This is a genomic window from Streptococcus equinus, assembly GCF_900104225.1.
Classification (GTDB): Bacteria; Bacillota; Bacilli; order Lactobacillales; family Streptococcaceae; genus Streptococcus; species Streptococcus equinus_D.
Window position 1 is genome coordinate 115344 of record NZ_FNJK01000004.1, and the last position, 57671, is coordinate 173014.

Annotated in this window: 52 protein-coding genes and 1 pseudogene (2 of these 53 cut by a window edge); 17 read left to right on the forward strand and 36 right to left on the reverse strand. The window is 37.6% G+C overall.

The window, feature by feature from the left end:
• From BLP98_RS06870 to BLP98_RS09485, 12 genes are all read right to left on the reverse strand, one after another.
• Positions 1-239, reverse strand: the 5' portion of a protein-coding gene (locus BLP98_RS06870; protein ID WP_074482545.1) for a hypothetical protein. The gene continues 193 nt to the left of window position 1, outside the view; 239 of the gene's 432 nt are visible here — the first part of the coding sequence; it begins with the start codon at positions 237-239; its stop codon lies off the left edge, out of view.
• Positions 226-450 carry a helix-turn-helix domain-containing protein gene (locus BLP98_RS06875; protein ID WP_074482601.1) on the reverse strand — a complete coding sequence of 75 codons (225 nt, stop codon included), beginning with the start codon at positions 448-450 and terminating at the stop codon, positions 226-228. Before BLP98_RS06875 ends, BLP98_RS06870 begins: the two co-directional genes overlap by 14 nt.
• A gap of 1 nt (position 451) precedes the next feature.
• Positions 452-976: a hypothetical protein gene (locus BLP98_RS06880; RefSeq protein WP_074482546.1), complete on the reverse strand. Its 525-nt coding sequence runs from the start codon at positions 974-976 to the stop codon at positions 452-454.
• A 141-nt stretch (positions 977-1117) separates the two neighbouring features.
• On the reverse strand, positions 1118-1357 hold the full coding sequence (gene rpsR, locus BLP98_RS06885; protein WP_000068664.1) for a 30S ribosomal protein S18: 240 nt from the start codon (positions 1355-1357) through the stop codon (positions 1118-1120).
• A gap of 65 nt (positions 1358-1422) precedes the next feature.
• Entirely contained in the window at positions 1423-1932 is a 510-nt protein-coding gene (locus BLP98_RS06890) for a single-stranded DNA-binding protein (RefSeq protein WP_074482547.1), read from the reverse strand.
• A gap of 11 nt (positions 1933-1943) precedes the next feature.
• Positions 1944-2234, reverse strand: a complete 291-nt coding sequence (rpsF, locus tag BLP98_RS06895; RefSeq protein ID WP_074482548.1) for a 30S ribosomal protein S6 — start codon at positions 2232-2234, stop codon at positions 1944-1946.
• Between the two features lie 193 nt (positions 2235-2427).
• Complete coding sequence (locus BLP98_RS06900; RefSeq protein WP_074482549.1) at positions 2428-2592, reverse strand: ATP-dependent protease; 165 nt, start codon at positions 2590-2592, stop codon at positions 2428-2430.
• Between the two features lie 185 nt (positions 2593-2777).
• Positions 2778-3716 (reverse strand): class C sortase, encoded by a 939-nt coding sequence (locus BLP98_RS06905; RefSeq protein ID WP_074482550.1) that lies wholly within the window; start codon positions 3714-3716, stop codon positions 2778-2780.
• A gap of 101 nt (positions 3717-3817) precedes the next feature.
• On the reverse strand, positions 3818-5203 hold the full coding sequence (locus BLP98_RS06910) for a SpaA isopeptide-forming pilin-related protein (RefSeq protein WP_074482551.1): 1386 nt from the start codon (positions 5201-5203) through the stop codon (positions 3818-3820).
• Positions 5204-5268: 65 nt separating this feature from the next.
• Positions 5269-10110 (reverse strand): InlB B-repeat-containing protein, encoded by a 4842-nt coding sequence (locus BLP98_RS06915; RefSeq protein ID WP_234792811.1) that lies wholly within the window; start codon positions 10108-10110, stop codon positions 5269-5271.
• A gap of 160 nt (positions 10111-10270) precedes the next feature.
• On the reverse strand, positions 10271-10855 hold the full coding sequence (gene lepB, locus BLP98_RS06920) for a signal peptidase I (protein WP_074482553.1): 585 nt from the start codon (positions 10853-10855) through the stop codon (positions 10271-10273).
• Entirely contained in the window at positions 10842-11111 is a 270-nt protein-coding gene (locus BLP98_RS09485) for a DNA repair protein (protein WP_419177414.1), read from the reverse strand. The genes lepB (BLP98_RS06920) and BLP98_RS09485 overlap by 14 nt, the downstream gene beginning before the upstream one ends.
• A 1154-nt stretch (positions 11112-12265) precedes the next feature.
• Here BLP98_RS09485 and mutY point away from each other — a divergent pair.
• The 3 genes from mutY to BLP98_RS06940 all read left to right on the forward strand — a co-directional run bounded on the left by mutY (position 12266) and on the right by BLP98_RS06940 (position 16682).
• Positions 12266-13408, forward strand: coding sequence for an A/G-specific adenine glycosylase (gene mutY / locus BLP98_RS06930; RefSeq protein WP_074482554.1), 1143 nt, complete (start codon positions 12266-12268; stop codon positions 13406-13408).
• A gap of 247 nt (positions 13409-13655) precedes the next feature.
• The gene (locus BLP98_RS06935) at positions 13656-14255 is read left to right on the forward strand and encodes an NADPH-dependent FMN reductase (protein ID WP_074482555.1); all 600 of its coding nucleotides are present in this window, start codon (positions 13656-13658) and stop codon (positions 14253-14255) included.
• 12 nt (positions 14256-14267) lie between these two features.
• A complete protein-coding gene (locus tag BLP98_RS06940) occupies positions 14268-16682 on the forward strand; it encodes a flavocytochrome c (RefSeq protein ID WP_074482556.1) in 2415 nt (804 codons plus the stop codon).
• Between the two features lie 263 nt (positions 16683-16945).
• On the opposite strand, the gene BLP98_RS06945 is transcribed toward BLP98_RS06940, so the two are convergent.
• The 5 genes from BLP98_RS06945 to trxA form a co-directional block, all read right to left on the reverse strand.
• Positions 16946-17374, reverse strand: a complete 429-nt coding sequence (locus BLP98_RS06945) for a YjdF family protein (RefSeq protein WP_039691454.1) — start codon at positions 17372-17374, stop codon at positions 16946-16948.
• 146 nt (positions 17375-17520) lie between these two features.
• Positions 17521-17901 carry a hypothetical protein gene (locus tag BLP98_RS06950; RefSeq protein WP_074482557.1) on the reverse strand — a complete coding sequence of 127 codons (381 nt, stop codon included), beginning with the start codon at positions 17899-17901 and terminating at the stop codon, positions 17521-17523.
• 68 nt (positions 17902-17969) lie between these two features.
• Positions 17970-18605, reverse strand: a complete 636-nt coding sequence (locus tag BLP98_RS06955) for a DUF421 domain-containing protein (protein ID WP_074482558.1) — start codon at positions 18603-18605, stop codon at positions 17970-17972.
• A 3-nt stretch (positions 18606-18608) separates the two neighbouring features.
• The gene (locus tag BLP98_RS06960) at positions 18609-19058 is read right to left on the reverse strand and encodes a DUF3290 domain-containing protein (RefSeq protein WP_074482559.1); all 450 of its coding nucleotides are present in this window, start codon (positions 19056-19058) and stop codon (positions 18609-18611) included.
• A gap of 106 nt (positions 19059-19164) precedes the next feature.
• Entirely contained in the window at positions 19165-19479 is a 315-nt protein-coding gene (trxA, locus tag BLP98_RS06965) for a thioredoxin (RefSeq protein ID WP_015695637.1), read from the reverse strand.
• Between the two features lie 242 nt (positions 19480-19721).
• Between trxA and BLP98_RS06970 the strand changes: the two genes are divergently transcribed.
• Positions 19722-20219 carry a phosphatase PAP2 family protein gene (locus BLP98_RS06970; protein ID WP_074482560.1) on the forward strand — a complete coding sequence of 166 codons (498 nt, stop codon included), beginning with the start codon at positions 19722-19724 and terminating at the stop codon, positions 20217-20219.
• Positions 20220-20297: 78 nt separating this feature from the next.
• Here the strand turns inward: BLP98_RS06970 and nadC are convergent, their stop codons facing one another.
• Entirely contained in the window at positions 20298-21158 is an 861-nt protein-coding gene (nadC, locus tag BLP98_RS06975; RefSeq protein ID WP_074482561.1) for a carboxylating nicotinate-nucleotide diphosphorylase, read from the reverse strand.
• A 27-nt stretch (positions 21159-21185) separates the two neighbouring features.
• Entirely contained in the window at positions 21186-22490 is a 1305-nt protein-coding gene (locus BLP98_RS06980; protein ID WP_074482562.1) for an L-aspartate oxidase, read from the reverse strand.
• A gap of 330 nt (positions 22491-22820) precedes the next feature.
• Between BLP98_RS06980 and nadA the strand changes: the two genes are divergently transcribed.
• Complete coding sequence (gene nadA, locus BLP98_RS06985; RefSeq protein WP_074482563.1) at positions 22821-23741, forward strand: quinolinate synthase NadA; 921 nt, start codon at positions 22821-22823, stop codon at positions 23739-23741.
• A gap of 181 nt (positions 23742-23922) precedes the next feature.
• Here nadA and BLP98_RS06990 read toward each other — a convergent pair whose 3' ends face one another.
• From BLP98_RS06990 to zapA, 3 genes are all read right to left on the reverse strand, one after another.
• Positions 23923-26259, reverse strand: coding sequence for an endonuclease MutS2 (locus BLP98_RS06990; RefSeq protein ID WP_074482564.1), 2337 nt, complete (start codon positions 26257-26259; stop codon positions 23923-23925).
• Positions 26260-26365: 106 nt separating this feature from the next.
• Positions 26366-26914: a CvpA family protein gene (locus BLP98_RS06995; RefSeq protein ID WP_074482565.1), complete on the reverse strand. Its 549-nt coding sequence runs from the start codon at positions 26912-26914 to the stop codon at positions 26366-26368.
• 3 nt (positions 26915-26917) lie between these two features.
• Positions 26918-27226 (reverse strand): cell division protein ZapA, encoded by a 309-nt coding sequence (gene zapA, locus BLP98_RS07000; RefSeq protein ID WP_074482566.1) that lies wholly within the window; start codon positions 27224-27226, stop codon positions 26918-26920.
• A 119-nt stretch (positions 27227-27345) separates the two neighbouring features.
• On the opposite strand from zapA, the gene rnhC reads away from it, so the two are divergent.
• The 4 genes and pseudogenes from rnhC to BLP98_RS07020 all read left to right on the forward strand — a co-directional run bounded on the left by rnhC (position 27346) and on the right by BLP98_RS07020 (position 32176).
• Positions 27346-28242 (forward strand): ribonuclease HIII, encoded by an 897-nt coding sequence (rnhC, locus tag BLP98_RS07005; protein WP_074482567.1) that lies wholly within the window; start codon positions 27346-27348, stop codon positions 28240-28242.
• Positions 28243-28258: 16 nt separating this feature from the next.
• Positions 28259-28852, forward strand: a complete 594-nt coding sequence (gene lepB, locus BLP98_RS07010; RefSeq protein ID WP_074482568.1) for a signal peptidase I — start codon at positions 28259-28261, stop codon at positions 28850-28852.
• A 97-nt stretch (positions 28853-28949) separates the two neighbouring features.
• Positions 28950-31142, forward strand: a pseudogene (locus tag BLP98_RS07015) (ATP-dependent RecD-like DNA helicase); the annotation flags it as partial.
• A 536-nt stretch (positions 31143-31678) separates the two neighbouring features.
• Positions 31679-32176, forward strand: coding sequence for a hypothetical protein (locus tag BLP98_RS07020; protein ID WP_074482570.1), 498 nt, complete (start codon positions 31679-31681; stop codon positions 32174-32176).
• Between the two features lie 45 nt (positions 32177-32221).
• On the opposite strand, the gene dinB is transcribed toward BLP98_RS07020, so the two are convergent.
• The gene (gene dinB, locus BLP98_RS07025; RefSeq protein WP_074482571.1) at positions 32222-33319 is read right to left on the reverse strand and encodes a DNA polymerase IV; all 1098 of its coding nucleotides are present in this window, start codon (positions 33317-33319) and stop codon (positions 32222-32224) included.
• A 215-nt stretch (positions 33320-33534) separates the two neighbouring features.
• Between dinB and pflB the strand changes: the two genes are divergently transcribed.
• Both pflB and BLP98_RS07035 read left to right on the forward strand, forming a co-directional pair.
• The gene (gene pflB / locus BLP98_RS07030) at positions 33535-35859 is read left to right on the forward strand and encodes a formate C-acetyltransferase (protein WP_074482572.1); all 2325 of its coding nucleotides are present in this window, start codon (positions 33535-33537) and stop codon (positions 35857-35859) included.
• Positions 35860-35919: 60 nt separating this feature from the next.
• Positions 35920-36357, forward strand: coding sequence for a GNAT family N-acetyltransferase (locus BLP98_RS07035; protein WP_074482573.1), 438 nt, complete (start codon positions 35920-35922; stop codon positions 36355-36357).
• A 94-nt stretch (positions 36358-36451) separates the two neighbouring features.
• Here the strand turns inward: BLP98_RS07035 and BLP98_RS07040 are convergent, their stop codons facing one another.
• The 4 genes from BLP98_RS07040 to gla form a co-directional block, all read right to left on the reverse strand.
• A complete protein-coding gene (locus BLP98_RS07040; RefSeq protein WP_074482574.1) occupies positions 36452-37069 on the reverse strand; it encodes a DUF1269 domain-containing protein in 618 nt (205 codons plus the stop codon).
• Between the two features lie 98 nt (positions 37070-37167).
• Positions 37168-38088: a serine hydrolase domain-containing protein gene (locus BLP98_RS07045; protein ID WP_074482603.1), complete on the reverse strand. Its 921-nt coding sequence runs from the start codon at positions 38086-38088 to the stop codon at positions 37168-37170.
• Positions 38085-38831: a CppA family protein gene (locus tag BLP98_RS07050; protein WP_074482575.1), complete on the reverse strand. Its 747-nt coding sequence runs from the start codon at positions 38829-38831 to the stop codon at positions 38085-38087. The genes BLP98_RS07045 and BLP98_RS07050 overlap by 4 nt, the downstream gene beginning before the upstream one ends.
• A 175-nt stretch (positions 38832-39006) precedes the next feature.
• Positions 39007-39852, reverse strand: a complete 846-nt coding sequence (gene gla, locus BLP98_RS07055) for an aquaglyceroporin Gla (protein WP_074482576.1) — start codon at positions 39850-39852, stop codon at positions 39007-39009.
• A gap of 120 nt (positions 39853-39972) precedes the next feature.
• Here gla and BLP98_RS07060 point away from each other — a divergent pair, with 120 nt between their 5' ends.
• The gene (locus tag BLP98_RS07060) at positions 39973-42255 is read left to right on the forward strand and encodes a Xaa-Pro dipeptidyl-peptidase (RefSeq protein ID WP_074482577.1); all 2283 of its coding nucleotides are present in this window, start codon (positions 39973-39975) and stop codon (positions 42253-42255) included.
• A gap of 128 nt (positions 42256-42383) precedes the next feature.
• Entirely contained in the window at positions 42384-42683 is a 300-nt protein-coding gene (locus BLP98_RS07065) for a YbaB/EbfC family nucleoid-associated protein (RefSeq protein ID WP_024343543.1), read from the forward strand.
• Positions 42684-42726: 43 nt separating this feature from the next.
• On the opposite strand, the gene BLP98_RS07070 is transcribed toward BLP98_RS07065, so the two are convergent.
• The 3 genes from BLP98_RS07070 to BLP98_RS07080 form a co-directional block, all read right to left on the reverse strand.
• On the reverse strand, positions 42727-43449 hold the full coding sequence (locus BLP98_RS07070) for a MerR family transcriptional regulator (RefSeq protein ID WP_074482578.1): 723 nt from the start codon (positions 43447-43449) through the stop codon (positions 42727-42729).
• A gap of 103 nt (positions 43450-43552) precedes the next feature.
• Positions 43553-44140 carry a 3'-5' exonuclease gene (locus BLP98_RS07075; RefSeq protein ID WP_074482579.1) on the reverse strand — a complete coding sequence of 196 codons (588 nt, stop codon included), beginning with the start codon at positions 44138-44140 and terminating at the stop codon, positions 43553-43555.
• Between the two features lie 74 nt (positions 44141-44214).
• Positions 44215-44760 carry a DUF536 domain-containing protein gene (locus tag BLP98_RS07080; protein WP_074482580.1) on the reverse strand — a complete coding sequence of 182 codons (546 nt, stop codon included), beginning with the start codon at positions 44758-44760 and terminating at the stop codon, positions 44215-44217.
• A 222-nt stretch (positions 44761-44982) separates the two neighbouring features.
• Between BLP98_RS07080 and BLP98_RS07085 the strand changes: the two genes are divergently transcribed.
• On the forward strand, positions 44983-46155 hold the full coding sequence (locus tag BLP98_RS07085; RefSeq protein WP_074482581.1) for an aminoacetone oxidase: 1173 nt from the start codon (positions 44983-44985) through the stop codon (positions 46153-46155).
• Positions 46156-46295: 140 nt separating this feature from the next.
• Positions 46296-46565 (forward strand): 30S ribosomal protein S14, encoded by a 270-nt coding sequence (gene rpsN, locus BLP98_RS07090; RefSeq protein ID WP_024343539.1) that lies wholly within the window; start codon positions 46296-46298, stop codon positions 46563-46565.
• A gap of 216 nt (positions 46566-46781) precedes the next feature.
• Here rpsN and tsaD read toward each other — a convergent pair whose 3' ends face one another.
• Genes tsaD through tsaB form a run of 3 tightly spaced genes read right to left on the reverse strand, consistent with a single transcriptional unit; the run spans position 46782 to position 48917 of the window.
• Positions 46782-47792, reverse strand: coding sequence for a tRNA (adenosine(37)-N6)-threonylcarbamoyltransferase complex transferase subunit TsaD (gene tsaD, locus BLP98_RS07095; RefSeq protein ID WP_074482582.1), 1011 nt, complete (start codon positions 47790-47792; stop codon positions 46782-46784).
• Between the two features lie 14 nt (positions 47793-47806).
• Positions 47807-48223 carry a ribosomal protein S18-alanine N-acetyltransferase gene (gene rimI, locus BLP98_RS07100; RefSeq protein ID WP_074482583.1) on the reverse strand — a complete coding sequence of 139 codons (417 nt, stop codon included), beginning with the start codon at positions 48221-48223 and terminating at the stop codon, positions 47807-47809.
• Between the two features lies 1 nt (position 48224).
• Complete coding sequence (gene tsaB / locus BLP98_RS07105; protein ID WP_081341175.1) at positions 48225-48917, reverse strand: tRNA (adenosine(37)-N6)-threonylcarbamoyltransferase complex dimerization subunit type 1 TsaB; 693 nt, start codon at positions 48915-48917, stop codon at positions 48225-48227.
• Positions 48918-49097: 180 nt separating this feature from the next.
• On the opposite strand from tsaB, the gene BLP98_RS07110 reads away from it, so the two are divergent.
• Entirely contained in the window at positions 49098-49328 is a 231-nt protein-coding gene (locus BLP98_RS07110) for a DNA-dependent RNA polymerase subunit epsilon (protein WP_074482584.1), read from the forward strand.
• Position 49329: 1 nt separating this feature from the next.
• Positions 49330-51012, forward strand: a complete 1683-nt coding sequence (gene rnjA, locus BLP98_RS07115; RefSeq protein ID WP_074482585.1) for a ribonuclease J1 — start codon at positions 49330-49332, stop codon at positions 51010-51012.
• A gap of 96 nt (positions 51013-51108) precedes the next feature.
• On the opposite strand, the gene BLP98_RS07120 is transcribed toward rnjA, so the two are convergent.
• From BLP98_RS07120 to gltB, 3 genes are all read right to left on the reverse strand, one after another.
• Positions 51109-51777 (reverse strand): CHAP domain-containing protein, encoded by a 669-nt coding sequence (locus tag BLP98_RS07120; protein WP_419177415.1) that lies wholly within the window; start codon positions 51775-51777, stop codon positions 51109-51111.
• 177 nt (positions 51778-51954) lie between these two features.
• Positions 51955-53394, reverse strand: coding sequence for a glutamate synthase subunit beta (locus tag BLP98_RS07125; RefSeq protein WP_074482587.1), 1440 nt, complete (start codon positions 53392-53394; stop codon positions 51955-51957).
• A gap of 2 nt (positions 53395-53396) precedes the next feature.
• On the reverse strand, positions 53397-57671 hold the 3' portion of the coding sequence (gene gltB, locus BLP98_RS07130; protein ID WP_074482588.1) for a glutamate synthase large subunit. It continues 243 nt past the right edge of the window; 4275 of the gene's 4518 nt are visible here — the last part of the coding sequence; its start codon lies off the right edge, out of view — the gene reads right to left on this strand; the stop codon is at positions 53397-53399.

Consider the following 57671-nt stretch of genomic DNA (forward strand, 5'->3'; position numbering starts at 1 on the left):
CCTTTTTTCAAATCATCTTTTGTAAACATAAGATACACTGTTCCTGTAAAATGCTCAGGCAATTCTCGTTTCTCATTAACACTCACCGTAAGGACATCTTTTAAATTCAGCTGCTTTTCTTCTTTTTTCACTGCTGTTTGAACAGCGTCTGTAGTATCATAAGCAACATCTGAGATAATACCACAACCTGACAACATACCACACAAAAACAGCACTCCCAAAACTTTAATCACTTTCATCACAATCTCTCCTATACTCTAAAATATCTCCCGGCTGGCAATCTAATTCCCTACAAATACTCATTAGAGTATTAAACCTAATTCCTTTTGCTTTGCCAGTTTTTAAAATCGATAAATTAGCTTCCGTAATTCCAATTTTTTCAGCTAATTCTTTAGACTTTACATTTCTTGACTTCAGAAGTCTATCTAAATTTACTTTTATTTCTTCCATATCAAATAATTTCATCATGGTCTTTTTGTAACTGATAACCACGCTTCAATACAACAATAGCAACATCATTAATAATAATCAACAAGATATTCACAAGATAGTCCTTAAATGACAAGTCAAAAATACTGCTAACATTTTCCATTTGAAAATATTTAAACGACATGTTAATAAGTAATTGAACACCTGTGAACAACACTTGATAAAGCAAGACTTTAGAAAGAAAATCGATATTCTCAGAGCAAAAATATGCTTCTTTTTGAAAATTTGTCAACAACTTATCCAAAGAAAGCATTATCCAAAAAAGAAGATAGAAAAGAATTATTGTCATTATCAAAACAAGAATCGGAAACCAGACAGAAACCTGGACACTTCGATAACCGTAGTCTAAAGTAAAATGACCGTCATGATTTTGTCCAGCAAAAAAGACTCCAAAAATCCCAAGTAGCATCACAAAGATACCTGCGATTGACAAATAACGTACAATCTTAACTACTTCTCTCCCAACCTTTAAAATAATATCTTTCATACCTCACCTTAAATTATTGTTTTACAATAATCTCCTTTTAAAAATTATTATAAAACAATAATTACCACTTGTAAAGTTCAAAATTTTAGCAACAAAAAAACGACCTCTTTCGAAGTCGTTTTTTCTGTTCATCGCAACGAATTAGTCTTCGTTTACGAATGGCATAAGAGCCATAACGCGAGCGCGTTTGATAGCTGTTGTTACTTTACGTTGGTTTTTAGCTGAAGTTCCAGTTACGCGACGTGGAAGAATTTTACCACGTTCTGAAACGAAACGGCTAAGAAGCTCAGTATCTTTGTAATCAACATATTCAATTTTGTTAGCTGCGATGTAATCAACTTTTTTACGGCGTTTGAATCCGCCACGACGTTGTTGAGCCATGTTTTATTCTCCTTTATATTATCGTTGTTTCAAGTTTTTAGACAAACCTGATGTGTCCATATCCATTAGAATGGAAGATCGTCATCTGAAATGTCCATTGGGTTAGAATTACCAAATGGGCTTTCGTCACGACCGAAGTTAGGTGTTTGTTGCTGTGAAGGTTGTGATGAGAAACCACCGTTTGAAGCTCCACCAAATGATGAATTGTTATTAAATCCACCGTTGAATGAGCCATTTGATTGACCTTCACGTGTAGCACGACTTTCCAAGATTTGGAAATTATCTGCAATCACTTCTGTTACATAAACACGTTGACCTTGTTGGTTTTCATAATTACGAGTCTGAATACGACCTGTGATACCAACCAATGTGCCTTTTTTAGCCCAGTTAGCCAAGTTTTCAGCTTGCTGACGCCAAATCACACAGTTAATGAAATCAGCTTCACGTTCACCATTTTGATTCTTGAAGTTGCGGTTTACAGCAAGTGTAAAAGTAGCAACTGCTTGATTAGATGGTGTGTAACGAAGTTCTGCATCGCGGGTCATGCGACCGACAAGTACTACATTATTAATCATAAAATACCTTCTTACGCGTCAAGTTTAACGATCATGTGACGAAGAATGTCACCGTTGATTTTTGAAAGACGGTCAAACTCGTTAAGAGCTACTGCATCTTCTGCTTCAACGTTAACAACGTGGTAAAGTCCTTCGCGGAAATCTTGGATTTCGTATGCAAGACGACGTTTTTCCCAGTCTTTTGATTCAACAACAGTTGCACCGTTGTCAGTCAAGATAGAGTCAAAGCGTGCTACCAAAGCGTTTTTAGCTTCTTCTTCAATGTTTGGACGAATAATGTAAAGAATTTCGTATTTAGCCATTGATATTTTTCCTCCTTTTGGTCTAATGACCCGTGAACATTATCACGAGTAAGTGAGGCGTACTCACAATAAACTATTATACTATACCTTGTTTTAATGTGCAAGAGATTTGTGTGTTACAGAATGATTTCATTCTACTCTAAACAGCGTGCCTTAAACAGAAAAAAGCAGCTCTTAACTCTGCTCTTCTCTTTTAGAAATCACCTTTATTAGAAACCACTAGATTCGTTTCATAAAGTTCTGTCGCAAAATCTAATCCTTTTCTAAAGGCATTAGCTTCTTCACGACTTTCAAAAATCTTTTGTGCTTGAACATATTGTTGTCCACTGCGCCAATACATCTTTCTAACAACCCACATATCCTTTACCTCGCTTTTTAGCTAGTATAAGGTTAATTATAGCACAAATTGTTGAACAATTCATAAAATTAAGTTTTGTCTTTAAGTTTTAATATATCCTCTAACTTTACTTAACACAAATTTTATGAAAGCGTAACACAAATACCGAGAAAAAAGGTGAGAAATCAATCTCACCCTTTTTTATTTTAATTGTCTTTAAAATATTTTTTTAATTGCTTAATGATACTTTGGTAATTATTTGAATCCATCTTAAGACGTTCAATTCTTTTTTCTTCCAAGTATTGTCCAACTTTATCTCCATGTGTTTTGAGGTAATGACGACTTGTTACATAGAAGATATAGGCTACTATAAGGAAACAAATCGGCACAGCAATAAACGGTGCAATGTACAAAGCATTCAACTGCAAAGCATCTGAAATTACTTTGGCTCCACCATTGGCATTAGGGATACGATGTCCTCGAACAAGTAAACGCTGTGTATTGACACCGTAAGGCGTACACGTTACAAGTGTCAAGTAATCTTGATTAGGATCAATGGTCAAATCAGTAAAATCCGTTGGCTCAACGACCCGAATCTGATCAACTTCATAAGTTAATGTTTCATTCAAGACATGAATTGTAAAGGTATCTCCTTCACGCAATTTATCCAAATCAGAAAATAATTTTGCCGATGGCAAACCACGGTGTCCAGATAAAACACAATGAGTCCCTTTTCCACCTACTGGAAGAGATGTCCCTGCCAGATGTCCAATAGATGTCTGCAAAACCTTATCATCCGTTCCGTGATAAATTCCCAATTTGATATTAATCTTAGGAATGCTGATGTATCCCATCGAACCATCATGGTTGAAGTTCAATTGTGATTCATAGTCTTTTTTTTGCGCATCCGTCATGTCCCAATTCATGCTGGTTAAACGCTTATTATAATCTTCTGCCCGACTTAGAATCTCATTATACTCTTTATCAGACATTTTTGAAACGCTTTTTGCATAAGACATGATACCTTTTGTCTGGTGATAAGAATTCCAATAATCACTCAAAGAGGGATAAGTCACTAAACACAGCCCAATGAGAAAGACTAGAGGCATTATTAAAGATTTCCAATGTTGCTTTAGCCACACCACTATGTTTTCTCCTTTCCGCTGGTTGTTTAATGTCAAAAAGAATCATCTTCGAAAGTAGATTTTTCTACTACTCTCGAAGATGGCTTCTTACTGATTAGACATTAGATGTTTTTAACGCGACGTTTTGCAATCATGTAAACGAAAGCAACTAGAATAGCAACGGCACCTACAAGGTAAAGTGCTTTTGTACCAAATGAACCAGTTGATGGCAATTCAACACCTTTGTTGTTTTCAACTTCAACAGTATTCGTTTCTGTAGATGAGACAGTAACAGCTTTGCGTCTTGTTAATTTATTATAACCAGCAGGGGCTTTTGTTTCTTCAAGGTAATAAGTAACTCCACCTTTTAGGCCTGAGATTGTAGCAGTGCCTGCTTCAATGACAACACCTGTTTCACCTGACTCAGCAACACGGTAGTGACCATCTGAAACTTTGACAACTTTAATTTCATTACCATTATCTGCGGCATCATAAAGTTTGAATTCTGCACCAGTCAAACTATTCGTTCCATCTGTTTTGTTAAGTGTAAATTGGTATGTATTAACAGTTGTTTCATCATCATCGTCAAATGTTGTTGTACCATCTGCAGTTGTGTAAGAAATATCAGCTTGGTTGGTAGCTGCAGCATCAGCAGCACCTGATTTTACAACACCATTATAAGTAATAACAACTTCTGCTGGTGAATTATAAAGAGAGTTACCTTCACTGGCCCAAGTTAGATTAATTGTCATAACACCTGTATTAGAATCAACAGATGTTGTAATATTTGATGAAATTGTTGTATTGCCGACTTTAACATTGATACTACTTCCGTCAATAGCTACGTTACTTGGTGTATCGGTAATAGTATAACCGGTAATTAATTTAGAATCTGTAGCACTTGAAGTGACGTAGTTAGTTGCATTAAATTTGATTTGATAATTAACAGTATCCCCAACTTTAGCTGTTGTTGTATCTGTAGCACTGCCACCTACAAGAATTTTTTTACCACCATCTCCATCTGGAATACTTGGAGCAGTAGTATTTTTATCATTAATAGTAGCATTTGGATTAGTACTATCAACTGTGATTACTGCACCAAGTGAAGATTTGATAAAGTAGTAACCAAAACCTAAGTTATCAAATGTTACTGTATTACTAGTGGCTGTTTTTGGCTCACCAACTATAGTACCAAAACCTTCAGCCCAAGTTTTAAAAGCACCAGTTGAAACGTCAAGTCCTGATTTAGCAGTAACGTTATCAGCAGTATCAACATCAAAGTAAGTTTGACCCTCAGTATCTAATGTTTTACCACTTGGTAGTGTGTAAGCAATAGCTCCGTTAGAACCTACAGTGGCATCAAAGAGTTTATAGAGCGTATAAGTTTGTCCTTTTGAAGCATTCTGAACTGTAATTGTTCCGGTAGTATCCGCAAAGACCTGGCTACTTGCAAAGAAAAGTGCAAATGCTGAAAAGAGCAATGCAATCACATTTCTGATCTTTTTCATAGTAAACCTTCTTTCTTTTTCATCCTAAAAATTAAAGACAACATTATTAATTTTAAGCACATCACCTACCCACTATCATTAATAGCTCTTTTCCATCTTTTAAAGATGGTAGTTAGTAATGCGACAATCATTAATAGAATACCTGATAATATTATTTTCTTCGTACCGATACCACCACTACTTGGTAGTTCGCTACCAGCTGGGTTAGTTACTTGAAGGCGATAATTATAGTTCCCCATTCCATTTACAATTCGTTTGTTATCATCTGCTGCCACGACGTGACCATCCTCATCACAAAGTTCAACAGTGTAAATAGAATTATCATATTCATCACGCACTTCAAGAACATTGAAGCAAACGTACTTATTGGTTATTCTGTGACCATCTGGAGCAGTATTTTGAGTGAGGCGATAACGTCCTGGTGTTAAACCTTCAAGATTTAAACCATCTGTAGATGTTACATCAAAGCTGTTAAAGTCACTACTAATATCTTCCCAGACACCAGCACCACGTTTTTCTAATTTGAAGTTTGCACCTGAAAGCGCTGGGCTCCAGCCACTTCCTGTTACTTGCAAATTAATCGTAGGTGTCACAATCAAGTGACCATGTGTGATTGAAATATTGTAGTTGACTGGATTAGTATTAGCCATCAACGTGTAAGTGAAGTAGTTATAACTTGTACCAGGATTTGTCTGACTACCTGTAAAGTTATATTCTTGAACACCTTCACCAAGAATAAAACCATCGGTTGCTGTCATCTCACTTGGAGTAACTGTATGGTCTGTTAAAGCTGTACCATCATAGGTTTTAGTTGCATCAGCTGATGTTAAGACAACATTACGTTTATAGATGGTAAGTGACCCATTTGACACTTGGAAGTGAACATCGAAGTTAGGGTCTGTATTCACAAAGTGATTTTCAAGATCCAAGTTATAAGTTCCGGCATCTTTTTCTGTTATTGAAGAAGCAGAACCGTTAAATTGAATCTTACTTTCTGGGTACAAGCTAGTACTGATACGTGTAATATCGTAACCCACTGTTGAATAAGTACCATCATAAACTTTAGATACTGTATCACCAGTAATCATGACAGATACATAAAGCGGTACTACCGTTAAGGTACCAGATGTATAAGTAATATGATAATAATCTGTACGATCATCACCATCATCATTTGTAATCGTTACAGATGACGGTGTTGTATGACTACTACCAACATTCGTTTGTGAACCAGTGTAAGTTACAGAACCTAACTTGTCACTACTTTGAAGTGAAAGCTTATAAGATTCGTTCAAATCTGATAAACCACTACTCTTAAGTGCTGTACCATCATAATTTTTTACTTTATCACTCGCTACGATATTTAAATTCTTCTTATAATAGAGGTTGATATCAATATTTTCACCACCACTAAAAGTGTAAATATCTTTAACGTTAGTTGGATTATTAGGATTTGTCACATCTTTTCCTGAGTGATAAGTATAACCCGTAATGTCTAGAATATGGTCGTTGGTAACGTTACAAGTTCCACCTTCATGGAAAGTTTCTTCGACTTCAGATTGCCCAGGAATTGGATTACCATCCATATCTAAGTAATGGAAAGTAATATGTCCGTCAGTTTTCTTACTATAATAAAACGTAATAACGTTATTTGCTGAATTTGAAGTTAGTGTCAAGCTCAAAGTATCATCTAGTGGATAGTAGTCACTTCCAAGGTCTGGAGCGATTTCCTTAATGCGAACCGTATCACCTGTAACGGTTTTAGTAACTGATGGTCTAAGTTCAGTATCCGTGCCATCCAATAAGTAACGAACAGTGTAATCAACACTAGATTGTTTCTTACTATAGTAGAAAGTAATAACATTATTTTCGTAATCAAGGTTAATTGATTTTTCGTTATTACCTGGACGATATCCAGTGATTGCCAACGCTTTTTCAGTAATGGTATCACCGATTCGAAGAGCTGGGCTTGTCACTACTTTATCTGGTGATAACTTATTATCATTATTGTCAGCATCTACATAATGGACAGTGTAAGATAATGGATTCAATTTCCAGTGTGCTACCAAATGAGTGTCTTTAGTGATTGGTTTTGTCCAGTCAAAACGTTTACCATCTGAATCATACCAACCATCAAAAGTATAGTGAGTTCTGGTTGGGTCATCTGGAGCTTGTGCACAGACATATTTTTCAACAGACTGTGTCGCTGGAGTCGTTCCTTCACCACCATTTAAATCAAAGGTCACATTGTAATGCGGAGCATTCCATTTCGCATACAAGACCAAATTGTGATTCGGCATTGTATTGAAAGTATAAGGTGACCTCAATGTGGCATCTTCATACCAACCGCCCCAAGTATAATCACTATCAACACCATCTGGACGATTAGGAACATAATTGTAAGTTGATGATGAAATATCTGCACCATACAAAACATCTGATTTCGTTTCTAGTTCACTAGTGCCATAATAATAATCAATGTTATAACTATCACGGTCGTAGTAGAAACGATAGGTCGTCCCTGAAGTACCATAATATTGAGTACCGTTTGCTACAAAATTTTGATTAGTTCGATATGTATAACCATAAATTTCCTTAGCGGTAAACGTACCTGAGTTAAAAATAAATGATTGACTGTACTTATCTGATTTCACATAAGAACCGTCTGGTTGTTGCAACCAGTATTCAGCGGTATACGTTGTACCACGGTTTGTCCAAGTCGCCTTGAAAGTTCGTGTCGTTCCTGAAGATGGTAAAAGTTCTGGCACAACTTCTTGACGTTTGGTCTTGTACTCATTATCCCAAGAATCAAAAAGCCGTTCAGTTGAAACCTGACCAAGATAGTTAAGTGAATAAACTTCCCTAGGATTAGATGTCGAACTTGGCCATACACTTGAAACATCTTGCCCTAAAACAATATCAGTTATCCTGTATTCAGAACCTTTATAAACTTGGCCACCTATATCAATACGTCCCAAAGAGCCACCTTGGAAAATACTTGATAAGTTCAAGTCAAAAACAAATGTATACCGAATCAAACTGTAATAAACATTCAACACAGATGAACCGTCTGCTGCTACGACGATTGAAGACGTACTATTTGGTCCACCAGAAGCATTTTCACGTTGATAACCTTTTGGAACAACCGCAAGATCTGGCGCACTTGAGGCAGTCACCGTTGTATCTACTGTTCCGGTCCTGTTGATGGCACTATCATAAACATAGTGTGTTGTATTCGTAGCGTTATCGTAAACTTCTTTGTAATAAGCAATCGTGTAAGGGACTGTATCTGCCTTCCACTTAGCGTACAAAGTCATATCGCTATTAAGAGTGACATTACCAGTAATTTTGTTACCCGTTAATTCTGGGTTATCATACCATCCATCAAATGAATAACCTTTTTTCTGTGGAACATTACTTGTAATGGCAACTGATTCACCATATAAACCATCTGTTGGTTCAATATAATAACCACCATTGGTGTTATATGAAAGTTCAAATTCCTTACGTGTGTAATAAACGTATAAATCTTGTCCCTGTGCTTGTGTAAGGGTTACAGAATTTGTTCGTTCAAAGTCAGCATATGGATAAGTTAAGACCTGCGGTCTAATCGTTGATCCAATAACACCATGAGCTTGAGTAGACTCAATTTCACTGTAGTTGTTATTATTTAGATTTTTCAACATGTAGTGGATGTTATATGTCGCATCGGCTGCTACATATTGAACCCTGATGGTAATATTTTTATCAACTGTACCATCTGCTGCATCTTTATTTGCTAAATCAGTAGCATCCGCCAACTCAACAATAGATTGACTTGGATAATAAACTTCATCAGGAGATACTGTCGTGTCATCTTCTGGTTTTACAGAAGGCGGCGGAGTTACACGGTAAGGTGTATCTTTTGCCTCAACGTTATGGATATCATTACCAAAAACAGTATCAGTGTCCGACGTATTGTTGTGGTAGTAATATTGAATCGTTACGTTATAAATCTTGATTTCTGAATACTGTGCAACAATAGTCATATCACCACTAATTGGTGTGGTATCTGTAACGGTTGTGCCATCTGCTTGATTTACCCACTTAGTGAAACGATAACCTTCACGATAAACTGGTGTTGGGAATACTGAAATGGTTTCACCATCAGCAATTTGAGCAGATGTCATCTCATGTTCCACACCATCGTTATCAGTATATTTAAAGGTAACTGTATGAAGTGTAGTTCTTGATGGGCCACCGCTCTTATCAAGGCTTGTTTTGTTTTCTGATGGATTGCTCGATGTTACTAAAGCATATGTTGAAAATTGACTATTATCAAAAGCAACTGACGTGATCTTATGATCAATTTCTTTCACATCTTTCTGGGTGATTGTTTCTTCTGAACCATCATCCGCAAAATGAAGAACATCGAAATTATCTTTGCTATCCATCGCTTGACTTGGCTTGATTGTGACTTTAACATCTGCTTGAGGTTCAACTTTTTCACCTTTTGATTCAAAAGAAATATCATAAAAAAGCACACTTTCAATAATTTTCCCAATTAATGTTTCTTGTGCTTTTTGATAATTTCCTTGGTAAGCTGAGTCATCACTTTTAACTTCCTTAACAATTAATGTTGTATCCTTAGGCAATTGTGCTTTTTCATCAACATCTGCTGTAATAGTGTAATCTTGATTACTTGCTGTTAAGGTTGTCGCCTGTGTGATCAAATCAGGCTCACTTGTATCTGTTTGAGTATTTCCTTGCTCAACCGAATTGGGCTGCGAACCTACTATGCTTGATCCAAGATTATTATCTTGTGGAGATGCAAGCGAAGGTAGGCTCTGACCTTGTTGACTACTTTGTTCAACCTCAATTCCCGCTTGGCTATTAGCAGTCTCATTATCCAGGGTTAGTGCTGGCAAAATTAAGACGTACGTTGTTATCAGTACTACAAGCACGGCAAGGAAAGTGACTATTTTTTTATGCTTTACTCTGATAAAATATTTTTTTCTAAAAAAATTTCTCATCGATTTTCACTCTCCTTCCCTCCTAAAACTCAGTGAAAATGTCATCGATATACTTTTAATTTAGAGTACTAATATCTGACAGAGGCCAGATTCTAAGTATTAGTTTGCCAACTAATTGTTCGTCCGAAACCGTTCCGACAGAAGTATTTCGTGAATCAATTGAAACTTTCCTATTGTCTCCTAAAACAAAAATACGGTTTTCTGGGACTTGATAAGGAAACTTAATATTTGTCTCACCATAAGCCTTATTTTCAATATAAGGTTCCTTGATTTTCTTATCATTAACATAAACCGTACCATCTTTGGTGATGTTGACCCAATCACCAGATTCTGCAATAACTCGTTTTACCAAAATATTGTTGTTGTAATAAAAAGCGACGATGTCTCCTGTCTTAAAATGGTTACTTTTTACTGCCAGAACAATATCACCACTATCTAGAGTTCCTCTCATGGATTTCCCATAAATTCGAAGTGTTGGCAAGTAAAGCATAGCTACTAAAATAGCAAATGCTGCAACAACAACTAGCATGAATACCGTGCTTCTTATCTTTTCCATGAAAATCTTACGGTACTTAGCTTTTTTGTAAAGCTCTTCGATTTCGCTAGTAGTTGGAAGTTCAACTTTTTTATCCATTTTCATTGATTACTTCTCCATTCATTTTTTTGACATTTTTAAGGTATAAGTCTGCTGCTTTTTGACTTTCTTCAAAGACCTTCGTCAAGCTGAGAGAAGCTTCTGCAATGGAACCGGCTTGGGTTAGTTTTATTTCTTGATCTGTTAGCTTTTCATTAGCTTTAGATAGTTCATCTCTTAGCCGATCAATCTCCTTACTCTGGGCTAACATAATTTCATATAATTCGATGCGTTTTAATTTTCGAAATTTTTCTTTTCCCACATAAATCGCCTCGTTTCCACTTATTATAAAGCGTTTTCTATTAACTTTATTGTAATCTTTTCTTATTTTTCTTTCAACTATTTTCTGTAGATTTTCTAAAGTTTTTTCGTTGATTTTTCGATAATGGCAATTCTTTAATTTTAAAGCCATAAAAAAGAAGCTGAGCACTTCCGTCTCAGCTTTTCTAAAAAATTTTTTCGTATGTTATCTAACATACCGTTCTCATAAGGAGTTAGGCTGTTAGATTATTATCTCCGTTTTTATAGCGACTTAAATTCATTTTCAGCATTGTACAATTACCTCCATGAGTTTTTTATCAACTATTTTTTACATTGGTATCACTCCTTTAGCTATTTTATGCAACTAGCTAAAGTATCACCGTTTTTATATCTTGCTACGTTCATAAGATACCTCCATTAATTGAAAATACTCACATAACAACGATAATAATCAGTTCATTTTTTCTGTTTCTTTGATAGGGCGATTTACTCGTCGCCATATCTTTTTTGAGTCTCCATTTTTGTAACGGCCTACATTGATTGCTTTCATATCTATCACAACTTTCGTTAAAAGCATTTGAACATGGAAGCAATATGATTAGAAGCCCTTTCGATTACTACTGTTACTAGCAACAAGATCAACCGGTAATATTTCTTGCACTAGCTATTTCTAACCGTTCACTTCCAATTAATATTTTCATCTAAAATGTGACATCACTCCTTCATTGACTTTTATTCAACTAGTTGTTAGTCTCCACTTTTGTAACGACCTACATTAACTATCAACATAAGGCGTTCCTCCGATGTACTTTGTTACAAGTTTTGAAAACGAGGTAATTTTTATGGCTATCAAAGTGCCTAATCACCATTTTTATAGCGTCCTAAGTTAAATTTCAACATAAGCGCCACCTCCGTAAAGTTAACTGTGCCTACTTAACTCCGACTAGAGACTTTATCACCATTTTTATACCGGGCGACATGTGGTTTCATCATAAGAACTGTTACCTCCTTACTTCGTTTCTTTTGTCATCCTTCTTTACACTTTTATTATAATGTAACCGCTTACCTTTTGTCAAGAGATATGAGTCCTTTTTATGCATTTTTTTTCAAGAAGTTTTATTACCCTAAAAAAATGATCTTTGCTACAATGGTAACATGATTAATTTAAAAGACTATGGCATTGAGATGTGGGATACTGAAAAGATTGCTTCTTTTCGAAGAACGCTACTTGCTTGGTATGACAGTGAAAAACGTGATCTTCCTTGGAGAAGAACTAAAAATCCTTATCACATTTGGGTTTCTGAAATCATGCTACAACAGACACAAGTAGTGACCGTTATTCCCTATTACGAACGCTTCTTAGAGTGGTTCCCAACGGTGGAGGATTTAGCTAATGCACCTGAAGAAAAATTGCTCAAAGCATGGGAAGGCCTTGGCTATTACTCTCGGGTGCGCAATATGCAAAAAGCTGCGCAAGAAATCATGGAAAAATTTGACGGTATTTTTCCCAACAATCACAAAGATATTCTTTCTCTAAAAGGTATTGGACCTTATACAGCGGGTGCGATTTCAAGTATTGCTTTTGGACTTGCTGAGCCTGCTGTCGATGGTAATGTTATGCGAGTCATGGCAAGGCTTTTTGAGGTGAATTATGATATTGGTGACCCTAAGAATAGGAAAATTTTCCAAGCAATTATGGAAATTTTAATTGATCCTGAACGTCCTGGGGATTTCAATCAAGCTCTCATGGACTTGGGAACCGATATTGAATCTGCCAAAAATCCTCGTCCAGATGAATCTCCTATTCGCTTTTTCAGCGCAGCTTATTTACATGGCACTTATGACAAATACCCAATTAAATTGTCTAAGAAAAAGCCAAAACCGGTGCAAATTCAAGCGTTTGTCATTCGAAACAGTGATGGAGACTTCCTTTTAGAAAAGAATCTGGACGGACGCTTACTTGGTGGCTTCTGGTCATTTCCAATCGTGGAAACAGACTTTATCGGACAGCAGCTAGATTTATTTGAAAAAGATACCGCTTCTCTTAAAACCGTCTCACAAAAAGCACTTTTTGAAAAGGATTACCAAGTCACTCCTGACTGGACTAATCGAGAATTTAGCCTTGTCAAGCACACCTTTAGCCACCAAAAATGGACTATCGAACTGACAGAAGGTTTGGTTAAAAATGATAAGTTCACGTCAGAAAAAGAACTCCGCTGGGTGCCAGAAAACCAACTCTCACAATACCCCATGGCAACACCTCAGAAAAAAATGCTAAAGGAGTATTTAGGAAAATAACATTAAGCTCACTTTAAGTAAAGCTTCTTATAATAGAAGTATTCCTAATGATAATATCTCAAATTAACTCGGTAATAGGTATTAAAAAACGTTTCCTCAATGAAAGTCCTGATTTTTCAGGACTTTTTTTGCACGACTGCTATAGTTTTTTAATATTACTTCCCCTCCCCTTCATTAAAAACGTTTTCAATTATTTAAAAAAAGGAGTATGATAAAGGTAATCATTTGTGTAAAAGAGGTAGACTATATGAAATTAGTTGCTATTGTTGGAACAAATTCAGATCGTTCAACCAACCGTAAATTGTTAAAATTTATGGCCAAACATTTTGCAGATTTAGCTGAGATTGAAGTTCTTGAAATCAAGGATTTACCAGCTTTTAATGAACCTGAAGATAAGGTAGCTCCTGCTCCTGTCGCTGATTTTTCTAAAAAAATCGCTAACGCTGATGGGGTCATTATCGCGACACCTGAGTACGACCACACTATTCCTGCTCCTCTGGCTTCCGCTCTAGAATGGATTGCCTACACTAGTCGCGTGCTCATCAATAAACCAACCATGATTGTCGGGGCTTCGCTTGGTGCTCTAGGAACGTCACGCGCACAAGCTCATCTCCGTCAAATCTTAGATGCTCCCGAATTAAAAGCCAGAATTATGCCAGGTACAGAATTCTTCCTTGGACACTCTGAACAAGTTTTGGATGACGACAACAATCTCCATAATCCTGAAAAAGTTGCTGAACTTGAAGACAATTTCAAAGAATTTCTCTCATTTGTTGAAATCACGAATCAAATTGTTAGCCAGTCAGATACTGACCGTAAAAAAGCTTTTGCTTGGGAAATGAATTAGGAGGAGACTTTTATGAAATTAGTTGCTATCGTCGGAACCAATGCTAAAAAATCATATAATCGACTTTTGCTACAATATATGGCTAAATATTTTGCCAAAGAAGCAGACATCGAAGTACTCGAAATCGCTGATGTCCCAATGTTCAATGAAACTGATGACCAAACAGAGTCAGCTATCATTCAAAAATTTAATACCAAGATTACTGAAGCTGACGGTGTTATTATTGGTACACCCGAACACAACCATACTATCCCATCAAGTCTTAATAGCTTGATTGAATGGCTTTCATTTAACATTCACCCATTGACAGGTAAACCCGTTATGATTGTCGGGGCTTCTTATGACATCCAAGGTTCTTCACGTGCACAATTACACTTACGCCAAATCTTAGATGCACCTGGTGTAAATGCAACGGTTATGCCTGGTAGTGAATTTTTACTTGGTCGCGCTCAAGATGCTTTTGATGAAAATGGTGACCTTAAAGACCAAGGAACGATTGATTTCTTAGAATCATGCTTCTTCCGATTTATTCGTTTTGCTACCATTGCCAATCAACTCAATGAACCAGAAGATGTTCGTTTTGAACCAGGGACTTACCAAGTCACAACTGTCGGTCACAATGGTAATCTTCCAATGTCAGTAACATTGTCAGAAGAACGTATCGAAGCTATCGATATTGATTCATCTGGCGAAACTGGTGGCATTGCCGATGTTGTTTTCACACGAATTCCAAATGAAATCATCGAAGGACAAACCTTAAATGTAGATGCCATTTCTGGTGCCTCTGTCACTTCAAAAGGTGTTCTTAACGGTGTAGCTAAAGCAGTTCGTAAAGCCGGTGCTAATCCAGAAGCCCTTCGTTCACGTCCAAAAGCGCCTTCTGCACTTGATAAAGAAGATAAAACATACGAAACTGAACTAATTGTCGTAGGCGGTGGCGGTGCAGGACTTTCTGCTGCTGCTCGTGCCCTACAAGCTGGCAAAAAAGTTATCGTAGTTGAAAAATTCCCAGCCGTTGGAGGAAATACTGTTCGTGCAGGTGGACCAATGAATGCTCCTGACCCTGCTTGGCAAAATACTTTTGCTGCTAATCCAGGTGAAGCTAATAACCTTAAAGAATTGCATGATATTGACGAAGCAACTATCGATCCTGAATTTCTACCAGATTTCCGTGCCTTAAAGGCGGAAATTGAAGAGTACCTCAAAGATCCAACTTATCTTTTTGACTCAAAACTTCTTTATCGTATCCAAACCTATCTCGGTGGGAAACGTAAAGACCTCAAAGGTAATGAAATCCACGGTAATTACGAACTCATTCGAGTCTTGACAGAACGTGCTTTAGAGTCTGTTCGTTGGTTGGAAAATATCGGAGTTGAATTCGTCCGTGACGAGGTAACCATGCCAGTTGGTGCTCTCTGGAGACGTGGTCACAAACCTAAAATGCCAATGGGAGTTGCCTACATCGCAGTACTGAAAGATTTTATCCTAAAAAATGGTGGAACCATTTTAACAGATACTCAAGTTAAAGAGCTTATCGTAACAGATGGTGTCATTACTGGAGTCAAAGGTAGTGGACGTAACGGACAAACCATTACTGTTAATGGTAAAGCAGTTATTTTAACCACAGGTGGTTTTGCAGCTAACACTAAAATGCTCCAAAAATACAACACTTACTGGTCAGAAATTGCTGATGATATTGCCACATCAAATACACCAGCCGCAACTGGAGATGGTATTTTACTTGGTCAATCTGTCGGTGCCGACCTTGTCGGTATGGGCTTTAGCCAAATGATGCCAGTATCTGACCCAGTTACTGGTGCCCTCTTTACAGGACTTCAAGTGCCACCAGCAAACTTTATTATGGTTAACACCAAAGGTAAACGTTTCGTCGATGAATACGGTAGCCGTGACCAATTATCACAAGCTGCTATCGATAATGGTGGACTCTTCTATTTAATTGCTGATGAAAACATCAAAGAAACAGCTTATAACACTAGCCAAGAAAAAATTGATGCCCAAGTTAAAGCTGGAACACTTTTCAGAGCTGATACTTTGGAAGAATTGGCAGAGCAAATCAACATTGATCCTGCTGTTCTAGTAGAAACAATTACCAATTACAATTCTTACGTCGATGCTGGTCATGATCCAGAATTTGATAAAGGTGCCTTTGACCTCAAGGTTGAAAAAGCACCATTTTACGCAACTCCTCGTAAACCAGCTACCCACCACACCATGGGTGGTTTGAAGATTGATACTCACGCGCATGTCATCAACGAAGACGGAAAAATTATCAAAGGACTCTTTGCTGCTGGTGAAGTTGCTGGTGGACTCCACGCCGGAAACCGTCTAGGAGGGAACTCATTGACTGATATCTTCACTTTCAGCCGTATCGCAACCGACACCGCTATCGCAGAATATCTTGACTAAAATTAAATTACCAAAAACAAGGTGAGAATTTCTCATCTTGTTTTTTTATTTTCAGATAACAAAAAGAAAGCCCCAGCTACAAAAGCTGGAGTTCTCTAGGAGATTTTTGCAACAACTGAAACAATCATAAACGCTATAAGCATGAAAAGATTAGTAGTTATTGCTATGAAAAAGAAAGTTTATTTAGGATTGACTATAGTATAGCCAGACTAGCTTAAGTAAAGCTGAATTTTTTCTTATAGAAAGCTTAAACTTTTTTCTTTTCAATGTCCCCGCTTTTTCTGATGACGCTTTTCTTGCCTAAGCAAGTATTTTCGTTCCTTTTCTAGCTCACGCTTCACTTTTTGCTTAGACTTTTGAGCTTTCTTGACTTCCTCACGCATTTCCTGCATAGCAAGCTGAGCTTTCGTTGACACCACAGGCTTACACTTTGCCTTATTGATATCACGTTGCACACGTTTTGGATTTCGTTTTTTCTGTGAAATAGCTGGCGCTGAAAACTCAGAGCTTACTTCGACCTTATCATACCTGCACAGCCATTTTCCCAAAGAAACATCAATAAAGTTTAGAATATCATCATCCTTTGGTTCTTTGCCAAACACGTAACGAAAAGCCTTGTAACGTTTCTTCGAATCCGTAAATTCAATCAAAGCCGACCAAAATGCCCCATCAAAATATACTGTCATTTTCATAACAGCCCCTCCTTAAAAAAATTGACAATGGACGACCTCGGAAGGGGAAGGTTACTGATACATTTGTACTCACAGACTACCAACTGCGATGTGTTTTTATGCCAACTTTAGTATAACAAATTTTAAAGAAGTTAACAGATTTTAACTTAAACCGCGAAAAATCCTGCTAGGTCAGCTGTTAGGACATTAGCTACGGCGAACTGATACTTGCCACGAAAATGTGCCAAATGCGTCATGGTTCTGATATTGTATTTCTTGGCAAATTTCTTATAAGCAACATAATCAATATCTTTGGTATCAAGGCAATAAATCACTTGGTCAATTTGACTGAGTCTGCCTAAAGCATTTTGAGTATCAACATTATCAAGTCGACCAATCAACAAATAAAAGTCCTCTTTAGCTGCCATTTTACCCTTGACCTCATCAAGACTTATAAATTGAATATTATCAGCTGTTTCAGCTTTGGCATCCCCACAATGAAATAAAAAGGCTAGCAATAACAAGCCAAAAATCGTTACAAGTCGCATCTCTTTTCCTCCTACTTATTTATTCGAAAAAGAAAAGAAAAATCACCAAAATTGGTGATTTTTTAATACTATTTTTCTGAATAAGGAACGAGATACAATTTTCCGTTCATGTATTCGGCTAAAAAGATGTCTCTTGGATTATCGATGTTTTGCTCCTTGAGTTTTTCTAGCAGCCAATCTTCGTCTTGATTGATTAACTCTAAAACATCATAGTTGATATTGCCATTACTGATGAGAGGAAATCTTGGATTTTCTGAATTCTTGTCCAAGACCGTTAACTTGCCATTTGACTCCATGATGGCACTCTTAACATCTCTGGTTGAGTTTAATCCTTCCATGCGAAGATGGAGCATAAGCTGATCTGCCGTGATTCCAAGTTTGGCACAATTTTCCACATTGACCTTACCATTTTTTATCAAAAGCATCGGATTTCCAACAACAAGCGATTTAACAAATTTATTATTAATCAAAAGCTTGACGACGATGACAACCAAAGACCAAATCAGCAAAATAATAATAAACGTCAAAATGGAAATTGAGCTGTTATAAATCACACCACCGATGATACCACCAAGAACGAAGTTTTGAATTTGGTTAAGCGGAGTGTTAGCTGAAAATTCATATTTTCCGAGAACATTAATCTGTAAAATGGTCGCTAAAATTCCTAGAAAAAATTTAATGCTTATCAACACATACATATTCATCGGCTATTTTCCTCCATTAACGTAAACACGGTGGTCAATCACGTGTGTGCGCTCAAGTGTGTAAGAATTATTATCATCATTCAGATGAACAGTGTAGTCTTCCTTATTATAACGAACGATGATACCATCTTTTAAGGTTGTTGAATTGACTAAGACATCCTCAGGTTTTAAATCATTATCCGTAGCCACACTTTTGATGAATTTGACAAGAACTTGTGACTGCGAAAAATCATGGTTATTTTGCATGTAATCTTCAACTTGAATCCCCAGAAGAATGAACATCAACACCACGATACCAATACTAATATCGCGAAGACGCGTCTTCAGCCTATTTCGCATGTAGTGTAGACTTGTCAGCATCACAATAGCAAGCAAGACAATCAAAATCACAGACCTCAAAACCAGATTAAAAGACTGATGCTGCGTAATGTAATCTAAATTATAGAAATTCATCTCACGTCCTCCTAAAATCCTTTTCTTTAGCTTTTTTACCATTATACTATTTCTAACACCAAAAAACTCCCGAAAACATCGGGAGTTCATCGTCTATAAAAATTGATTAGCTCAATTCAGCAACGATTGCTTTGATTTGGTCTTTAGTGTGAACACCAGCGACTTGTTTCACAACTTCGCCATCTTTTTTGAAAAGCAATGTTGGGATTGACATGATACCGAATTTTTGAGCTGTTTCTGGGTTTTCATCAACATCGATTTTAACGATTTTAAGTTCGTCTTCGTCCATTTCTTCTGACAACTGTTCCAAAATTGGAGCTTGCATCAAGCATGGACCACACCAAGTTGCCCAAAAGTCAACAAGGACAAGACCTTCATTTGTTTCTGCTTCGAATGTAGCATCAGTAATATTGTGTGCCATAATGTAATTACCTTGAACTCCCAGATGGACTGACTTGTTTTTCATGAAAAAACGGATACGAATCAGCCTAGCATCCCAAAGTTCTTTTTCCTTTTCTATTAGTTTATGAGCCTATTTTACGGGAAATTTACCATTTTGACAACTAATTGCTACGGAAAATGATTTTTTTGAAAGTCTTCTCATTTTCCTTATCTGGCATGCTCGTATGCTATAATAAAACTATTATTAGATAGAGGATTCTTATGAAAAATTACGCTGAATTTTATAACAAGCTAACAAAAACTTTTCAAGATAAACCAGCAGCTATTCGCAGCTTACAAGTTATCAACAGTTTATTAACCAAAGTTATGTATCTGGTTTACCCACTTCTTCTTATCCACCTTTTTATCAACACTCCTGACAAACTTCCTATTTTCATTCTTATCCCAGGGCTATCATTTATCTTGGTGTCACTTGGTCGCCACCTGCTTAATGCCCCACGTCCTTATGAGACTTGGAACATCACACCACTCATTCCTAAAGATACTAAGGGGCACTCTTTTCCAAGTCGTCATGTCTTTTCTGCTAGCATCATTAGCGTGGCTGTGCTGACACAATCAAGCTTTTTAGGTGTTATTTTACTGATTTTATCGCTTGTCATTGCTTTTTGTCGTGTGCTAGGTGGGGTTCACTACCCGCATGATGTTGCAGCTGGTTATCTTATCGGCCTTATCTGTGGATTCTTACTATTTCTTTTTTAGTTATCAACACAAAATCCCCAACTCAATCGAGCTGGGGATTTTTTTGAACAATAATTTTTTGCCTTAAAACTTATCCACTTATTTATCAACAGGATGCAGATTTTTAAGAGATAAATCCAAGATTTTAGCGGAATGGGTAATAGCTCCGCTTGAGACGTACTGAACAGCTAGGTCAGTGTAAGAAGCGAGATTTTCTCGAGTGACATTTCCTGAAATTTCAATTTCAGCTCTGCCATCAATCAAAGCGACTGCTTCTTTCATGACATCGTGTCCCATATTATCAAGCATGATGATGTCTGCACCTGCTTCAACTGCTTCTTTAACCATATCAAGTGTTTCCACTTCGATTTCAATTTTACGAACTGAAGGAGCATAAGCCTTAGCAGCAAGAACTGCCTCTTTAACACCACCAGCTGCACCAATGTGATTATCTTTCAAAAGGACACCGTCTGATAAATTATAACGGTGATTTTTACCACCACCAACCTTAACAGCATACTTTTCAAAAATACGATTATTTGGTGTTGTCTTACGAGAATCAAGAAGCGTAATTGGGCTATCTTTTAACAGCTCAGCCATTTCATGTGTATAAGTCGCAATCCCACTCATACGTTGTAAATAATTAAGAGCTGTACGTTCTCCTGATAGAAGCACGCGAATATCTCCACGAACTGTTCCTAATTTTTGACCTGCTTTAACCACGTCTCCATCTTTCACCAAAACATCAAATTGAGTACTTGGATCAAGCAGATAGAAAACACGTTCAAAAACAGGTAAACCACAGATGATTCCGTCTTCTTTACAAATTAAGTCAACTTGACCAGCTACATTTTCAGGCATGACACTATTCGTTGAAACATCTTCATTATTGATGTCTTCTGCAAGTGCACTTAGAATCAGCGGATCAACATTTAATTTTAGGGTAATTGGATCTAACATCATTATCCTTTCTTATCTCACGATTGATTAAACAATATAGCTAGCTAATTGGTTTTGTTCGGTTAATTTTTCAAGAACAATTTTCTTGTAATCATCTTCAAGACTTTCTTGGTCGTCATAATCAACCAAATCAAGTGCTGATAGACTTTCTGGTAGCTCTGCTACTGTTTCATAATGAGCCACCAAATCTTTAGCTGCACGTTTAGCAAAAACCAAGCTTTCAAGAAGTGAATTACTTGCTAGGCGATTTTGACCATGGACACCGTTACAAGCTGTTTCACCAACTGCATAAAGAGCACCCATAGTTGTTTTACTGTGATAGTTAACTTTGATACCACCCATGAAATAATGCTGTGCTGGCACAACAGGAATACATTCCGTGAATGGGTCATAACCTGCTTCACGACAGTGTGCCAAGATATTTGGAAAATGCTCTTCCAATTCTTTTTTTGGAATGGTACGCAAATCTTCCCAAACGTGGTCAGTACCATCTTTTTCCATTTGTTTTAAAATCGCTTGTGCCACAACATCACGTGGTTGCAATTCATCCACAAAACGGTTCATGTTTTTATCATAAAGAAGTGCCCCTTCACCACGAACTGACTCAGAAATCAAGAATGAGCGTTCTTTTGGATTTTCTTGGTAAAGAGTTGTTGGGTGAATTTGCACATAAGACATATCCTTAAGTTCGATGTCATGCTTAAGGGAAATAGCTAGCGCATCTCCAGTCAAATGTTTAAAGTTAGTACTGTTTTTGTACAAACCACCTACACCACCGCTGGCAAGAACAGTCACATCAGCTGTGATTTTTTCCAAGTCACCATTTTCAAGACGCACTACACCACCATAACAACGATTATCTTCTTCCAAGATGTCAAGCAGACATGTGTGTTCCATCAAAGTGATATTAGAACGTTTTTTAACAGCTGCCAAAAGTCTACTTGTGATTTCTTTCCCAGTTGTATCTTGATAGAAAAGAATACGTTTATCAGAATGGGCACCTTCTCGTGTGAAGGCTAAATTACCATTTTCGTCACGTTGAAAATCAACACCAAAGCCAATCAAGTCCTTGATAACATCTGGAGATGATTTAATCATTAGCTCAACAGACACTTTATCATTTTTATAATGACCAGCGCGTAAAGTATCTTCAAAAAATGATTCGTAATCTGAATCATCTTTTAACATACAGATACCACCTTGTGCTAAAAATGAATCGCTGTGTTCTAATGTATCTTTAGAGATAATAGTAATTTGAAGTTCTTGTGGCAAATTAAGGGCCGTATAAAGTCCTGAACAACCACTACCGACAATAAGTACATTTGTTTTCATACAAACCTTCTTTTTTAACGATTGTTGATGAACAATCCATTTGGCGAGTCAGATAAAAAAAGAATTCCTAGAATACCATCACTACTAACCTAAAAATAAGCTGCGCATTTTCTATATGATATCAATGTGATGCTTGTTTAAATCAGTTTTTAGGAACTTTTCCACCAACTCTTATCAATTAAAATCATACGACTTAGAACATATTTTACCACCAATCAAGACACCTGACAAGACACCTAGCTAAATTTTATTTACAGGTGTCTTGACACCTTTTAAAACCGGTACTATAATATATAACTAAGACAATTCATGGAGGATTTCATAGATATAATGAATACACGAGAGATGCAAGATGAGATTTTACGTCTCAAAAAAGAGAAGGGAGTCTGCATTTTAGCACACGCTTATCAGAGTCACGATATCTGGGAAGTAGCCGATTTTGTTGGGGATTCATTTGCTTTAAGTAAATACGCTGCCAAAGCACCACAAGATACTATTATGATGTGTGGGGTGCGTTTCATGGCAGAAACGGTTAAAGTTCTATCACCTGAAAAAACTGCACTTCTAGCCAATCCAATGGCTGGTTGTCCAATGGCTGCCCAAATTGATAAAAAACTCGTTAGCTGGTTAAAAGAAGCCCACCCAGACTATACTACCGTTGCTTATATCAACACCACATCAGAAGTCAAAACAATGGTTGATGTTTGTGTGACATCTTCTTCAGCTGTTAAGATTATCAACAACATTGACAATGATAAGATTCTCTTTGTTCCAGACCGCAACCTCGGTCAATGGGTTGCTGAACAATGTCCGGATAAACAATTTGAATTCTTCAAAGGTGGTTGTCCAACTCACATGCGTATGCGTAAACGTGACGTTCTTCGTGCTCGCGAAGAACATCCAAATGCTAAGGTTTTAGTTCACCCAGAATGTCTAGCTGAAGTTACTGAGTTAGCTGATTTTGCTGGAAGTACTACAGAAATCATGGCTTATGCTAAAAATAGCAGTGATAAAGAATTTATCATTGGTACTGAAAGTAGTATCGTTGAGCATTTACAATTTGAATGCCCAGAGAAACGTTTCTACCTTCTATCAACTGAATGTGTTTGTCACAACATGAAAATGACAACTCTAGCTGATATTTACAACTGTTTACTTGGACGAGCAGGTGAAGAGATTGAGCTTGACGAAGACACTATCAAAGGTGCTCGTCATGCGATTGACCAAATGATTCTGCTCGGTCAAAAATAAATTTTATTTGCATTTTCTACATACAAAAACCCTCTTTCTACGCCAGAAGAGGGTTTTACTATTTTGGAATAAAGATTCTTTGATACTTCCTGTCTTAAGGCTCGTGAAAAAAGCATCCACTGGATAATACTCGCTTTCTTCTTTTCAGGCTCGTGAAAAAAGCATCCACTGGATGCTTTTTTTAACCCAAGTTTGCGATGGTACAGCCGCTGCCACCTGCGTTTTGTGGAGCGTAGCCAAATGATTTGACGTGTTTGTTGCGGCGAAGGTATTTTGTGACACCTTCACGGATAACACCTGTTCCGATACCGTGAATGATATCGACTTGTGCCATGTTATTTAGCAAGGCTTGATCGATAAATTCATCCAATTCTTGCATGGCTTCTTCATAGCGTTTACCACGAAGATCAAGGCGGGCACGTGGTCCAGCAGATTTCTTGCTTTTCTTAACCACATGAACTTGTTTTTTCTTCGGTTTTTGGGCTTCTTCTTGAACTTTGACAAGGCTAAATTCGTCTTCTTTAAGCGTCATCTTAATGAGACCAACTTGCGCTTCCCATTTACCGTTTTTAGTTTGGTTAATCAAGGTTCCTCGTTGACCATAAGCTGTGACGATAATATCATCACCCACGCGCGGTGCACGTAGTTTCTTGGCTTTTTTGAGGACTTTATTTTTCGACAAATCAACCTCAGGTGCCAATTTTTTCAACTGGCTCTTAGCTTCAATGACTTCGTGTGGTTTAAGACTCGCTTTGTGATGAAGATTTTTAAGAATTTCTTCACTTTCAGCCATGGCTTTATCCACAATTTCTTGTGCCTTAGCGGAAGCTTTTTCAAGTTCTTTGTCTTTAGCGTGTGAGAATTCGTTGTAAAGTTTCTTGACTGCACGGTTGAATTTGAGGTTATCTTGTTCAACTTCCTTAATGTGATCAAGGCGTTTGCGACTTTCGTGCGTTTGTTCTTCCAAACGTTCAATGATGCGGTTAACATCAGTATCAGAATCCGTCAAACGCTCTGCTTCATTAACAATGATTTCTGCCAAACCTAATCGACGAGCGATTTCAAAAGCATTTGAACGACCTGGCACTCCTTGCATGAAATGATAAGTTGGACTCAATGTCTCTGTATCAAATTCCATGCTGGCATTTTCCACAAACTCTGTCTCAATACCGTAAGCCTTCAACTCTGGATAGTGTGTTGTCGCCATAGTTTTAACTTGTGTCAAACGCAAATGCTCTAGAATAGAAATAGCAAGACTTGCTCCTTCTTGTGGGTCAGTACCTGCCCCCAACTCATCCACAAGTACCAAGCTATCTTTATCAGCTGCTGCCAAGATATCCACAATATTTGTCATGTGACTTGAGAAAGTTGACAAGCTTTGCTCGATAGATTGTTCATCACCAATATCTGCAAAGATTTCATTAAAAACAGCCACTTTACTACCTTTGTCAGCCAAGATTGGCAAACCTGATTGTGCCATAAGCTGCGCTAAGCCTAATGTTTTCAACATGACAGTCTTACCACCAGTATTGGGACCAGTGATGACGATAACTGTCAATTCATCTAAGAAATGCAAGTCATTTGCGACTGGATTTATCAACAGTGGGTGACGGGCTTGCAAGAGCTGCACAGTCTTATCTGTGGATAACTGTGGGACAACTGCTTTATTTTCCTGCATGAAGAGGAATTTTGCACGCACAAAATCCAAATGCCCCAAAACCCAAGCATTATTTCGAATAATATTAGTATAAGGGCGAAGCATATTTGACAATTCACGCAAAATACGCGCCATTTCATGGCGTTCGTCTGCACGTAACTGAGTGATTTCTTCATTAAGTTGCACTACTGCGCGTGGCTCAATGTAAACTGTGCTTCCTGATGCAGAAATATCATGCACAACCCCTGAAATGCGATTGCGGTAGCTATTTTTCACAGGCAATACCGCACGACCATTACGACTAGCAATCAAAGTCTCTGTCAAATGGTCAGCTTGTTTTTTCAAAATATCCTGTAAAATTTGACGAACTCTGCCTTCATCGTGATTGATTTGACGACGAATACGATCTAATTCTGTGCTAGCGAAGTTTTCAATAAACCCACCATCATTGATGGCTTGCAAACTTCCCTGCAAACTTGGCAAAAGTTCAATTTTATCAAAAAGGCTATTCAAAGCCATTAATTCAACATTTTCTAAATCATGGTAAAAATGTTTTACCTCTGCTGAGACTTGCAAGATTTTCTTAATATCAATAATCTCTGAAACATTGACGTCTGCATCCAATTCCAAACGACGCATACTTTCAGAAATATCACGTAAACTGCCAAGACCAAAACCATGTTGCTCAATAAAAATCTGCTCCATGTCTGACATTTCAGCAAAAGAGCGTGAAATACGGTCAGATTCAGTCATTGGTGCAAGTTTACGCAATTCATCTTGCCCTTGCTCAGTTTGTAAATAGCCAGCAAAAAGTTGCTTAACTTTATCAAATTCTAACTGTTCTAAAATTCTGTTATTCATATCTCTATTATACCAAAACTTCACTAATATCGTGTCTTAAGCACACTGTGTTACCTTCATAAAATACGGAATAAGCCTGAGATAGTTCATCTCAGACTCGTTTACTCTATCCTAAAATTGCTGTCACCCAAAGTGCTCTTAGAACACTTGCCAATGGTTGAAAATAGTTAATAATCAAACGTGCTAACCAACTACTTGATAAAAGATTCTGAACCACTGACATCGGCACAGTAGCAAGTAATGTCAAGACTAAACCAAAGAATACTAGCGCTACTAAAACCGCTAAAACGCCGCTAATACTGTTAATCTTAACGTTATCAAATCGATGGAGTGGTAATAAGTGTACCAAGATCCCCACCAAACGAAATAGACAATATACAAGCAAATAAATAGCTGTAAAAGCTACCCCTGCGTAATAAACCTTATCTAAATCAAAAATATTAACATCTGTGAAGAAATTAACCGTTGCTCCTTGACCAGCATTTGAATAAGGAATCCAAAGCGTAATTTCTTCAGACAGTGCTTGGTAAAAACGACTGGCTACTACCAACGAAACCATACTAGCTATGAAATAGTAGGCTTGTAAAATAATGCCACGAGAATAGCCAATATAAAAATGCCAAGCTAAAATCAGCATAATAAGAACTGATAACATATATTATTCCTCATCAGAATCAGACTTACCGGCTTTCTCCTTAATATCGTCAATCGCCTCAGAACGGAGAGCCGTCAATTCTTTTTCCATTTTTTCAACTTCAATCTCACGACTAAGCTGAGTTGAAAGCGAATTGAGAGCCATCAAAATAGCAATCGTTTCATTATCAGCTTGTGGTAATTTTTCTTTGATTGTATTATATTTTTCTTTGGCTACACGCTCAACTTCCTCCATGAAGAGGTTATCCTTATCCGTTGTCAATGTGAGCGACTTTTCTCCAAAGACGAATTTATAACGATTTTTGCTTTCCATATAGTCACCTCTTTGACATTATACCTTAAAATAAACATTTCGTAAAATTTAAGCGTGAAAATGCTAGTTTCAACAGGCTATTTTGCCACCTCGCCATCTTTTTATGTTACAATAAAATTATGAATACAATTGTTATGAAACTAGGGAAAATTGACTTGCAAAACCTCATTAAAACACTAGCTGGCAAACAAGTCACAAACAATAATCCCTACGTCACTTTTGCCGCAAAAGTAAATGGCGTCACAGTCCTTGCTTACACCTCTGGTAAAGTCGTTTTTCAAGGAAATGCTGCACAAGAAGTCGCTAGCCAATTTGGTTATCAAGCGTCAGAAGACACGCAGAATACTAAGGCTGGTCAAGCCATGCCTTTAATCGGTTCAGATGAAGTCGGCAACGGTTCTTACTTTGGTGGCTTAGCGGTTGTTGCTAGTTTTGTAACTCCTGATGACCACGCGCTGCTAAAGAAACTTGGTGTCGATGATTCTAAGAATTTAACGGATAGTAAAATTCGCCAAATCGCCCCTATCTTAGAAGAGAAAATCAGACATAAAGCTCTGCTATTATCCCCACAAAAATATAACCAAGTCGTTGGGAAAGGTAAGATGCATAATGCTGTATCGGTTAAGGTTGCACTTCACAACCAAGCTATCTACCTCTTGCTACAAGATGGCGTGAAGCCTGAAAAAATCGTTATCGATGCTTTTACCAGCCGTCAGAACTATGAAAAATACCTAAAAAATGAAGTTAATCACTTTGATAACCCTTTAACTCTTGAAGAAAAAGCTGAGGGTAAATACCTAGCTGTAGCAGTTAGTTCTATTATCGCCCGAAACCTTTTCCTAGAGAATTTAGATAAACTAATCCAAGAAGTGCAATACAAACTCCCAAGTGGTGCTGGTAGCCAATCAGATAAAGTTGCTAGTCAGATTTTAGCTGCCTATGGCATGCCTGGCTTAGAACATACCGCAAAACTCCACTTTGCAAACACCCAAAAAGCCCAAAATTTATTAAAATAACATCGAGGAGCCTATTATGAAACAATTCATTAAAGAATGGGGAGCCTTCATCCTCTTTTTCGTCGTCCTTGGTCTTCTTCGCCTCTTCGTCCTACAACCCGTGAGTGTTGACGGTCACTCTATGGACCCTACCTTGGCTGATGGAGAACGCCTAATCGTTCTTAAAACTTCATCTATTAATCGTTTTGATATTGTTGTCGCTAAAGAAAAAGAAGGTAATAAAACTAAAGAAATCGTAAAACGCGTTGTCGGACTCCCAAATGACACCATCACTTACAAAGATGACGTTCTTTATGTTAACGGTAAAAAGACAGATGAACCTTATCTAGACAAATATAAAAAAGCTTTTGAGGAAGATGATTTGCAGGATATCTATTCTTACAATACCCTCTTCCAGCAATTAGCTGAAAGCTCTGATGCCTTCACCACTGCTAAAGATGGCAGTACTGAATTTACAGTCAAAGTTCCAAAAGACCAGTACTTCTTATTAGGTGATGACCGTATCGTTTCAAAAGACAGCCGCGAAGTTGGTACCTTTAAAAAATCGGCTATCGTGGGAGAAGTCAAATTCCGCTTCTGGCCATTATCAAAAATTGGAAGCGTTCATTAATAATAAAAGGACTTAACTCAATTGGGTAAGTCCTTTTGATTAGTCATGTTTTGAATGATATAATAAAGCCACTATAGAAATCACGTAAGGATCAATTATGGAATACTTCTTTTCTGGCATCGTTGACCGTATTATTTTTGAAAATGCCAGTAACTTTTTTAAAATCATATTACTCGAAATCGAAGATACTGATTCTGACTTCGATGATTTTGAGATTATTGTTACCGGGACAATGGCTGAAATCATTGAGGGCGATAATTATACTTTCTGGGGCGAATTAACCCAACATCCAAAATATGGTGAGCAGCTCAAAGTCACACGCTATGAGCGCTCAAAACCAACATCATCAGGCTTAATCAAGTATTTTTCAAGCGAACATTTTAAAGGGATTGGTAAAAAAACAGCAGAAAAAATCGTCCAACTCTACGGTGACGATACTATCGATAAAATTTTAGAAGACCCAAGTAAACTTGAAAGTATTTCAGGGCTCTCTAAAGAAAACCGTGATAATTTTGTTGCCAAATTAAAACTCAACTACGGTACCGAACAAATCCTATCAAAACTCGCAGAATACGGTTTAACCAACCGCGTTGCTTTTGATATTTTTAACCAGTACAAGGAAGACAGTCTTGATATTATCCAAGAAAATCCTTACCAACTAGTTGAAGATATTCAAGGGATTGGTTTTAAAATCGCTGACCAACTAGCTGAACAATTAGGCATTGAGGCAGATGCTCCGCAACGTTTTCGCGCAGCGCTTGTTCATACCTTATTTGAATTATCCATTGAAAATGGAGATACTTACGTTGAAGCGCGTGATTTACTAGAAAATGCGATCACCATTCTTGAAGAAGCTCGTCAGATTGAACTAGATCCAGCAGCAGTTGCTCAAGAATTATCAACCCTCATCGCTGAAGATAAGGTGCAAAATATTGGTACAAAGATTTTTGACAACACTCTTTTTTATGCTGAAGCTGGCATCAAGAAAAATCTAACACGCATCCTTGACACACCACTGGCTAAACAATTCTCAGAAGAAGACTTGCAAGAAGAAATTGCTGACATCGAGGATACTTTTGGAATTAGCTATGATTCGGTACAGAAAAAGGCCATTAAAGAAGCACTCCAAAGCAAAGTTTTCATTTTGACAGGTGGTCCTGGTACAGGTAAAACAACTGTTATCAATGGCTTAATTGCGGCTTATGCTGATCTTCACGGGATAGATTTAGAAAAGAAAGATATTCCTATCGTTCTTGCTGCACCGACAGGTCGTGCTGCCCGTCGCATGAATGAACTCACTGGGCTACCAAGTGCCACAATTCACCGTCATCTTGGTCTAAATGGCGATAATGATTACCAAGCTATGGATGATTATCTTGACTGTGATTTGATTATCATTGACGAATTTTCAATGGTGGATACCTGGCTGGCTAACCAACTATTTAGCTCGATTTCATCAAATACTCAAGTCATTATCGTTGGTGACAGTGATCAATTACCATCTGTAGGACCTGGACAAGTTTTGGCTGATTTACTAAAAATCAAATCATTACCGCAAATCGCCCTAACCAAAATTTTCAGACAATCAGAAGATTCCACTATTGTTAGCCTAGCTAACCAGATGAGACAAGGCGTCTTGCCAGCTGATTTCACCCAGAAAAAAGCAGACCGTTCTTATTTCGAAGCTGGCGCTCAGTACATTCCTGAAATGATTCCAAAGATTGTCAGCGCAGCTATTAAAAGTGGTATTAGTCCCCAAGAAATTCAAATTCTTGCCCCAATGTATCGAGGAGCCGCTGGTATTAACCGACTCAACACCATTATTCAAGAACTGCTTAATCCACTTGGTGACCAATTATCATTTGCTTTTGGAGAAATGAATTTCCGTAAGGGAGATAAAGTTCTACACTTGATTAATGATGCTGAGCTTAATGTGTTCAACGGCGATATTGGATACATCACTGACTTGATTCCCGCCAAATACACTGAGTCCAAACAAGATGAACTTTACATGTCTTTTGATGGAACAGAAGTCATTTACCCTCGTAATGAATGGCACAAAATCACGCTAGCTTATGCCATGTCTATTCACAAATCCCAAGGGAGTGAATTTCAAGTTGTCATCCTCCCTATCACTCGCCAAAGCCACCGCCTTCTTCAGCGTAACCTCATTTATACTGCAATTACCCGCTCTAAAAGTAAATTAGTTATGTTAGGGGAAATTGCTGCCTTCGATTATGCCATCAAAAACGAAGGGGCTAAGCGAAATACTTATCTCGTTCAACGCTTTACAGCAACTGATACAGAACTTGACAAAGCTGAGACAACTGAAAAAGTCAACAATCCAAAAGAAATCCAAAACATTAAACCAAAAGGCAACACAAGTGCTTCTACTCCTCACATAAAAGAAGAAGTATCGGAAGAAGCTGTTCAACTCAGCTTAGATTTTGAAGTTGACGAATCTAAACCAGAGCAAATCAAAGACTATCGTCTAACAGAAGAAAATCTTCCTTTTATCGATCCAATGATTGGTATCACACAAGACGATATTGACCAATTTTTCAAAAAATAATAGCTAAAAGCTAGGAAACTTTACAATAGTTTTTTAGCTTTTCTTATGCACCAATATTGTATAAATATAAATTTTCAGATGATAAAATAACTTTATACTTGAAACATTTCGAGACTTAAAACGATTTAATCCTTGAAACTAAAGGATTTTCAGATATTACATCTCTTGACAGAAAAGTGTTTACATATAAGGAAATTGTGTTATAATATCTGTACTATCATAATAGGATTACCATTGTTTTTAGGAGGTTTGAAATGGTTTCTTATGAAAAAATTCGTCAATCTTTGCGTTCTTGGACGCTTTTCATCGCTTGGGTAAATGTTCTTGCTGCGCTAAGCAAAGTTTGGAGTGTTATTAGCCATTTTGTCTTGGTTAATAACCTCGACAAGCTAAAAGAACAACTTGATGCTGAGAAATTCCGAATTCTTGAAGCTTCTACCAATGTTGGCATTGTTATCATTGCAGTTATTGCTCTTGTTATTAACATCATTGTAGCTGTTTTAGCATTCAAAAACTTATCAAAAATCAAAGACAATGCTCCAAGTTTATCACCTTACCGCATTGCCTTGATTTATACTGTTGTTTACAATCTTGCAAGCTTTGCCTTGAGTGTATATCTTAATATCCCACTTTCACCATTTAGTCTTATTCTACCACTTGTCTTCCTAGTACTTTATGGCTATGTCTACAACAAAGCCGCACAATTACTAGACAAAGATAATGCTGACGATTCTGAAAGTGATAATAACTAAGCTTTTTGAAACGAATACCGTCTCAGCAACTACTAAGACGGTATTTTAATTTTTAAAAAGATTTAAAGGACGAATATTATCTTCTAATCCCGTGATAGTAACCCCCAGAAGACGCACACCAACTTTTGATTCTTCTAAGCTGTCAAATATTGTGTGAGCAGCTTGATCAATCACATCAAAGTCATTGGTGACATCATCTAGCGTTTTGCGCTTGGTTAAGGTTGAAAAATCCGCATATCGAACCTTCAAAACGACAGTCCGACCAACTTTATTATTTCGGATTAGACTGTCAACAACACGGCGAGTATTTTTTGAAATCTCCGACTTAATGTCAGCATCATCGTAAAGCAATTTACCATAGGTGCGTTCACTGCCAATGGATTTTCGAATACGATTGGGCCTCACAGGAGAATTGGAAATACCACGCGCTTTGCGATACAAATCATAACCAAAGCGTCCGAAATGATCAATTAAGGTCATCTCTGGAATTTCTAACAGGTCCGCACCTGTAAAAACACCTAGTTGATGTAATTTTTCAACTGATTTCTTACCCACACCATGAAATTTTTCAATTGGTAATTTTTTCAAGAAATCCTGCGCATCTTCTGGCAATATCAAGGTTAAACCCTTTGGTTTATCAAAATCCGAAGCAAGTTTGGCTAAAAACTTGTTATAAGAGACACCTGCTGAACAAGTCAGGTGAACTTCTTGCCAAATATCATATTGAATCATTTTAGCAATTTTAATCGCTGATTTGATGCCACGTTTATTTTCAGTAACATCTAAATAAGCCTCATCAATAGACATAGGTTCTACTAAGTCTGTATAACGTCTGAAAATCTCACGAATTTGCATTCCTATTTCTCGGTATTTTTGATAATTACCAGAAATAAAAATAGCTTGTGGACAACGTTCGTAAGCCTCTTTTGAAGACATGGCAGAATGAACGCCAAATTTTCTGGCTTCATAATTACATGTTGATACGACACCACGTCCACCTGTCTTACGTGGATCAGAACCAATAATCACAGGCTTTCCTTTGAGGTCTGGATTATCTCTTTCTTCCACTGACGCAAAAAAGGCATCCATATCAATGTGAATAATTTTTCGAGAAGTGTCATTAATTAATGGAAAAATAAGCATCATCCAGTCCTTTCTGACTCTATTATAACAATTTTCATTGCTTTCAAGCAAAACTTACAAATTTCTAGTACAGTTACCTATTTTCTGAAACTGTACTAGAAAAGATTCTTGTTTTTTGCAATTTTTTTGTTTGGGAAAACGCTTCCTTTATGATAAACTTATACTTGTAAATGTAACAGATGACCTGTTACTAGAATTTAAGGAGAAATCTCATTATGGCGACTGTTAAAACAAATGCAGATGTTTTTGAAAAAGCCTGGGAAGGCTTTAAAGGTACTGACTGGAAAGAAAAAGCCAGCGTTTCTCGCTTCGTTCAAGCTAACTACACACCTTATGATGGTGATGAAAGCTTCTTAGCACCAGCTACTGAACGCTCTCTTAAAATCAAGAAAATTATTGAAGATACTAAAGCTAAATACGAAGCAACTCGTTTCCCAATGGACACTCGTCCAACATCAATCGCAGATATTCCTGCCGGCTATATTTCAAAAGACGATGAATTAATCTACGGTATTCAAAATGATGAGTTGTTCAAATTGAATTTCATGCCAAAAGGTGGTATCCGTATGGCAGAAACAGCACTTAAAGAACATGGTTATGAACCTGATCCTGCTGTTCATGAAATTTTCACAAAATACACTACTACAGTAAATGACGGAATCTTCCGCGCTTATACATCTAATATCCGCCGTGCACGTCACGCTCACACAGTAACTGGTCTTCCAGATGCTTACTCTCGTGGACGTATCATCGGTGTCTATGCTCGTCTTGCTCTTTACGGAGCTGACTACTTGATGCAAGAAAAAGTTAACGACTGGAACGCTATTACTGAAATCGACGAAGAATCTATTCGTCTGCGCGAAGAAGTAAACATGCAATACCAAGCTCTTGGTGAAGTTGTTAAACTTGGTGACCTTTATGGACTTGATGTCCGTAAACCAGCCATGAACGTTAAAGAAGCAATCCAATGGGTTAACATTGCTTTCATGGCTGTCTGTCGTGTTGTCAATGGTGCCGCTACTTCTCTTGGACGTGTGCCAATCGTTCTTGATATCTTTGCTGAACGCGACCTTGCTCGTGGTACATTTACAGAATCTGAAATTCAAGAATTTGTTGATGATTTCGTATTGAAACTTCGTACTGTAAAATTCGCTCGTACTAAAGCTTACGACGAACTTTACTCAGGTGACCCAACATTCATTACAACTTCTATGGCAGGTATGGGGTCTGACGGTCGTCACCGTGTTACTAAAATGGACTACCGTTTCTTGAACACTTTGGACAATATCGGTAATGCTCCAGAACCTAACTTGACAGTACTTTGGACTGACAAATTGCCATACTCATTCCGTCGTTATTGTATGAAAATGTCACACAAACACTCTTCAATTCAATACGAAGGTGTGACAACAATGGCTAAAGACGGTTATGGTGAAATGTCATGTATCTCATGTTGTGTATCACCACTTGACCCAGAAAACGAAGAACAACGCCACAACATCCAATACTTTGGTGCTCGTGTTAACGTTCTTAAAGCTCTTCTTACTGGTTTGAATGGTGGTTACGATGATGTTCACAAAGATTACAAAGTCTTTGATATCGAACCAGTTCGTGACGAAGTTCTTGACTTTGAAACTGTTAAAGCTAACTTTGAAAAATCACTTGATTGGTTGACTTCAACTTACGTAGATGCTCTTAACATCATTCACTACATGACCGATAAATACAACTACGAAGCTGTTCAAATGGCCTTCTTGCCAACTAAACAACGTGCTAACATGGGATTCGGTATTTGTGGTTTTGCTAATACTGTTGATACATTGTCAGCAATCAAGTACGCTACTGTTAAACCAATCCGTGACGAAGATGGATACATCTACGATTACGAAACAACTGGTGATTTCCCTCGTTGGGGTGAAGATGACCCTCGTTCAAACGAATTGGCAGAATGGTTGGTAGAAGCATACACTACTCGTCTTCGTAGCCATAAACTTTACAAGAACGCTGAAGCTACTGTATCACTTCTTACAATCACTTCAAACGTTGCTTACTCTAAACAAACTGGTAATTCTCCAGTTCACAAAGGTGTTTACCTCAACGAAGATGGTACTGTGAACCTTTCTAAACTTGAATTCTTCTCACCAGGTGCTAACCCATCTAACAAAGCTCGCGGTGGTTGGTTGCAAAACCTTAACTCACTTGCAAGCCTTGACTTCTCATATGCTGCAGATGGTATTTCACTTACAACTCAAGTTTCTCCACGTGCTCTTGGTAAAACATTCGATGAACAAGTTGATAACTTGGTAACTATCCTTGATGGTTACTTCGAAAACGGTGGACAACACGTTAACTTGAACGTCATGGACCTTAAAGATGTTTATGACAAGATTATGAATGGTGAAGATGTTATCGTTCGTATCTCAGGTTACTGTGTAAACACTAAATACCTTACAAAAGAACAAAAGACAGAATTGACACAACGCGTCTTCCACGAAGTTCTTTCAATGGATGATGTTGCTGAAACTGTTGCTGCTAAATAATAAATATCGAAAAAGACTTTGTCAGTTGACAGAGTCTTTTTTTGTCCTTAAAATAGAGCTATGAAAATCAAACAAACTCGAAATACACTTTCAGATACCTATCTTGATGCAATGAAAATCCGCCAGCTGGTTTTTGTTAAAGGTCAAGGTGTTCCTTTATCTCTTGAAATCGACGAAAATGAGGCTTATTGTCTACATTTCGTTCTTTACGATAACCAAGACAATGCTGTAGCAACCTGCCGCATTCTACCCAATCAAGACCATAGCCAAGCTACTTTGCAACGTATGGCCGTATTACCAGCCTATCAAGGACAAAACCTAGGAAAATTCCTCTTAGAAGAAGTTATCAGCTTTTGCAAACAACAAGGCTTCAAAGAAATGATCCTTCACGCCCAATTAACTGCAAAAGGATTCTATGACAAGCTTCATTTCACCTGTTTTGGAGATGAATTTGAAGAGGCTGGTATCATGCATATCAGTATGAAAAAAGCACTTTAAACACTTTAAATGAGATATAATAAAAAGCTCTCTTGACTAAATCAAGAGAGCTTTTTTAATCACTGTTTAGAGATGAATAGAACTGACTACTTTTTTATTTATCTTTTTTTCTCAAGCGACGGAATTTTGCTTTGATAGCTTCTGCGATATCATTACCTTGTTCTTTCAAGTGACTAACACGACGTTCATTCATGTCTTCTTGAACTTTATCAAAAAGTTCGTCTTGAAGCTGACCAGCAAGTTCAACTTCATGAGCAAGTGCTACCGCATCCCAACGCATGATATTTGTCTTATAAGGAGCAAAGACATGGTTCAATATACTTTCATCTTCTTCGTGAACCAAAGCAATAACCGCAACATCACCATCAAGTAATTTAGTTGTGACTTCTTCAATTAAGTTATTATCACTAGCATCGTTCATACTACCGCTTGCCGCACCAGCAAGGCTTCCAATACCATAACCAATAATAACACCAATTGGTCCACTCAAGATACCAATCAAACCACCAACAATTCCACCAATTGTGGCATATTCACGACTAGTATCATCAAAATCAATGGAATCTTTGATAGTGATTTTACCATTTTCATTCTCAACCAATGCAATCTGAGCAATCTGAGTGTGGCTATCTTGCTTAAAGGCTTTTAATTCTGAAAATGCTTGGTATGCTTCACTTTCAACATCAAAAACAACAGTAAGTACATCTGCCATAACTTTGTCCTCCTTTTCTCTGGTTACCTTCATTATAGCACTTTCACGCTAAAAAAGCCGAGAAAAAGTAAAACGTTTTCATAAAAATAGCAATACTTCTATAAATTTTCCTGAATCCAATCAGAAATTTTCTTTCGTTCCTCAATCCAAAGAGGTCGATCATCGTAAGAATATGTACGATTGGTCAAGAAAATAGCAGCTTTCTGTTCTTTTCGATTAATGGCCACATAAGTTCCCGTATACCCCGTGTGGTCAAGCCAATCCCCTTCTTTATTCCATGCAAGAGAACGTTCTTTATTAGCATGACTAAAATTTTGCCAAATATCACGCGCAAAGTCATCAGTCAGATAATGCTGACAAAATTCTTCAAGGTCACTCATATTTGAAAATAGACCCGCAGAACCAGAATGACGTCCTAACACTTTAGCCTTTGGATCATGAACTATGCCATCATCAATTCCAGCTACCGTTGGTACAGCATCCTTAACTGGTCCAAAGCCTGTCTTTGTCATACCAAATGGTCCAAAAACCTGTTCCTGAAAAATGTCAGCCAGAGATTTACCAAAATAATTTTCCAGCATAAACCCAAGCAATAAAAAGTTAATATCCGTATACAAGAAATCCTTTTTATCTTCTACCGTAATGTGATTAATTGCTTCTTTTAGCTCTTTAGCATTAAGTGAATCACGATTTGGAATAAAAGGGTTAATCCCACTACTATGCGTCAAAAGTTGACGAAGTGTTATCTTTGATTCATGAAAGTCTGGATAGTACTGCTTCAAAGGAGCATCAATATCCAATTTTCCTTCAGAAACAAGCGAAATAATAACAGTTCCAACACCAACAACCTTAGACACAGACGCTAAATCATAAATCAATCCCGGAGAAACAGCTGTTTCACCATCAATTGTACCAATATACTGCTCTGTCCACTGATTTCCTTTAAAAAGAGCTATACTAGCTCCATGATAAATATTGCGCTCAATTTGGTCATTAATGATATCTAACAAATCTGTCATTTGATAAACCAAATTTCAACTTGACTAGGATCAGAAAGCACCAAGACACTTTCTTTTTTATCTAGATAAATAGATTGTCCTTTTGCTTCAAGATAGTCAGCCAAAGCTTTCAAATCATAGTTCTCAGGCACTTTAAATTCTAGAATTTCCAAATCCCATGTTTTTAAAGGATCAACAGTTAAGTCTGCACCTTTACCTTGTTCAAACTTAAGCTCTAGTGGCAATTTTCCAGCAAAAACATCTTGATAAAAAGCTTGTGTACCAGATTTGTCAGCAACATTAAGGGTCAGACTTTCAAAATAAAAATCAGAAACTTCTTTTACCTCATCATTTTTAGGAAAAGTTTTGTTATTAATTTCTGTTAATTCTTGAATATCATCTTCTGAATGCAAAAGGAAAAGATCACCCTCTGGAGATACTGTTTCAAAAGCATATCCACGTTTACCTTTGAAAAGTCGTTCCACGTCGATACCATTTCCTAAAATAGCTTCAATTTCATTTGCTTTAGGGATTTTAACAACGATTTTATTGATTTTCTTATCGCCCTGAACTGCACGTGTATCAGGTGCTGGTGATTCTTCAATAACGAAACGAGCATTTCGTTTTTTTGTTGAAAATTCAGCGATAGCATTTTCTTCATTTACTAATTTAAAACCTAATTTTTGATAAAAATCGATGTTATGATCACGATTATTGATACGTAATACGGGATGCCTAAACGTGACTCCACTAAATAAAGTCATAATTATCTCCTCACAGTGTTTTTTATTCGATTATGTTATACAAGTTCTTACAAAATAAGAACCGGGTCTTCTCCATTTTAGAAAAAAATAGTCAGTTTGACAAGAAATTATGCTCTCCTGCATTAATAAAAAAAAAGAACCCGAAGGTTCTTTTCTGGTTTATTATCTCGTTATCTTATAGGTATAAGAATTTGAACAAGGCAACTGCAGCAATACCAGCAAGGATTGGAGCTACAACTGGTACCCATGAATACCACCATTTAGAATCGCCTTTGTGTTCACCAAGAATTGATTTTGGAAGCAAAGCATGGACGATACGTGGACCAAGGTCACGTGCAGGGTTAAGACCAGGACCTGTAGGACCACCAAGTGAAGTTACAAGTGTCATAACAAGGAATCCGATACCCATGTGAGCAACAGCAAGTGAACCTGTTGTGTAAGGTGCAACTTGAGTTGCAGCTGTTGAAGCATCGTAACCTGCAGCAGTCAATTGAGAAATCAATTGTGCACCGAAGTAGTTTTTAGTAAGAGCCATTGCACCAAAGAAAAGTACAAATGATCCAAGGAACTCGTTCAAGAAACCATTAACCAATGAAGCTTTGTGGCTTTCTTTTGTACCATCGTCAACTGCTGAGATAGTTGAGAATGAACCAAGGATAGCATTTGGATTTTCAGTTTGAAGGTAGTATGGTTTGTGAACCATAACAACAAGCAATTGACCAGCCATTGCACCAAGTACTTGAGCGATGATGTATTGAGCAACGTGTGACCATTCAAACATACCTGAAACTGCAAGTGCAATTGTGAAAGCAGGGTTGATGTGGTTACCTGATACGTTACCAAACATAAGAGCTGGCATCATAACACCAAAACCATAACCAAGAGCGATGATAACCCAACCTGAGTTGTGTCCTTTTGTACCTTTAAGATCAACGTTTGCAACAGCACCGTTACCAAGGATGATAAGAAGAGCTGTTCCAATAAATTCTGTGATGTATTTCACAGTCCATGAAAAGTCCATGTCTTTTTGTTTCCTCCAAAAAAAATATAGTTTAGACAACTAACATTTTATCAAGTATAATAGATAATGTAAAGGTTATCTGTAAAATAAAAACGTTTACTTTTAGAAGGAGAAAATTTCATGAAATACAATCAATTCTCTTACATACCAAGGCCTGCCGATGCTTGTGAACAAGAATTACAAGCTCTTGGATTTGACCTTAACAAGCGTCAATCCGACAAGGAAGCTTTGGAGAACTTCTGCCGTAACATTTTCTTTAATTATAAAGACACGGACTATCCACTTCATAATCTCATTGCTGATTTTGAGACGGATCTGTTAACATTTTTCCAATCTGATCGTCCTTTAACGGCAGATATTTTTTATACCATTGCCCTTCAATTACTTGGATTTACACCACATGTTGATTTTACAGATACAAATGACTTCTTAGAAAAAATTGCTTTTCCGATTAATTACCAAAAGGGACACATTATTGAAGCCCTTTACCATCTTCTAGTTAGCCGCCAAAAAGGCGGTATGACTTTGCTAGATGATTTAATCAGTAAAGGACTTATCCCAGTTGATAATGATTATCACTTCTTCAATGGAAAATCTTTAGCAACTTTTGATACAAGCGACTTAATCCGAGAAGTTGTCTACGTCCAATCACCACTTGATACTGACCAAGATGGTCAATTAGATTTGATTAAAGTCAATATCATTCGTCCAAATACCAGCCATCAAGTGCCAACTATGATGACAGCTAGTCCTTACCACGAAGGAACAAATATCGTTGCTAACGATAAGAAACTTTACAAAATGGAAGGTGACTTAGCTGTCAAACCTGCTGGTAAGATTAAGGTAGAAACACGTGACTTCGAATCATTAGCAACTCCTGACTTAGATCTTCCAGTAGGGGAGGCCGAAGAAAGCTTCAGCTTTATCGATCCTTATACTCTAAATGATTATTTCTTAGCTCGTGGCTTTGCTAACATCTACGTTTCTGGTGTGGGAACAGCAGGTTCAAATGGTTTTATGACTAGTGGTGATTATGCCCAAGTTGAAAGTTTTAAAGCTGTCATTGACTGGTTAAATGGAAAAGCAATTGCTTTTTCTAGCCATCGTCGCGACCAAAAAGTACTTGCCGACTGGTCAAATGGACTCGTTTGTACCACTGGTAAATCTTATCTTGGTACTATGTCAACTGCCCTTGCAACAACAGGTGTAGAAGGACTAAAAGTCATCATTGCCGAGTCAGCTATTTCATCTTGGTATGACTACTACCGTGAAAATGGACTTGTCTGCAGTCCTGGCGGTTATCCTGGTGAAGACCTTGATGTCTTAACAGAATTGACTTATTCACGTAATTTGTTATCAGGTGATTATCTTCGTAACAATGCACATTATCAAAAACTTCTCGATGAGCAATCTGCTCAATTAGATCGTCAATCAGGTGATTACAATCAATTCTGGCATGACCGTAACTACCTTCCTCATGCCGATAAAGTTAAGGCTACTTGCGTTTACACACACGGTCTTCAAGACTGGAACGTTAAACCACGTCACATCTTCAATATTTTCAATACCTTGCCAAGCTCTGTTGAAAAGCATGCCTTTCTCCACAATGGTGAACATGTTTACATGCATAATTGGCAATCCATTGATTTTAGAGAAAGCATGAACGCTTTACTTTGTCAAAAAATGTTGAATCAAGATAATCACTTTGATTTACCAACTTTGATTTGGCAAGACAATAGTCAAGAACAAACATGGACAAGCAGCTTAACACAATTTGGTAGTGCTAACCAAGAAACACTACCTCTTGGCAAAGATCGTCAAATTATTGATAACCATTATAGTAAAGATGAATTTGAACGATACAGTAAAAACTTCCGCACATTCAAGAGTGACTTGTTCGCAGGAAAAGCAAATAGTATCTGCCTTGATATTCCTGTTAATCAAGATTATCACATCAATGGTCAGGTAACACTACATTTGACACTTAAATCCAGTGAAAATAAAGGTCTCTTGTCTGCGCAAGTTTTGGATTATGGTCAGAAAAAACGCTTCAAAGATGTTCCTACCAATCGAGCTTTACATGCTATCGATAATGGTCGCAACTTCTCACGTGAAGCCCTTAAAGAATTGCCATTTGTTAAAACACAAGAACGTGTCATCACAAAAGGTGTTCTCAATCTTCAAAACCGCAATGATTTGTTAACTGTCGAAGACATCAAACCAAACGAATGGATGACGCTTGATTTCACTCTTCAACCAAGCATCTACAAACTTAAAAAAGGCGATAGCTTACGTGTTCTTCTCTACACAACAGACTTTGAACACACGATCCGCGACAATAGCAATTATATTTTAACCGTGGATTTAGACCAATCAAGCATTAGTCTTCCGGTAGAAAAATAATAAAGATAGTTTCTGACAACTAAAAGCGCTTTATTCATGATATAATTAAAAGCGAATTGCCAACAACACATGTTGGACTAGATAATAAAAAAGGCTATCGCCTTCACATGAAAGGAATCTAGATTATTATGATGAACATGCAAAACATGATGCGTCAAGCTCAAAAACTCCAAAAACAAATGGAGAAAAAACAAGCTGAATTGGCTAGCACAACTTTCACTGGAAAATCAGCTCAAGAATTAGTTGTTGCTGAATTCACAGGTGACAAAAAATTGGTTAACATCTCATTCAAAGATGCTATTGTTGATCCAGATGATATTGAAACACTTCAAGATATGACAACACAAGCTATCAACGATGCCCTTGCTCAAGTTGATGCTGCTACTCAAAAAACACTTGGCGCTTTTGCAGGAAAATTACCATTCTAATAATGCCAGACAAAAAAAGCTCGAACCAAAAGGTTCGAGCTTTTTAATTGTCATTAGCCACTTCTAAACAATATGATTTTTCATGACAATGTGGACAAGTGAGTTTTCTTGTCTTAGGTGTGTGACGAGCAAAGAAAAATGTCTTAAAACTTGGTTGGAAACAATGATGACAATTTGGACAAATATAAGCTACATTTTGTGAATATTTCTTAGCAAACCAGATAGCAAAAGGTGCTATGATAATTTCAGCAATAAGATAAATCCAAATGTTCCATGCTAAGATTGCCCATACCAAACTTGCCACTTGAATAATTAATAAAGGTAGGAAAATAAGGAACATGTTCCGATGAACTTTTTTCAAAGATCGTTGTTTTTTCATGGTAAGAGAAATGTCTGATAAAAATTCTAATGACTGACCAGATTGACTTTTCACATTGTCAAGCAAGTTGACAGCAGTGTCAAGCCTCTCTTTCTTGTCAGCTAGTTCTTGCTTTATCTCACGAATATGCTCAGCAAGCAATAACTCTAAAACCTGCTTAGCATTATCTTCAACAAAGAGACGTTTAATCTGTTCAATTGAAAAATCCAAATCTCGCAAGAAGCAAATCATTCGCAAACGTTCCAAATCGCTCTCAGTGTAAATTCGACGACCACCTTCTGTCAATTGAGAAGGAACTAAAATACCACGTTTGTCATAATATTGCACTGTACGAACTGAAACACCAGCCAACTTTGCCAAATCACCGGTGCTATAAGTCTGAGACATTCCTTTCACCTCCTTTCTGCCCTCATTATAGGACATGACCTAAGGTCATAAGCAAGGGGTTACCCTAGATGATTTTTTATTTTTTTGAAAAATAGCAGAGCTATCAGCTAAAAAAGCCACCCAAAGCTGCAAAAGGATTATCGCCATGCTCTTCTTCTTGCTGATTCAGATAAGATTTATTCTCATCAAATTCCATAAATTTTTCATAGACTAGAGCTGTCATACGAGCATCTTCCAAAGAATTATGCCCATGTCCAGAAATTCCTAAAAAATCAGCAACACTTGTCAACTTAAGATTTGCAATTCCATTCAAATCAGAACTACGACGTTCATAAGCTTCATCATACAAGTCAACCTTGTAAAGCTCTGTCAAGTCTAAATCATTCTCAGCTAAAAGTGGCAAGTCAGATTTCAAGGCATTATAACCAACTAGAGCTGTCTCTCCTACGAAATCTTTAAAATCTACCAAGACTTTATCTAACTTTGGAGCGTTCGCAATTTTTTCTGATGTAATCCCTGTTAAGCCATTAATAAAAGATTGTAAAGGAACATCTGTGTAAACGTAAGTGTCAAAGTTGTCAACTTCTACACCATCTCGAAATTTTACAGCAGAAACCTGAATGATGTGACTGATCTCAGCAACAGTATTAAATTCCAAGTCAAAGGAAATATACTCAGATAGCTTTTCCATAATTCCTCCCTAAAAACATCATCATTTCTTTATAAAACAAGCTGGAACTTTCGTCCCAGCACCGCCTAATAAGCCTATTTTTTACCAAAGAGACGAGCAAATAATCCTTTCGGAGTGGCTGCTTGTTCTTCTTGCTCTTGAATAGCTTCTTCTGTTTTTGTTTGAATTTCTTCAAACTCAGCCTTAGCTTCATTAAGTTCAAGTTGAAGACGTTTGCTATCTTCCATAGCAGCAAGCGTCAACTGTTGTTGTTGATCTAATTGCTTGTCTTTTTCACCAATTTGAACATCTTTAACACGAAGTTGCTCATCTTTTGAAGCCAATTGTTTATCTTTGGCTTTTAGTTGTTCATACAGACGAGTGATTTCTGTATTTTTTTCATCAACTAGAATTTCCAAAAGTTCACGTTGTTTTGTTTCTTCATCAATTGGATCATCTTCAAAGATAGTTTTTTTATAAATTTCTTCAAGTTTAATCAAGCCGCTACGATTAACTACCGTAACACCCTTTTCATTTTTATCAACATCTTCTTCCGGCAGATTCTTAACACGATTATTAACCGCTTGACGGCTAACACCCAGAATCTCAGCCAATTCACTAACTGTTTTCTCGATTGCCATAATATCCTCTTTTACATTGAAATTACTTATGAAAAGGATAACACATGAACTAATGATTGTCAATTTTTAACCAGTTAATTGACTGCTTCAAACCTGAATTGATAGGCTTTTTTCGCAATCGTGTCAACTTTCTGTCATTTTCTGTAAACTTACTTAGTTATTTCAAAAATATCTACTGTCATTTGACTACGGGATAGAAACATTTTATGCTACAATGATTATATGAAACAATACGATACAATTATCATCGGTGGTGGACCTGCCGGTATGATGGCTGCCATTTCTAGCAGCTATTATGGTTACAAAACGCTACTTATTGAAAAAAATAGAAGACTCGGAAAGAAACTAGCTGGTACTGGTGGCGGACGCTGTAATGTCACAAATAATGGTACTATCGATGACCTCATGGAAGGTATTCCTGGCAATGGTCGTTTTCTTTACAGCGTCTTTTCACAATTTGACAACCATGATATCATGCGATTCTTTGAAGAAAATGGTGTTGCTTTAAAAGTTGAAGACCATGGACGCGTCTTCCCAAAAACTGATAAATCAAAAACAATTATTGACGCCCTCACTCATAAAATCAGTGAACTCGGTGGAACAGTCTTAACAAATACTGAAGTTGTTTCTGTAAAGAAAATCGATGAGCTTTTCCACATTAAATCAGCTACAGATGAATTTGTTTGTGGAAAACTTATTGTCACAACTGGTGGTAAAGCTTATCCATCCACAGGATCTACCGGATTTGGTTACGAGATTGCTCGTCACTTTAAATTAAAACTAACTGAACTTGAAGCAGCTGAAAGTCCTTTATTAACAGATTTTCCACATAAAGAACTTCAAGGGATTTCACTTGATGATGTTAGCCTATCTTATGGAAAACATCATATCACACACGATTTACTCTTTACTCACTTTGGACTATCTGGACCCGCTGCTCTTCGCATGTCTAGCTTTATCAAAGGTGGAGAAACCATTAAACTGGATGTTATCCCCAAAATATCCACAGAAGAGCTTCATTCATTTCTAGTGGACCATCGTGAAAAATCTCTTAAGAATACACTCAAAATGCTTGTTCCCGAGCGCTTAGCAAGCTTTTTAGCTCAGCCATTCCCCGAAAAAGTCAAACAACTGACACCAAACCAAGAACAAGAACTTGTGGATAAGCTGAAAGCTATGCCTATCAAAGTTACTGGAAAAATGTCACTAGCTAAGTCCTTTGTAACCAAAGGGGGCGTCGACTTGAAAGAAATCAATCCTAAAACTCTTGAAAGTAAACAAGTCCCAGGCCTACATTTTGCAGGTGAGGTTCTTGATATCAACGCCCATACTGGTGGTTTTAACATCACCGTTGCTCTATGTACAGGCTGGGTTGCTGGAAGTTTACATTATTAATAAACTAAAAAGAGATCCTATTTTGGGTTTCTTTTTATCTTTCTTAAAAAATATTTAACTAGTTAAGCTTTTTCTCTTGATTCTCTTTTTAAAAGTGCTATAATTATTTTTGTTAACCAGTTAACTAAAAAGGAGATATTATGGCTAAAAAATCAAAAATCGCTAGATATAATAAACAATTAAAACTCATCGAGCAATATGCTGACTTACGTCGTGAATTAAAAGCTAAGGGCGATTACGAAGCCCTTCGCAAATTGCCACGCGACTCAAATCCAAATCGTTTGAAAAACCGCGACCGCATCGATGGACGTCCACATGCTTACATGCGCAAATTTGGTATGAGTCGTATCAATTTCCGCAATCTTGCTCACGAAGGTAAAATCCCAGGGGTTACAAAAGCCAGCTGGTAATATAATATATAGAAAAATAAGTTTTTATCACTGAAAAAGCAGACTTTGTCTGCTTTTTTAGTTGAGAAAATAACTATAATAGCGATTATCCACAGATATAGCCTTTTATCAAACTTATCCACAGATGAAATTACTCAGTTAGAATACCTCATGTCAAAATTAAATTATTAATCACAATAAAAACTCCCAATATCGCATCTAGGAGTTTTTTTGTTATTAATCTAATGTTTCAAAAGCTAAGCTTGGTTTAGCATTTAAATCAAGCCCAGCAAAATGTCCTTTATCATATTCGATAGCTGCAGCTAGTGAGACCATCCCAGCATTGTCACCACATAGGCGAAGTGGTGGAATAACAACTTCTGCTTCAGTAATCTCATCAGCTAGTCGCTCACGCAATCCTTGATTAGCAGCTACACCACCTGCCACCACAAGTGTTTTGACAGGATATTTCTCTAAAGCTTTTTTCGTTTTAGCCATTAAAACATCTAAAACTGCGGCTTGGAATGATGCTGATAAATCTTCATTTGAAAGAGTTTCACCCTTTTGAGCTGCATTATGATGTAAATTAATAAAGGCAGACTTCAAACCTGAGAATGAAAATTCTAGATTATCTTCTTTAATCATAGCACGTGGGAAATCATAAATATCTTTTCCTTTATGAGCCAACTGATCAATTTCACGTCCAGCTGGATAAGTCAATCCCATAACACGCCCTACTTTATCATAAGCCTCACCAACAGCGTCATCACGTGTTTCACCAACAATTTTATAGTTTCCAGGCTCAGACACATAGACAAGCTCTGTATGCCCACCAGAAACCAATAAAGCCATTAATGGGTATTGAAGTTCTTTAACCTCACGCGCAGCCATCAAGTGACCTGCCATGTGATTTACTGGAATTAGTGGCAAATTATTTGCCCACGCAAAAGCTTTTGCAGCAGCCATACCAACTAAAATAGCACCGACCAATCCAGGACCATAAGTTACAGCAACGGCATCTAAGTCACTAACTTCAATTCCCGCTGCATCCAAAGCATCCTTGAAACAAGTTGTAATCACTTCAACATGGTGACGACTTGCTACTTCAGGCACTACGCCGCCAAAGCGTTTGTGACTTTCGATTTGACTAGCGATGACATTGCTTAAAATCTCACTGTCATTTTTTAAAACCGCAATACTTGTCTCATCACAAGAACTCTCCACGGCTAAAATATATCTATCTTTCATCAATTCATTACCTCTTATTTACCTTCGCGCTTCATGATAATCGCATCTTCTACTGGTTCGTGATAATATTGCTTACGTTTGGCAATGATTTCAAAACCAAATTTCTTATATAGTGCCTGTGCAGAAGCATTTGATGCTCTAACTTCTAAGAAAATGGGAAAATCAACATGATCAAGATTAGCCAGTAATTGGCTACCTAATCCATGTCCCTGATAAGCTTTTTTAATGGCAATATTTGTAATCTCAAGCTCTCCAGCTAACTGTTGAATCGCTAAAAAACCGACTACTTGCCCATCTTTTTCCACAAAAAAGTAATCAACATTATCTTGTTGCATGTCTGATAAAATCTGATTTTTAGTCCAAGGAGATACTGGATACACATCTGAAAGTATCTCATAAACAGCTGCAACACTTGCTTGTAAATCTTTCATGTTAGATACGATTGACATAGTTTGCACTTGGGTTTTCTTTGTGTGTCTTAAGCCAATTTTCCTCTGCTTCAACACGTTTTAAATAATTAGGAACAAAACTATCTACTTCGACAGGTTCTAAGTTTTGACCGTATTTTCCGATAGCATAAGCAGATGGTAACACTGTAATAGCCTTAGCCTGTGGTAAACTTTCAGCAATTTGATCGTGGAAGTTAGCAACTTCTCCTACAAACATAACTGCCTCCTCATTCTTAACCACGTCTAGAACATCAGCAAAATCCATGTGTTGATCTTCTTTGACAGATTGACCATTTTTATAGAAACCAGCGTAAACATTGTTACGACGGGCATCAATGACAGGGACAACTAATCCCTCAAAATCAGCTGCTGCAGCAAGCGCATAAAGGCTAGAAACACCAACTAATTCAATACCTAAAGTGTAAGCTAACGTTTTAGCTGTCGCAACTGCCACACGAAGACCGGTATATGAACCAGGTCCTTGAGCAACTGAAATTCTATCCAAATCTGCTGGTTTTAAGTCTACAGCTTTCATCAAAAAATCAATCGCAGGCATCAAATTAATGCTGTGATTTTTCTTAATATTGACCGTTACATCGGCTAGTAAATTCTCACCATCTAAGATGGCAACAGACAAAGCCTTACTTGAAGTATCAAAGGCTAAAACTTTCATCATTTAAATTCCCTCACTTGATTATACTTCTTATTTTATGATATAATTTTAATAATTGCAACGAATCAAGGTTAAATCAATTACTCGGAAAAATTTAATAATGACTGATCAAGTAGATATATGCTAGTTGACGTGTTTTGTGTAGTTTGATTAACCACAGGTATATAAAGAAAGGAAAAAACTATGATTTACAAAGTTTTTTATCAAGAAACAAAAGAACGTAACCCACGCCGCGAACAAACTAAAGCACTTTATTTAGAAATTGACGCAGCAAACGAACTTGAAGGACGTATCAAAACTCGTAAACTCGTTGAAGAAAAAACACCTTACAACGTTGAATACATTGAACTTCTTTCAGATAAACACCTAGCCTACGAAAAAGAAACAGGTGCCTTTAAATTAACGGAGTTATAACATGTCACAAATCAATTTAAAACCCGAAGAAGTTGGGGTTTATGCGATTGGTGGTCTCGGAGAAATTGGTAAAAACACTTACGGTATTGAATATCAAGATGAAATTATTATCGTAGATGCAGGTATCAAATTCCCAGAAGACGATTTGCTCGGTATTGACTACGTTATTCCAGACTATTCATATATCGTTGACAATATCGATCGTATAAAAGGCCTTGTGATTACTCACGGGCACGAAGACCACATTGGTGGGATTCCTTTCCTTTTGAAGCAAGCTAATATTCCAATTTACGCTGGACCACTTGCTCTTTCACTCATCAAAGGAAAATTGGAAGAACACGGGCTTTTACGTGACGCTAAACTTTACGAAATCAACGCAAACACAGAGTTAACGTTTAAGAATCTTAGTGTTACATTCTTCCGTACTACCCACTCAATTCCAGAACCTCTAGGAATCGTTATCCACACACCACAAGGTAAAATTGTCTGCACAGGGGATTTCAAGTTTGACTGGACACCGGTTGGTGAACCAGCTGATATCCACCGCATGGCTGCTCTTGGTGAGGATGGAGTCCTATGTTTACTATCTGATTCTACTAACGCAGAAATTCCAACCTTTACAAACTCAGAAAAAGTTGTTGGACAATCTATTATGAAGATTATCGAAGGCATCCATGGACGTATTATCTTTGCGTCATTTGCCTCAAATATCTTCCGTCTCCAACAAGCTGCCGAAGCAGCTGTTAAAACTGGACGTAAAATCGTAGTCTTCGGACGTTCAATGGAAAAAGCCATTGTAAACGGTATTGAACTTGGTTACATCAAAGTTCCAAAAGGAACATTTATCGAACCAAGCGAAATCAAAGACTACCACGCTAGTGAAATCTTAATCATGTGTACAGGTAGCCAAGGTGAATCAATGGCTGCGTTAGCACGTATTGCTAACGGTACACACCGCCAAGTGACACTTCAACCTGGCGACACTGTTATCTTCTCATCTAGCCCAATTCCTGGTAATACAACAAGTGTTAACAAACTTATCAACACTATCCAGGAAGCTGGGGTAGAAGTTATCCACGGAAAAGTTAACAATATCCACACATCTGGTCACGGTGGACAACAAGAGCAAAAACTAATGCTCCGCTTGATGAAACCAAAATACTTCATGCCAGTTCACGGTGAATACCGCATGCTTAAAATCCACGCTGGTTTAGCAGTCGACACTGGTATTCCAAAAGATAATATCTTTATCATGGAAAACGGTGACGTTCTAGCCCTTACAGCTAATTCTGCTCGTAAAGCTGGACACTTTAACGCTCAAGATATCTATGTTGATGGTAATGGTATCGGAGACATCGGCGCTGCCGTACTTCGTGACCGTCGTGATTTATCTGAAGATGGTGTTGTTCTTGCCGTAGCAACTGTTGACTTTGATAGCCAAATGATTTTAGCTGGTCCAGACATTCTTAGTCGAGGATTTATCTACATGCGTGAATCTGGCGATCTTATTCGTGAAAGTCAACGCGTTCTCTTCAATGCAATCCGCATTGCTTTAAAGAACAAGGATGCAAGTATTCAATCTGTTAACGGTGCTATCGTTAACGCACTTCGTCCATTCCTATACGAAAAAACTGAACGTGAACCAATCATTATTCCAATGATTCTCACACCAGATGATAAATAATCAAAAAGCTAGTTGAATTATCAACTAGCTTTTTATCAATAACTTATCCACAGAAACTTAAAAAGCCTAAACTATTTTAGGCTTTTTTCTATCTTGTTAATAACTTTCTGGATAAATGTAACTGACAGTACCCGCAGTCTTTCCATCTGTCGGGTCAAACCAACCACGATAATTATCAATCCACTGTTTATTTCCATAATTAGATTCTAAAACTTGAATTTGACCACTGGCATTGACTGCTGTTACGTAAGCCACGTGCCCGTAACTATCAGGATCTGTCCAGCAAACAATTGATCCAACTTCAGCTTGTGTCCCAACCACATAGCCTTGCGAAGCTGCATTTGCTGCCCAATCACCAGCATTTCCCCACCAATTACTTGCCCAAGTTGCTACTTGCTTTACACCCCAGGTGCATTGCCCAACAGGATAAGTATTAGTCGGAGTTACCGACTTTGACGCCGATGAATCAACTTGACTAGACTCCGAATTTCTACTTGATGTTAACAAATTCGTTATAAATGGATCAATAGGTGTTTTATCGGGAATCTGTAAAACTTGCCCAGGAACAATAGTGTCATAGATTGACATGCCATTCAGAGCAGCCAAATCATAAACACTTAAGCCATACATTTGTGCCACGCTGTAAAAGGAGTCTCCACTTTGTATGGTATAAGTATCTGCTTTTGCATTTACTTGTGAAAAAAGTAAAGCTCCTGAAAGAGTTGCCGTTGCTAAAGCTAGTTTTGTTTTGTAATTCATAAAAATCTTCCTCCCTTATTAACAACAGTATAACAATACAATATTACAGAAAATATAAGGACATGTAAGCGTTATATTTCACAATATCTCATTTCGAAAAATAAAAGTTACAAAAAAACTGCCCTAAAGGCAGTTTTTGTATGATTGAAAACAAGAATGTGTGTTAAACGCTTAGAAATATTTTTATTGAGCAACCATGATACGAAGACCTTGATCAATTTTTTCTGCGGCCTTACGTCCTTCACGAATTCCCCAGATAACAAGACTTGGACCACGACGAGCATCACCAGCAACAAAAACACGATCATTGTTAGTTGAATAATCATCGTAAACACTTTGAACTCCAAATTGTTCAAAGAGTGATTTTTCAGCACCTGTGAATCCCATTGCTAACAAGACAAGGTCTGCTTTAATAGTTTCTTCTGTACCTTCAATTGGTTTGAAACCAGGACCAACTTTGATAGTCTTAGCAGCAATAACTTGACCACGATCAGCACCAATAAATTCAGTTGTTGATGTTGCGTAAGTTGTCAATTCAGTATCTTGAACATAATTAGCTTCTTCTTGGCCGTAACCAACACGTTTAATCATTGGGTATTGTGGCCAAGGATTTGTTGGCAAACGTTTTTCAGGTGGTTCTGGAGTGATTTCAAGCTGTTTAACGCTTGCTGCACCTAAACGAACAGCTGTACCGATACAGTCATTACCAGTATCACCACCACCGATGACAAGCACATGTTTACCTTCAAGGATTGGACCAAGTTTTTTATTGTCAGACGCAAGAACGTTTTTAGTTGTTTCAGTCAAGAAATCAACCGCAAAACGCACACCTGATAAATGACGACCTGGAACATCCAAATCACGAGGAACACTTGCACCAGTAGCAAGAACAACGCGATCATATTGTTTCAACAATTCATCAGCTGTAATGTCACGTCCAACTTCTGTATTGGCAACGAATTTAATACCAAGTTTTTCCATAAGGTCAATACGACGTTGAACAATTTCTTTATCCAACTTCATATTTGGAATACCGTACATCAAAAGTCCACCAAAACGATCGCTGCGTTCATAAACTGTTACACTATGACCGAGTTTGTTTAAGCGCCAAGCAGTTGAAAGCCCTGCAGGACCTGATCCAATGACAGCAATCTTAAAGCCTGTACGTGAAGCTGGGCGACCAGATTCTTCTACCCAACCATTTTCAAAAGCAGTGTCGATGATAAAACGTTCATTATCGTGAATAGTAACACCAGAGCCATTAAGACCTTCTGTACAGCCTTTTTCACATGGAGCTGGACAAACACGTCCAGTCATTTCTGGAAACGGATTAGTGCGTGAAAGACGCTCAAATGCGCGCTTGTAATCACCTTTATAAAGTAAGTCATTCCATTCAGGAATCAAGTTGTCATTTGGACAACCTGAGACGGCACGTCCACCGCCATAGAATTGTCCAGAATGACAGAATGGAATACCACAAGACATACAACGCGCAGCTTGTTTTTGACGGTCTTCTTCTGATAATGGAACTTGTAATTCTTCAAAGTCCAGGATGCGTTCAGCAACAGGACGAAACGGATTATCTTTTCGATCGTATTTCAAAAATCCAAACGGATTAGCCATTTTTATTTACCCCCTGTTACTTGTGCGAGAAGTTCTTCTTTTTCTGCTGCTGTTTCTGCACCGCCAGTTGCAATTTCGAAGGTACGTAATTCAAGTTCGTCACCTTCTAAACCTTTATTGGCAAGAGCATGTTCGATATTATTAATTTCATGGAACTCAGTTGGGTAAACTTTGACAAATTTATCAACTTCTTGTGCCCAATTATCAAGCAAACGTTTCGCTTTGGCACTACCAGTGTATTCGTAGTGTTTTTGAATCATCTCAACTAAGACATCATCACCACGTGTTTCACCAACTTTGTAAAGGTCAACCATTTGACGGTTAACTTTTTCAGCAAAGTCACCATTTACATCGTAAACGTAAGCAACACCACCACTCATACCAGCGGCAAAGTTACGACCTGTTGTACCAAGGATAACAGCAACACCACCTGTCATGTATTCACAACCGTGGGCTCCAACACCTTCAACAACAACTTTTGCACCTGAGTTACGAACACAGAAACGTTCCCCAGCACGACCAGCAAAGTATGCTTCACCTTTAACAGCACCAAATAGAGCAACGTTACCAACAATTGGTGAATTTTCAATATCATAGGCAGCATCATGAGGTGGCTTAACAATTAAACGTCCACCTGACATTGATTTAGCAATGTAGTCATTGGCTTCACCAATCAAAGTCAATTCCATACCTTGGGTAATAAAGCTTGCAAATGATTGACCAGCAATACCAGTGTATTCGTATTTAATCAAACCAGGTTCAACTGAATAGTTACCGTAACGTTCCGCCATCCAACCGGCCATACGAGCACCAACAGCACGTTGAACATTATTAATTGTTTCTTTAACGGTTACGCCTGCACCATTATCAACAGCTGCTTTAGCAAATCCATCCAATTCTTTCCATTGACGTGCTTCTGCAAATGGATCTTCAGTTTTACGTTCAATTGGATAAGCAGTTCCAAGCATACGAGAGAAATCAAGTGATTTTGCTTTTCCTTTTGGAATGAATTTTGCTTTCAAGATTTCTGAGTGACCAACCATTTCATCAACAGAACGGAAACCAAGTTCAGCCATGTATTCACGCAATTCTTCTGCCATAAACATCATCATGTTGATAACATGTTCAGGTTTACCAGCAAAATGTTTACGAAGCTCTGGATTTTGAGTTGCAACACCAACAGGACAAGTATTAAGTGAACATACACGCATCATGACACAACCGATAGAAATCAATGTCAAACTTGCAAATGAATATTCTTCTGCACCAAGAAGTGTAGCAATGGCAACATCACGACCAGTCATCAATTTACCATCTGTTTCAAGTGTCATACGTTGACGGAGACGGTTAAGTGACAATGTTTGATGTGCTTCAGCCAAGCCCATTTCCCATGGAAGACCAGCATCACGGACAGAGTTACGTGGAGAAGCTCCAGTACCACCATCATAACCAGAAATAACAACCTTATCAGCACCAGCTTTTACACAACCTGTAGCGATTGTACCAACACCAGTACTTGAAACCAATTTAACATTGATTTTAGCGTAAGGATTGATGGCTTTAAGGTCATAAATCAATTGTGCCAAATCTTCAATTGAGTAGATATCATGATGAGGTGGTGGTGAAATCAAACGTACACCAGGCGTTGCACCACGAATTTCAGCAACCCATGGGAAGACTTTTTGACCAGGCAATTGTCCACCTTCACCAGGTTTAGCACCTTGTGCCAACTTGATTTGGATTTCTTCAGCAGACATAAGGTATTCAGCATTAACACCAAAACGTCCTGAAGCGACTTGTTTAATCTTAGAGTTCAAGTTACGACCATCTGGTTGTACTTTGAAACGATTGCGGTTTTCGCCACCTTCACCAGAGTTCGATTTAGCTCCGATTGAGTTCATTGCTTCAGCAATTGTTTCGTGTGCTTCTTTAGAAAGTGAACCAAAACTCATAGCACCAACTTTGAAACGTTTAACGATTGTTTCAGCTGGTTCGACCTCAGAAAGGTCAACTTTTGGACGATCTGATTTAAATTCCCAGATTGAACGGAGTGTTGTTGGAGTTGCTAAAGCTTCTTTATCCAATTCAGCTGTATATTCTTTAAAGAGTTTGTAGTCACCCTTACGAACAGCTTGTTGGAAATTATAGACTGTATGCGGATTGAAGAGGTGGTATTCACCATCTGCTTTAAATTGATAGATACCGCCACTTTGCAAATAATCACCACGACGAGGACCAAATGCATCTTCCATACGTTGAAGATATTCTTTTTCAATTTGATCAAGTGACAATCCGCCGATACGAGTTACCGTACCTGTGAAGTATTTATTAACAACTGAGTCAGAAAGACCAACTGCTTCAAACAATTGAGCCCCTTTATAACCAAGGATTGTAGAAATCCCCATACGACTCATGACTTTAACAATACCTTTTTCAGCTGCTTTACGATATTTTTCAAAGGCAGTTGCATCTTTACCGTATTCCTTCAATGTTGCATAAGCACCATAAGGGTGAACAGCTGCAGCACCATAACCAACTAAAGTTGCAAAATGGTGAACTTCAATAGCTTCTGCCGTATCAACTACAATTGAGAATTGGCTAGCTTTTCCTTTAACAACCATGTAGTTATTCAAACCAGAAACAGCCAAAAGCATTGGAATAGTTGTTTGGTTTTCTTTAACATTACGGTCAGAAAGGATAATAATTTTGCTACCATTATCAACAGCTTTTTCAGCTGCTTTGAAAAGATTTTCTAGCGCACGTTGCAAACGATTATGTGATGGTTCCACAACATCATAAACTGTAGATAGAGTTGTTGCACGATAACGTTCGTCTTGCAAGTTAGCAATTTTAGCAAAGTCTTCACTTGAAAGAACTGGGCTATCAATTTTAACTTTAACACAGTTATCAGCACCATCAGCTTTGAAATTACCATCACCACCAAGGTAAACACTTGTTGAAACAACGATTTGTTCACGAATAGCATCAATTGGTGGGTTAGTAACTTGTGCGAATTGTTGTTTAAAGAAAGTGAAAAGAGATTGACTCTTATTAGAAAGAACTGCTAATGGGCTATCAAATCCCATAGAGATAACTGGTTCTTCACCTTTTTCAGACATTGGAAGAATAGCTGTACGAATAACTTCTTCATTATATCCGTAAGCTTTCCACATTGTTTCAATGTCATTTGTTTCTTGATTTAATTCTGAAGCTTCAAAATCATTAAGATGTGCAATATTTTCTTCTACCCATTCTTTATATGGATGTTGTGCAGCATAATAAGCTTTCACTTCTTCATTGCGCATCAATTTACCTGAAGTTGTGTCAATCAACATCATATTACCCGGACCAAGCACACCTTTTTCAATGACGCGACTTGGTTCAAGGTCAACAACACCAGATTCACTTGAACAGATTAAGAAGTTATCTTTTGTCAATGAATAACGACTAGGACGCAAACCATTACGATCCAAACGAGCACCAACCATATCACCATCTGTAAAGACAAGAGCGGCTGGACCATCCCATGGAGCTACAAAGCTTGAAGCATATTCATAAAATGCTTTAAGATCATCAGTAAGTCCTGATTCATCACCCCAAGCTTCTGGTACCATCATCAAAAGACTTTGTGGAATATCACGTCCATTACGGTAAAGATATTCTAGACAGTTTTCTAATTTTGCAGAATCTGAATTCTCTTCATTGTAAACTTCAATCTGGTGACTGTGCATCCAGTTTTCTGCACCGCGAAGGGTATTAATTTCACCATTGTGGGCCAAGAAACGGAATGGTTGCGCACGATCCCAAGATGGGAAAGTATTTGTAGAGAAACGTGAGTGTGTCAAAGCAATGTGAGATTTGAAATGTTCATCTTGCAAGTCAGGATAGAAAAGACCAACTTGGAAGGCATGAAGCATCCCTTTATACACAATTGTTTTGCTTGAAAGAGAACAGATGAAAAATTCATCAGATGAAAAGCTCTTTTCAAGTTGACGACGTAGACGGAACAATTTGTCTTCAAAATCACGACCAGCTTTGGTATCATCAGGTTTTTTAACAAAAACTTGTACAAAACTTGGCATAATTTCTTGTGCCGCTGGACCACAATTGTCATAATTGAATGGCACATCACGAGTCATCAAAACATGGAAACCAGCTGATTTAATTTCTGCTTTAACTGCTTCTAAAAGACTATCTTTAGCCTCAGTATCTTGGGGTAAAAATAGTTGTGCAACAGCATAGTCACCTTTTTTAGGTAAATCATAACCTGCTTCTTT

Excerpts from the sequence above, each read along its gene's own strand:
- BLP98_RS07045 (WP_074482603.1), bottom strand. The coding sequence starts at position 38,088 with ATGACAGATTTGTTAGATATCATTAATGACCAAATTGAGCGCAATATT.
- BLP98_RS06995 (WP_074482565.1), bottom strand. The coding sequence starts at position 26,914 with ATGTTATCAGTTCTTATTATGCTGATTTTAGCTTGGCATTTTTATATT.
- rpsN (WP_024343539.1), top strand. The coding sequence starts at position 46,296 with ATGGCTAAAAAATCAAAAATCGCTAGATATAATAAACAATTAAAACTC.
- trxA (WP_015695637.1), bottom strand. The coding sequence starts at position 19,479 with ATGGCACACAATATTACTGATGCTACATTCGAAGCAGAAACAAATGAA.
- BLP98_RS07085 (WP_074482581.1), top strand. The coding sequence starts at position 44,983 with ATGAAACAATACGATACAATTATCATCGGTGGTGGACCTGCCGGTATG.
- mutY (WP_074482554.1), top strand. The coding sequence starts at position 12,266 with ATGATTAATTTAAAAGACTATGGCATTGAGATGTGGGATACTGAAAAG.
- BLP98_RS07125 (WP_074482587.1), bottom strand. The coding sequence starts at position 53,394 with ATGGCTAATCCGTTTGGATTTTTGAAATACGATCGAAAAGATAATCCG.
- rpsR (WP_000068664.1), bottom strand. The coding sequence starts at position 1,357 with ATGGCTCAACAACGTCGTGGCGGATTCAAACGCCGTAAAAAAGTTGAT.
- BLP98_RS07110 (WP_074482584.1), top strand. The coding sequence starts at position 49,098 with ATGATTTACAAAGTTTTTTATCAAGAAACAAAAGAACGTAACCCACGC.
- pflB (WP_074482572.1), top strand. The coding sequence starts at position 33,535 with ATGGCGACTGTTAAAACAAATGCAGATGTTTTTGAAAAAGCCTGGGAA.
- BLP98_RS06940 (WP_074482556.1), top strand. The coding sequence starts at position 14,268 with ATGAAATTAGTTGCTATCGTCGGAACCAATGCTAAAAAATCATATAAT.
- gla (WP_074482576.1), bottom strand. The coding sequence starts at position 39,852 with ATGGACTTTTCATGGACTGTGAAATACATCACAGAATTTATTGGAACA.
- nadA (WP_074482563.1), top strand. The coding sequence starts at position 22,821 with ATGAATACACGAGAGATGCAAGATGAGATTTTACGTCTCAAAAAAGAG.
- rpsF (WP_074482548.1), bottom strand. The coding sequence starts at position 2,234 with ATGGCTAAATACGAAATTCTTTACATTATTCGTCCAAACATTGAAGAA.
- BLP98_RS07035 (WP_074482573.1), top strand. The coding sequence starts at position 35,920 with ATGAAAATCAAACAAACTCGAAATACACTTTCAGATACCTATCTTGAT.
- BLP98_RS07070 (WP_074482578.1), bottom strand. The coding sequence starts at position 43,449 with ATGTCTCAGACTTATAGCACCGGTGATTTGGCAAAGTTGGCTGGTGTT.
- nadC (WP_074482561.1), bottom strand. The coding sequence starts at position 21,158 with ATGTTAGATCCAATTACCCTAAAATTAAATGTTGATCCGCTGATTCTA.
- BLP98_RS07065 (WP_024343543.1), top strand. The coding sequence starts at position 42,384 with ATGATGAACATGCAAAACATGATGCGTCAAGCTCAAAAACTCCAAAAA.
- BLP98_RS06890 (WP_074482547.1), bottom strand. The coding sequence starts at position 1,932 with ATGATTAATAATGTAGTACTTGTCGGTCGCATGACCCGCGATGCAGAA.
- rnjA (WP_074482585.1), top strand. The coding sequence starts at position 49,330 with ATGTCACAAATCAATTTAAAACCCGAAGAAGTTGGGGTTTATGCGATT.
- BLP98_RS06910 (WP_074482551.1), bottom strand. The coding sequence starts at position 5,203 with ATGAAAAAGATCAGAAATGTGATTGCATTGCTCTTTTCAGCATTTGCA.
- BLP98_RS06980 (WP_074482562.1), bottom strand. The coding sequence starts at position 22,490 with ATGAAAACAAATGTACTTATTGTCGGTAGTGGTTGTTCAGGACTTTAT.
- dinB (WP_074482571.1), bottom strand. The coding sequence starts at position 33,319 with ATGCTTATTTTTCCATTAATTAATGACACTTCTCGAAAAATTATTCAC.
- BLP98_RS07050 (WP_074482575.1), bottom strand. The coding sequence starts at position 38,831 with ATGACTTTATTTAGTGGAGTCACGTTTAGGCATCCCGTATTACGTATC.
- BLP98_RS06970 (WP_074482560.1), top strand. The coding sequence starts at position 19,722 with ATGAAAAATTACGCTGAATTTTATAACAAGCTAACAAAAACTTTTCAA.
- BLP98_RS06900 (WP_074482549.1), bottom strand. The coding sequence starts at position 2,592 with ATGTGGGTTGTTAGAAAGATGTATTGGCGCAGTGGACAACAATATGTT.
- BLP98_RS07060 (WP_074482577.1), top strand. The coding sequence starts at position 39,973 with ATGAAATACAATCAATTCTCTTACATACCAAGGCCTGCCGATGCTTGT.
- tsaD (WP_074482582.1), bottom strand. The coding sequence starts at position 47,792 with ATGAAAGATAGATATATTTTAGCCGTGGAGAGTTCTTGTGATGAGACA.
- BLP98_RS06950 (WP_074482557.1), bottom strand. The coding sequence starts at position 17,901 with ATGCGACTTGTAACGATTTTTGGCTTGTTATTGCTAGCCTTTTTATTT.
- BLP98_RS07080 (WP_074482580.1), bottom strand. The coding sequence starts at position 44,760 with ATGGCAATCGAGAAAACAGTTAGTGAATTGGCTGAGATTCTGGGTGTT.
- lepB (WP_074482553.1), bottom strand. The coding sequence starts at position 10,855 with ATGAAAATGGATAAAAAAGTTGAACTTCCAACTACTAGCGAAATCGAA.
- BLP98_RS06880 (WP_074482546.1), bottom strand. The coding sequence starts at position 976 with ATGAAAGATATTATTTTAAAGGTTGGGAGAGAAGTAGTTAAGATTGTA.
- BLP98_RS06955 (WP_074482558.1), bottom strand. The coding sequence starts at position 18,605 with ATGAATATGTATGTGTTGATAAGCATTAAATTTTTTCTAGGAATTTTA.
- BLP98_RS06935 (WP_074482555.1), top strand. The coding sequence starts at position 13,656 with ATGAAATTAGTTGCTATTGTTGGAACAAATTCAGATCGTTCAACCAAC.
- BLP98_RS07020 (WP_074482570.1), top strand. The coding sequence starts at position 31,679 with ATGGTTTCTTATGAAAAAATTCGTCAATCTTTGCGTTCTTGGACGCTT.
- rnhC (WP_074482567.1), top strand. The coding sequence starts at position 27,346 with ATGAATACAATTGTTATGAAACTAGGGAAAATTGACTTGCAAAACCTC.
- BLP98_RS07075 (WP_074482579.1), bottom strand. The coding sequence starts at position 44,140 with ATGGAAAAGCTATCTGAGTATATTTCCTTTGACTTGGAATTTAATACT.
- rimI (WP_074482583.1), bottom strand. The coding sequence starts at position 48,223 with ATGAAAGATTTACAAGCAAGTGTTGCAGCTGTTTATGAGATACTTTCA.
- BLP98_RS06960 (WP_074482559.1), bottom strand. The coding sequence starts at position 19,058 with ATGAATTTCTATAATTTAGATTACATTACGCAGCATCAGTCTTTTAAT.
- lepB (WP_074482568.1), top strand. The coding sequence starts at position 28,259 with ATGAAACAATTCATTAAAGAATGGGGAGCCTTCATCCTCTTTTTCGTC.
- BLP98_RS06945 (WP_039691454.1), bottom strand. The coding sequence starts at position 17,374 with ATGAAAATGACAGTATATTTTGATGGGGCATTTTGGTCGGCTTTGATT.
- BLP98_RS06990 (WP_074482564.1), bottom strand. The coding sequence starts at position 26,259 with ATGAATAACAGAATTTTAGAACAGTTAGAATTTGATAAAGTTAAGCAA.
- BLP98_RS07040 (WP_074482574.1), bottom strand. The coding sequence starts at position 37,069 with ATGGCAGATGTACTTACTGTTGTTTTTGATGTTGAAAGTGAAGCATAC.
- BLP98_RS06875 (WP_074482601.1), bottom strand. The coding sequence starts at position 450 with ATGGAAGAAATAAAAGTAAATTTAGATAGACTTCTGAAGTCAAGAAAT.
- tsaB (WP_081341175.1), bottom strand. The coding sequence starts at position 48,917 with ATGATGAAAGTTTTAGCCTTTGATACTTCAAGTAAGGCTTTGTCTGTT.
- zapA (WP_074482566.1), bottom strand. The coding sequence starts at position 27,226 with ATGGAAAGCAAAAATCGTTATAAATTCGTCTTTGGAGAAAAGTCGCTC.